Raw genomic sequence first — 56,437 nt, 5'->3', positions numbered from 1 at the left:
CCACCAGCGGGGGCGCAGTATGAGCACCCACCTGCCCGCCGACTACCCGGCACTGCTGGCCGATATCAAGCAGCGTGTCCGCCATGCCCAGACGCGGGCCATGCTGGCGGTCAATGCCGAATTGATCCGCCTGTATTGGGATATCGGGGCACTGATCGACCAGCGCCAGAAACGGGAAGGCTGGGGTGCCGCAGTCATCCCTCGGCTGGCCAGGGATCTGCACAACGAACTGCCGGAGGAAAAAGGTTTTTCCGAGCGCAACATCAAGCGCATGCTGGCTTTTTATCGCGAGTATCCCTCTCTGGCTGCCACAGCCGGGAGCACAGAGAAAGTGCCACAGGCCGTGGCACAACTTGCCCCCAGCGAAAAAGTGCCACAGGCTGTGGCACAAAGCCGCCTGGCGCCGGGGGTGGCGGCAGATGGCGCACAGGTGTTTGCTCCTGATGTTCTGCTGTCCCTGCCGTGGGGCCACCATGCCGAGCTGATCGCCAAGGTCAAGGAGCCGGGCGCACGCCATTGGTACATGTGCGCAGCCATCGAAAACGGATGGAGCCGCAGTGTCCTGCTGATGCAGATCGAGACAGCCGCGCACCTGCGACAAGGCAGAGCTGCCAGCAACTTCGCCTTGCGCCTGCCTCCGCCGGATTCCGACCTGGTACAGCAAACGCTCAAGGACCCTTACCTGTTCGACTTCCTGACGCTGGAATCAGGTTTCCATGAGCGTGAGTTGGAAACCGGTCTGATCACCCATCTGGAAAAATTTCTCCTGGAGCTGGGCCAGGGCTTCGCCTTTGTGGGGCGCCAATATCACCTGGACCTTGGCGGAGACGATTTCTACATAGACCTGCTGTTCTACCATCTCAAGCTGCGTTGCTACGTGGTCATCGACCTCAAGCGGGGCGATTTCAAGCCTGAATACGCGGGCAAGATGAACTTCTACTGCAACGTTGTGGACGACAGGTTGCGACACGCAACCGACCAACCCACCATCGGTTTGATCCTGTGCCAGAAACCCAATCACGTGCTGGCCGAGTATGCGCTGCGCGGCGTGGACAAGCCCATCGGCGTTTCCGGTTTCGAGCTCACCCGTGCCTTGCCGGAAACCCTGCAAAGCAGCCTGCCCAGCATCGAACAGATCGAGCGCGAGCTGGGAGGCGGGCATGAATGAGCACACCGCTGAACTGCTGGAAAAGTACCTGCGACAGCTCGAACGCCGCGGGTAGTCATGCGATAGAAAAACACGCCGGCGCTCAACAGGTTGAATTTGACCGTCCGATGGCCCGTGGCGGTCTGCTGTGCCGGGCTCGAAGCCGCCCCTTCAACCCACCATAATCACCCATCCCGCCAACCGACCTCCCTCACCTTCGTGCCCCACCCCACCAGTCCCGCAGCCTCTCCCATCCATGCCGAACTCGTCGCCGTGCTGGCGGCGGTGACCCAGGGCACACCGCGCGTGCTGACCACGGCGGACGGGCAGTTGCTGCCGGCGGGGCCGTTCGAGGTGGGGCACCGTTCGCTGCAGGCCGGCCTGCGCGCCTGGGTGGAGGAGCAGACCCATCACCCGCTGGGCTACATGGAGCAGCTCTACACCTTTGCCGATGGCGATCGCACCGATGCCAGCGGGGCGCGCGTGATCTCGGTCAGCTACCTGGGGCTGACGCGCGAATCCGCGGACCGCAGCGCGGGGCAGGCCGTCTGGCAGGACTGGTACCGCTACTTTCCCTGGGAAGACTGGCGCGGCGGCGAGCCGGCCCTGCTGCGCTCCCACATCGCTCCGCGCCTGCATGCCTGGATGGCCGAGGCGCGCGGCGCCCAGCGTGCGCTGCGGCGCCAGCGCGCGGACATCGCCTTCGGCCTGGACGGCGGGCCCTGGAACGAGGACATGGTGCTGCAGCGCTACGAGCTGCTGTACGAGGCCGGACTGGTGCAGGAGGCTGCCCACCGCGTCCATGGCGCGGCCGCCATGCTGCCTGGCGAGGCCATGCACCACGACCACCGCCGCATCCTGGCCACGGGCATGGCGCGGCTGCGCGCCAAGATCAAGTACCGGCCCGTGGTGTTCGAGCTGATGCCGCCCGAGTTCACGCTGCTGCAGCTGCAGCAGACGGTGGAGGCCCTGGCCGGGCGCGGGCTGCACAAGCAGAACTTCCGCCGCCTGATCGAGCAGCAGGATCTGGTCGAGGAGACCGGCCAGCTCACGGTGGGCTCGGCGGGCCGGCCGGCCAAGCTGTTCCGCTTTCGCAGCGATGTGCTGCTGGAGCGGGCCATCTCCGGCAGCAAGCTGCCGCTGGCCAAAGGCATCGACGGTTCCCCCTGAGCCGCACGGCACTTGCCCGATTGTGACAATGGCTTGACAGTACTTATGCTCGTATCTAGCATAAGTTCCTCGCTCAAGCCCGCAAGGCCGCGCGCCACATTTTTTTGACCTACATATACTCAAAATGAGCATTAATATTGCCAATGCCCTCAGTGCCCGCCTGCCTGTGCCGCCGCTGCCCGACCTGATGCTGGAGCCGCTGGTGCGCTCGGCCCTGCTGGAAGACCTGGGCCGCGCGGGCGACCTGACCACGGATGCCATCGTCCCTGCCGACGCACAGGCCGAACTGCGCCTGGTGGCGCGCCAGGAGGGCGTGCTGGCCGGGCTGGACATGGCGCGGCTGGCGTTCCGTGCGCTGGATGCGCAGTCGCGTTTCGAGCCGGTGCTGCGCGATGGCAGCGAACTGGCGCCCGGCCAGGAGATCGCGCGCATCCACGGCAGCGCGCGCGCCATCCTCACCGCCGAGCGCGTGGCGCTCAACTACCTGTGCCACCTGAGCGGCGTGGCCACGGCCACGGCATCGATCGCGCGGGCCATCGCCGACACGGGCGCACGCGTGACCTGCACGCGCAAGACCATGCCGGGCCTGCGTGCGCTGCAGAAGTACGCCGTGCGCGTGGGCGGCGGCAGCAACCACCGCTTCGGCCTGGACGATGCCGTGCTGATCAAGGACAACCACATCGCGCTGGCCGGCGGCGTGGCCGAGGCCCTGGCCCGGGCGCGCGCGGGCGTGGGCCACATGGTGCAGATCCAGCTGGAGGTGGACACGCTGGAGCAGCTGGAGGTGGCGCTGTCCCTGGGCGTGGAAGTGGTGCTGCTGGACAACATGGACCTGGACACGCTGCGCACGGCCGTCTCCATGGCACGCGGGCGCGCGGTGACCGAAGCCTCGGGCCGCATCACGCCCGAGACGGCGCGCGCCGTGGCCGAGACCGGCGTGGACCAGATCGCCGTGGGCTGGATCACGCACAGCGCCCGGGTTCTCGACATCGGCCTTGACACCTGAAATGAGGCACCCCCTGAGCCGCTGCGCGGCTTCCCCCGTGTGCACGGCGCCCTCTCTCGCTGCGCGGGAGGGGGCGTCCGGGCAACCGGCGACGCCCTGGCTGCGGGGCGGCGCGGCCGGCTCAGGCCCTTGCTCGGTGTCCCTGAGTTGGGCTGCGCCGGTTTTTTGCACCTAGCCCAGTGGAGCAGTTGCCATGTTTTTTGAAGGGCGTACCTTGAAGCGACGGAGACTCTGGACGCTGGCGGCCTGCGCGCTGCTGGCGGGCGCATCGGGGCTGTGGCTGGCGGCGCCGGGCAAGGCCGGCACGCGCCTGGAGCGGCCCATCACCATCGTCGTGACGTTTCCGCCGGGCGGCGGCACGGACCTGCTGGCGCGGCGCCTGGGCGAGCAGCTGCAGCAGCGCCTGGGCCAGCCCGTGGTGGTGGAGAACCGGCCCGGCGCCAGCGGCAACATCGGCGCCCATGCCGTGGCCCAGGCCGCGGCGGACGGCAGCACCTTGCTGATGGCCAACAGCTCGTTCGCCATCAACCCCGGTGTCTACGAACGCCTGGACTTCGACCCGCGCAAGGACTTCACGGCGGTGTTCAACGCGGGCTCCATCGCCTCGGTGCTGGTCGTGCCTGCGGACAGCGCGCTGCAGACGCTGGAGGATGCGCTGGCCCAGGCACGCCAGGAACGGCCGCTGCTGTTCGCCTCCTGCGGCAACGGCACGCCCCAGCACCTGGCCGGCGAGATGCTGGCCCGGGAGGCGAGGCGCTTTGTGCAGCATGTGCCCTACAAGGGCTGCGGCCCGGCCATCACGGCCGTGGCGGCAGGCCAGGTGGCGGCGGGCATGGTCACGGCCAGCAGTGCTGCGGCCATGATCGCTGCAGGCCGCGTGCGCGCCCTGGCCGTCACGGCGCCGCAGCGACTGCCGCAGCTGGCCGGCGTTCCCACGGTGGCCGAGCGCGGCCTGCCGGGCTTTGCGGTGGAGCAGTGGCACGGCCTGCTGGCACCTGCCGCCACGCCACGGGCCACGGTGCAGGCATTGCATGACACGCTGGAGCAGGCGCTGGCCGATCCCGCCGTCAGCGCTGGCTTGCGCGACCAGGGCTACACCCTGGCGCGGCAGACACCGGGCCAATTCCAGGCGCTGATCGCGGCCGACATCGACCGCTATGCCGCCGTGACGCGTGCGCTGGGCCTGAAGGCCGATTGAGGGCCGATTGAAGGCCGATTTGAGTGGCCGACTGGCGACTTACTGCATGAACCAGCCGTGGCTGACCACCAGCGACTGGCCGGTCAGCGCATTGCTGGGAAAGCCCGCGAACAGCAGGGCCACGCGGGCCACGTCCTCGGTGGTGGTGAACTCGCCGTCCACGGTTTCCTTGAGCATCACGTTCTTGATGACCTCGTCCTCGCTGATGCCCAGCGTGCGGGCCTGCTCGGGAATCTGCTTGTCCACCAGCGGCGTGCGCACGAAGCCCGGGCAGATCACATTGGCGCGCACGCCGTGCTTGGCGCCTTCCTTGGCCACGGTCTTGGCCAGCCCGATCAGGCCGTGCTTGGCCGTGACATAGGGCGCCTTGAGCAGCGAGGCCTCCTTGGAGTGCACCGATCCCATGTAGATCACGCTGCCGCCGCGGCCCTGCGCATACATGTGCTTGAGGCAGGCGCGCGTGGTGAGGAAGGCGCCGTCCAGGTGGATGGCCAGCATCTTCTTCCAGTCGGCGAAGCTGAATTCCTCCACCGGATGCACGATCTGTATCCCGGCATTGCTGACCAGGATGTCGATGCCGCCGAAGGCCCGGGCGGCCTCCTCGACCGAGGCGTTGACCTGGGCCTCGTCGGTCACGTCCACGGCCACGCCCATGGCCTGTGCTCCCGTGGCGCGCAGCTCGGCCGCCGTGGCATCGGCCGCCTCCTTGTTGAGGTCGGCAATGACGATGCGCGCGCCCTCGCTGGCGAACAGCGTGGCGATCTCCTTGCCGATGCCGCTGGCCGAGCCGGTGATGAAGGCGACCTTGTCCTTGAGTTGCATGGTGAGTCTTTCCTGGAGAGTGGATGAAACAGGCCGGTGCCCATCTTCGGCGGGGCCGGCCGCGTGCCCTTGTCGGCGCAGGGACCAGTCTGGCGCCGGTTTCTTAGACGAAACTGAGTCGGCAGGCCAGGCTAGTGTTGGCAGCCCGCAAGTCATGCCCGTGACGGCCGGCCCTTCAGGGCGTGACGGCCGGCCCTTCAGGGCGCGGCGGCCTCGCGGTGCCGGGGCTGCTGGAACAGCTCGCAGACCAGCTCGCGCAGCCAGCGCTTGGCCGGTTCCTGTTCGAAGCGCCAGCTCCAGTGCAGCGACACGTCGAAGCGGTGATCGGGCAGGTCGGCGTCGCGCACCGCATAGCCGCCGCGCTCGACAAAGCCGGCCGCGATCTCGGCCGGCATGATCACCGCCAGGTCGGTCTTGCCCACGATGGAGGGCACGGCCATGAAATGTGCGGCCGACAGGCGGATGCGCTCATCGAGCCGCAGCGCCTGCAGGATGCGCAGCGTCTCCGAATGCGAGCGCACCGCCGCGAAATCCAGCTGGCGCAGCGTGGCCAGAGCCAGTGGCGCGTCTTCGGGCAGGTGCGCCAGCGCGGGGTGGCCGCTGCGCAGCAGCACGCCGTAGTGGTCGGACAGCAGCACGGTCTGCCGGGTCCGCGTGCCACCCGGCAGAAAGCCGATGGCGATGTCCAGCGTGCCCCGGTCCAGCGCATCGGCAATGCCGTCCAGCGGCATGGGCAGGGTCTCCAGCTGCACATGCGGGGCGCGCTGGTGCAGCGCCTGCATCAGCGGCGGCAGAAAGCGCGCCTCGCCGATGTCGCTCAGGTGGATGCGAAAGCGCTGGCGCGCCTGCAGCGGCTCGAAGCTCTGGGCCTCGGACATGGCGACTTCCAGCACCTCCAGCGCCTGGCGCACGGCCAGCGCCAGGCGCTCGGCACGCGGCGTGGGGCGCACGCCTGCGTGCGCGCGCTCGAACAGCGGATTGCCCAGGAGCAGGCGCAGCCGCGTCACGGCCTGGCTGGCGGCGGGCTGGGACATGCCCAGCTCCTCAGCCGCGCGGCTGACGCTGCAGTGGCGGTACACGGCGTCAAAGACGCGCAGCAGGTTGAGGTCCAGGTTCTTGATATCCATTTGGTGAATATCTCTTAGATAGTTTATTCAATTGCTGGAAATCATAAGCGCCTGCACCATGGGCACCGACTTCCATGGCCACCGCGCGGCACGCACCGGGCGGCCGGCCCATTTCCCAGGAGACCCCATCTTGCAAGCACCCACCACACCGCGCAGCCAGCCTGCCGAGGCATTCCCCTCCACCGCGACCTACACCGTGCGCCATGCCGTGATCGCCATGCTGCGCGAGCTGGGCATGACGCGCATCTTCGGCAACCCGGGCTCGACCGAGCTGCCGCTGTTCCGCGACTACCCCGAAGACTTCTCCTATGTGCTGGGCCTGCAGGAAACCGTGGTCGTGGGCATGGCCGACGGCCATGCCCAGGCCACGCGCAATGCCAGCTTCGTGAACCTGCACTCGGCTGCGGGCGTGGGCCATGCCATGGCCAACATCTTCACGGCCTTCAAGAACCGCACGCCCCTGGTGATCACGGCGGGCCAGCAGGCGCGCTCGCTGCTGCAGTTCGACCCCTTCCTGCACTCCAGCCAGGCCGCCGAGCTGCCCAAGCCCTATGTGAAGTGGAGCTGCGAGCCCGCGCGCGCCGAAGACGTGCCCCAGGCGCTGGCGCGCGCCTACTACATCGCCATGCAGGAGCCGCGCGGCCCCGTGCTGGTCTCCATTCCCGCCGATGACTGGGACAAGCCGGCCGAGCCCGTCACGCTGCGCCATGTGGGCTTCGAGACGCGGCCCGATCCGCGCACGCTGGACCTTATCGGCGATGCGCTGGATGCGGCGCGTGCCCCGGCCCTGGTCGTGGGCGCGGCCGTGGACCGGGCCCAGGGCTGGGATGCCGTGGTCGCGCTGGCCGAGCGCCACCAGGCCCGCGTCTTCGTGGCCCCCATGAGCGGGCGCTGCAGCTTCCCCGAGGACCATCCCCTGTTCGCCGGCTTCCTGCCGGCCATGCGCGAGCGCATCGTGCAACTGCTGTCCGGCCATGACGTGGTCTTCGCCGTGGGCGCGGCCGCCTTCACCTACCACGTGGAAGGCGAGGGCCCGCATATCCCCGAAGGCACGGCGCTCTACCAGCTGATCGAAGACCCGGCCATTGCCGCCTGGGCCCCCGTGGGCACGGCCGCCGTGGGCAATGTGCGCATGGGCGTGGAGGAGCTGCTGCAGCGCCCCGCACCCGCACCGCGCCAGGCGCCCGCACCCCGGCCCGCAGCGCCCGTGCCGGCCGCGCCCGCCGCAGGCGAACGCATGTCGGTGGCCTTTGCCATGCACACGCTGGCCCAGGTGCGCGACCGGCGCAGCATCGTGGTGGAAGAGGCGCCCAGCTCGCGCTCCACCATCCAGACCTACCTGCCCATCTTCCACTCGGGCACCTTCTACACCATGTGCAGCGGCGGCCTGGGCCACAGCATGCCGGCCGCCGTGGGCGTGGCGCTGGCGCAGCCCGAGGCCAAGGTGGTCGCCGTCATCGGCGACGGCTCGGCCATGTATGCCATCCAGGCCCTCTGGAGCGCAGCCCAGCTGCGCCTGCCCATCAGCTTCGTGATCCTCAAGAACCGCCGCTACGCAGCGCTGCAGGACTTCGCCCATGTCTTCGGCTACCGCGAGGGCGAGAAGGTCGAGGGCACGGAACTGCCCGACATCGACTTCGTGGCGCTGGCGCGTGGCCAGGGCTGCGACGGCGTGCATGTGGAGAACGCGGCCGAGCTGGCCGATGTGCTGGCCCGCGCGCTGGCCCATCCCAAGCCCATCGTGGTCGAGGTCGAGGTCGCCTGAGCGCAGGCCCCGGGACAGGAGACAAAGCCATGGAAAACACAAGAAGCATAGGCATCCTCGGCGCAGGCGCCATGGGCACCCTGTTCGGTGCGCGGCTGGCCCGCATCGGCCTGGACGTGACCCTGGTCGATGTGAACGACGAACTGCTGCAGGCCCTGAACCGCGATGGCGCGCGCTGCCACACCGATGAGGGGCTGCTGCAGGCCCGCGTGCATGCCGCGCGGGCCGAGCAGCTCACGGCAGGGCCCGCGATGTGGCTGGTCTTCACCAAGTCGGCCCATACGCGGGCAGCGCTGCAGGGCATTGCCCATCTCATCGGGCCGGACACGCATTTCCTGAGCCTGCAAAACGGCATAGGCCATGCCGATGTGTTGCGTGAAATGGTGCCGCTCGAACGCATCGCCGTGGGCGTGACCACCTGGCCTGCGCGCGTGATGTCGCCGGGCGAGGTCAGCTCCATGGGGCAGGGCGGTATCCGCTTCATGCCTTGCGATGGCCAGCGCAGCGCGGTCTTCGACCTGCTGGCGGACGACCTCAACCGCGCAGGCATGCATTGCCGCATCGACCCGCAGGTGCAGGAAGCCATCTGGGAAAAGCTGGCCTTCAATGCCGCCTTCAACGGCGTGTGCGCCGTGACGCGCCAGACCGTGGACGGACTGGCCAATCCGCAGGGCGAGGCCCTGCTGCAGCGCGTGCTGGACGAGGTGCTGTCCGTCGCCCATGCCCATGGCGTCGCCGCCAGCGCCGAGCGCGTGGGCGCGGCCGTGCGCGATGCGCTGGACCACCACCGGGGCCACCAGCCCTCGATGCTGCAGGACCTGCTGGCCGGCCGTGCCACCGAGACGGGCGCCATCCACGGCGCCGTGCTGCAGGTGGCCGACCGCCTGGGCATTGCCGTGCCCGTGACGCGCACGCTGCATGCACTGGTCAGCCTGTCCGAGAACGCGGGCGCCGTCGCACCGCGCTGAACGCGCTCAAGGCAAAACGAGCCACTACAAGAAGGAGACAAGATGCTGCGCAGACAAGCACTCAAGGCCGCACTGGCCATAGGCGCCCCGCCCCTGCTAGGCATGGGCACGGCACACGCCCAGACCGGCAAGCCCGTCGAATGGGTGGTGGGCTTTGCCGCAGGCGGCGGCTCGGACGCCGTGGCGCGCACCGTGGGCGAGTCCTTTGGCAAGGCCCTGGGCCGCACCGTGGTCGTCATGAACAAGCCCGGGGCCGGCACCAACATCGCCGCCGAATACGCGGCGCGCACGCGCGAGCTGGGCAGCCTGGTCTTCACGGCCGACTTCGCCACGCTGGCGGCCAACCCCCACCTGTTTCGCAAGCTGGCCTACAACGCCGAGAAGGACTTCGTGCCCATCGGCCTGCTGGCGCGCTTTCCGCTGTTCCTCGTGGTCGGCAACCAGCTGCCGGTGCACAACCTGCAGGAGTTCACGCAGTGGGTGAAGGCCCAGCCAGGCCCCGTCAGCTACGGCAGCCCGGGCCTGGGCACGCCCCACCACCTGGCCACCGAACTGCTGGCCCAGCGCCTGGGCGTGAAGATGTCCCATGTGCCCTATCGCGGCGCGGGGCCGGCCCTGATCGATGTGATCGGCGGCCAGATCCCCTTCATGCTGGCCGACAGCGCGGCGGCGGCCCAGCACATTGCGGCCGGCAAGCTGCGTGTCATCGGCGTGGCCAGCGCCGAGCGTCTCAAGAGCCACCCGGGCGTGCCCACGCTGGCCGAGCAGGGCGTGAAGGATTTCGAGGCCCATGCATGGCAGGGCCTGGTGGCGCCGGCCGGCACGGACGACGCCACCGTGCAGGCCTGGTCCGTGGCGCTGCAGCAGGCGCTGCGCTCGCCTGCCGTGCTGGCGCGCTTCGAGGCGCTGTCGCTGGAGCCGCTGCCCGGCACGCCCGCCCAGATGCGTGACTACTGGCGCAGCGAAAGCCGGCGCTGGGGCCAGGTCATCGAGTCGGCGGGCATTCGGCTGGACTGATTGCAGCCCCGCCGCCGCCGGGCTCCCATCACGCTTTCAAGAATTCACAACCCAAGGAGACACAGTTCATGCACAAGACAACCCCCTTCAGCCGCTGGCGCCGCCTGGGCCTGCTGGCCCTGCTGGGCGCGACGGCCTCGGTCCCTGCGCTGGCGCAGAAGGCCGGCGACAAATGGCCCGAGCGCCCGGTGCGCCTGGTGGTGAACTTCGCGCCCGGCGGCGCGGCCGATGTGCTGGCGCGCGCCATCACGCCCACCATGTCCCAGGTGCTGGGCCAGTCGGTGGTGGTGGACAACAAGCCCGGCGCGGGCGGCAACATCGGCATCAGCGAGACCGTGCGCGCGCCCAAGGATGGCTACACGCTGCTGCTCAGCTCGGGCGGGGCCATCACCATCAACCCGATGATCTACAGCAAGCTGGCCTTCAATCCCGAAAAGGACTTGACGCCCGTGGCTGCCGTGGCGCGCGTGCATGTGTTCCTGGAGACCAATCCCGCCGTGCCCGCCACCAACGTGGCCGAGTTCATCAAGCACCTGAAGGCCAACCCCGGCAAGCTGTCCTACGGCTCGCCGGGCCAGGGCAGCTCGCCGCACCTGGCCGGCGAGATGTTCAAGCGCATGGCCGGTGTCGATGCCGTGCACGCCCCCTACAAGGGCGCGGGCCCGGCGCTCAGCGACGTGCTCAGCGGGCAGCTGCAGTTCTGGTTCGACCCGGGTCCGGGCCTCAAGCAGGTCGAGGCCGGCAAGCTGCGCCTGCTGGCCATCGGCAGCCCGCACCGCTCGCCGCAGTACCCCAACGTGCCCACGCTGGCCGAAAGCGGCCTGCCGGGCTTTGATGCGGACACGCTGTTCGGCCTCTACGCGCCCACGGGCACGCCCGAGTCTGTGATCGAGGCCGTTCGCACTGCCGTGGCCAAGGCGCTGGAGCAAAAGAACGTCAATGACGTCATCCTCACCCTGGGCGCCACGCCCGCGCCGCTGAGCCGCAAGGCCTTCATCGACCACCACGCGACCGAGCGCGAGCGCTTCGGCGAACTGGTGAAAGCCATCGGCCTGAAAGTGGACTGAGCTTTCCCGCAGGCCATCGCCCGCAAGCCGCCCGCTCCGCGCTGGCGGCTTTTTTCTTTCCGGGCGGGGCCTATGTGGCCGGGCCGATCGGGCCAGGTGCCGGCCATCTTCTATACCAAGGTATATCCCGCATCCACCAATGAACAGGCCAGCCTTCCCAACAAAGGCTGGCCGCAGGCACTTTCGCCTTTGATAATTCCGGGCACATATTGCACTGCAGCAAACAGGGCTCCCGGCCTGTACGGGGACTGCGCTACCCACACGCAAAGGAGTACCCCATGGACCCCGATCCTGATTCCGATCCTGCCAGGCGCTGCCGCGCCGCCCCTTTCCGCCTTTCCCTTCTTCCATTTCTTGATCTGCCCGGACCCGGGCGGAGGCCTGTGATCGCCTGAAGGGGCGAGAGGTCTGCGCGGGTCCGTGGCGCCCGGAGACCTCAGGATGACCCGCTTTCTCGCTTCTGAACGACCAGGCCGACCCCATGGCCACCCACATGACCGACCCCATGGCCTGCACCAGCGCCATCCTTTGCTGGCGGCTGCATGGCCTGTGGGCGGGCTGCTGATCAGCGTGGCCATGGCCGCCTGCAACGGCCCGGCCGAAACCCAGGCTGCAGCAGCAACCCCCGCCACCGCCGCCCCGCAGCCGGCTCCCGTGCGCCGCGAAGGCAACCTCATCGTGGTGCCCGAAGGCTCGCCGCTGCGCGAGCGCCTGCAGGTGGCCGAGATCGCGCTGCAGCCGCTGCAGACCCGCCTGTCGGCCCCCGCCACCATCGAGGCCGAGCCTGAAAAGCTGGTCCGCATCACGCCGCCCGTGGCGGGCCGCCTGGTGCGCCTGCACCACCAGCTGGGCGATGCGGTGAAGGCCGGCGATGCGCTGATCACCATGGACTCCTCCGAGATCTCCAGCGTGCGTGCCGAGCACACCAAGGCCCAGGCCGCGCTGCTCCACGCGCGCCAGGAGTTCGACCGCCAGAAGCTGCTGTTCGATGCCGAGATCGCCGCGCGCAAGGACTACGAGGCCGCGCAGCAGGCGCTGGCCGCAGCAGGTGCCGATGCGCGCGCCGCCTCCGACCACCTGTCCCAGCTGGGTGCGGCCGTGCAGGAAGGCTCGCGCGGCAGCTACGTGGTCAAGTCGCCCATCAGCGGGCGCGTGGTCGAGATGGCGGGCTCGCAGGGCGGCTACTGGAACGATGTGAATGCCTCCGTCATGACCGTGGCCGACCTGCGCAAGGTCTGGCTCAGCGCCAGCGTCAGCGAGCGCGACCTGGCCCATGTGGACGTGGGCCAGCAGGCCCACATCGCCCTGGCAGCCTATCCCGACCTGCAGCTGCAGGGCCGCGTGCAATACGTGGGCGAGCTGGTGGACACCGCCACGCGCAGCGTCAAGGTGCGCGTGGCCGTGGACAACCCCGAAGGGCGGCTGCGCCCCGGCATGTTTGCGCGCGTGGGCTTCGACGCCCCGGCGCGCCAGGCCGTGATGGTGCCGGCCGCAGCCCTGCTGCAGGGCCAGGTCAGCACGCGCGTCTTCGTGGACAAGGGCGGCTGGCGCTTCGAGCCGCGCGACGTGCAGGTCGGCGCGCAGCAGGACGGCCAGGCCGAGATCCTCTCGGGCCTGGCGGCCGGCGAGCGCGTGGTGGTCAACGGGGGAGTGCTGCTGCAATGATCGAGCGCATCGTCAACATCGGCTTTTCGCGCCGCGGCGTGGTCTGGCTGGTCTTTTGCTTCGCGGCCCTGTATGGCGTGTTCAGCTGGAAGCAGCTGCCGCTGGAGGCCTATCCCGACATTGCCGACGTGACCTCGCAGATCGTCACCCAGGTGCCAGGCCTGGCGGCCGAGGAGATAGAGCAGCAGATCACCATTCCGCTGGAGCGCGCCCTGCTGGCCACGCCCGGCATGCACGTGCTGCGCTCGCGCAGCCTGTTCGCGCTGTCGCTGATCACCGTGGTCTTCGAGGACGGCGTGGATGGCTACTGGGCGCGCCAGCGCCTGAAGGAGCGCATCGACGAGGTCACGCTGCCCTATGGCGCCCGCGCCGGGCTGGATCCCTACAGCTCGCCCACGGGCGAGGTCTACCGCTACACGCTGGAAAGCCCCGTGCGCAGCCTGCGCGAGCTGTCCGAGCTGCAGCAGTGGGTGGTGATCCCGCGCCTGAAGAAGGCCCAGTCCGTGGTGGACGTGACCAACTTCGGCGGCCTGACCACGCAGTTCATGCTGGAGCTGGACCCGGCGCGGCTGCTGCAGTACGGGCTGGCGCTGTCCCAGGTGGTCGAGGCCATCAATGCCAACAACGCCAGCGGCGGCGGCAGCGTCATCGACCGGGGCGATGTCTCCTATGTGGTGCGCGGCGTGGGCCTGCTGGGCTCGCTGGACGACATGGGCAACGTGGTCGTCAAGACCACGGACAGCGGCACGCCCGTGCTGGTCAAGGACCTGGGGCGGCTGACCTACGGCAACGTGGAGCGGCGCGGCATCCTGGGCAAGGACGGCAACTCCGACACCCTGCAGGGCATCGTGCTGCTGCTCAAGGGCTCCAACCCCTCGCAGGCGCTGGAGGGCATCCACGCCGCCGTGGAGGAGCTCAACGGCAAGCTGCTGCCGCCCGACGTGAAGGTCGTGCCCTACCTGGACCGCACCACGCTGATCGAGCGCACCACCCACACCGTGGGCAAGACCCTGGCCGAAGGCCTGATCGTCGTCACCCTGGTGCTGCTGGTCTTCCTGGGCAGCCCGCGCGCGGCGCTGATCGTGGCGCTGACCATTCCCATGGCGCTGCTGCTGGCCTTCATCTTCATGCACCACGCGAAGATTCCGGCCAACCTGCTGTCGCTGGGCGCCATCGACTTCGGCATCCTGGTGGATGGCGCCGTGGTCGTGGTCGAGAACATCCTGCGGCGCCGCGAGGCCGACCAGAACCGGCCGCTCACGCCCAGGGACGCCATCACGGCCACGCTGCAGGTGGCGCGGCCCATCTTCTTCGGCATGTGCGTGATCGCGGCCGCCTACCTGCCGCTGTTCGCCTTCGAGCGCATCGAGTACAAGCTGTTCTCGCCCATGGCCAGCGCCGTGGGCGCGGCCCTGGTCGGGGCGCTGGCCGTGGCCCTGCTGCTCACGCCGGCCCTGGCCTGGCTGGCCTTCCGCAGGCCGCGCAAGATCTTCCACAACCCCGTGCTGCACCGGCTGGGCGTGGGCTATGACCGCTTCCTGGGCGTGGCCGTGGGCCGCGTGCGCTGGCTGGCGGGGGCCGTGGCGGCATCGCTGCTGGCGCTGGGCGTGCTGGCGGGCACCATGGGCCGCGACTTCCTGCCGTACCTGGACGAAGGCTCCATCTGGCTGCAGGTGCAGATGCCGCCCGGCATCACGCTGGACAAGGCGCGCGACATGGCCGACGCGCTGCGCAGCGCCGCGCTGGAGTTCCCCGAGGTCTCCTACATCGTCACCCAGACCGGGCGCAACGATGACGGCACCGACTACTGGACGCCCTCGCACATCGAGGCCAGCGTGGGCCTGCATCCCTATGGCGAATGGAAGTCGGGCCTGACCAAGCAGCAGCTGATCGCGAAGATGGCCGCGCGCTTCGACCAGCTGCCCGGCTATTCCGTGGGCTTCATGCAGCCCATGATCGACGGCGTGCAGGACAAGCTGTCCGGCGCGCACAGCGACCTCACGGTGAAGGTCTTCGGCCAGGACCTGGCCGAAGACCGGCGCGTGGCCGATGCGCTGGTGGCCGTGCTGGAGAAAGTGCCCGGCGCGGCCGACGTGGCCGTGGACGTGGAGCCGCCGCTGCCCAACCTGGGCATTGCGCTGGACCGCGCCGCTGCCGCGCGCTACGGCATCAATGCCTCCGAGGTGGCGCAGCTCATCTCCACCGGCGTGGGCGGGGCCTCCATCGGCCAGCTCTACGTGGGCGAGCGCAGCTACGACATGGCCGTGCGCTTCACGCCCGACACGCGCAGCAGCCCCGAGGCCATCGGCGCGCTGCGCCTGTCGGCCGCCAACGGCGCCCAGGTGCCGCTGGCCGACGTGGCGCGCATCACCACCACCGTGGGCCAGAGCGTCATCGTGCGCGAGGGCGGCGAGCGCCACATCCTCGTCAAGCTCAATGTGCGCGGCCGCGACCTGGCGGGCTTCCTCAAGGATGCGCACACCGCCATCGACCAGCACCTGGACTACGACCGCCAGAAGCTGCACATCGAGTGGGGCGGCCAGTTCGAGAACCTGCAGCGTGCCGAGGCGCGGCTGCTCATGATCCTGCCGCTGACGCTGGGCATCATGCTGGTGCTGCTGTTCGGCGAGTTCGGCAACCTGCGCCAGCCGCTGCTGGTGCTGGGCGTGGTGCCGCTGGCCATGATCGGCGGCTTTGCGGGCCTGCACCTGCGCGGCATGACGCTCAACGTCTCCAGCGCCGTGGGCTTCATCGCGCTGTTCGGCGTGGCCGTGCTCTCGGGCGTGCTCATGGTCTCGCAGATCAACCGGCTGCGCCGCGAGGACGGCCTGAGCCTGCGCGAAGCCGTGCTCGAAGGCGCCTCCAGCCGCATGCGCCCCGTGCTGATGACGGCCACCGTCGCCGCCTTCGGCCTCACGCCGGCCATGCTGGCCACGGGCCTGGGCAGCGACGTGCAGCGGCCCCTGGCCACGGTCGTGGTCTGCGGCCTGTTCAGCGCCACCTTGCTGACCCTGCTGCTGCTGCCCAACCTCTACTACGTGATCGAGGCCCGTGCCGCCCGCGCGGCCGAGCGCCGCCAGCGCCGCGCCGCCGAACGCGGTGAGAGCGGCGATCTGGATGCCGCCGAGGACGAGGGCGGGCATCGCACCGCAACGAGCCAACCCCATTGATGCGAGTCGCCATGCAAACGACCCCTTTCTTCCCCAGGCAGGCTCTGGCCCTGCTGCTGTGCCTTGGCGCCGCAGCCCAGGCGCAGACGGCGCCGTCCGCCGTGGCCGCTGCAACGACGGCAACTGCAACCGCCACAGCAACTGCAACGGCGGCACCTGCCGGCCTGCGCTTTTCCGACTACCTCAACGCCGTGGAGCAGCACAGCCCGGTGCTGCGCTCGGAGGAGCAGGGCGTGGAATCCGCGCGTGCCGGCATCGGCATCGCCGGCATACGCCCCGACCCCAGCCTCACGCTGGGCGCCTCGCGCGAGCAGGTGCGCACCGGCCAGCCCCGGCCCACCACGCGCAACTACGAGATCAGCATGGAGCTGGAGACGGGCGGCAAGCGCGCCGCGCGCATTCAGTCCGCACGCAGCCAGGTGCGCCTGTCCGAGGCCGGCCTGGAAGGCGTGCGCAGCCAGCTGTTCTCCGATGCCGCCCAGGACTACACCCAGGCCTGCCGCGACTCGCTGGCGCTGGAGCGCAAGCAGCAGACGCTGAAGGCGCTGGGCGATGTGGTGCAGGCCAACGAGCTGCGGCGCAAGGCCGGCGACATCGGTGGCGTGGAATGGCTGCAGTCGCGCGTGGAGCGCGACCGCTTCCAGGCCGAGGTGGTGCAGGCGCGCGCCGAGGCGCAGACCGCACGGCTGGCGCTGTCCGTCCCGCTGGGGCGCCGCCTGTCCGAAGTCTTTGCCAGCGACACGCTGCAATGCGGCTTCATGGAATTGGCCGAAGACTCGGGACTGGAGGATGCCGACGCCCTGGTCGCCCAGGCGCTGCAGTCGCGCGCCGAGGTGCGCATCGCCCAGGCGGCGCTGGAGCATGCGCGCGACAACGCGGGCCTGGCTCGGGCCAACCGCTGGGTCAATCCCACGCTGGCCGTGGGCATGGCCGCCGTGCCCGCCACGGCCGGTGGCACGGACGCCCAGGGCAATCCCTTCGATGGCGGCGGGCGCTCGCGCACGCTGTCGGTCTCGGTCAGCGTGCCGCTGCCGCTGTCGCGCCTGGACCGGGGCGACCTGGTGCAGGCCGAGGCGGCCGTCACCCAGGCCATGCTGGCCCTGCAGCAGGCCCAGAACCGGGCCGAGGCCGATGTGCGCGCCGCCCGCTTTCGCCTGAGCGCCGCGCGCGAGAACGTGCAGCGCTACCGCGACGGCGTGCTGCGCGATGCGCAGCGCGTGCTCGATGGCATGCGCCTGTCCTACCGGCATGGCGAGGCTTCGCTGCTGGAGCTGCTGTCCGCCCAGCGCTCGGCCGACGAGGCCTACCTGGGATCGCTGGAGGCCGAGACCGAGCTGGCCAAGGCCACGGTGGAGCTGCAGCTGAGCGTGGGCCGCCGGCCAGTGTTGTGAACCCCCTGAGCCGCTGCGCGGCTTCCCCCTCTCTCGCTGCGCGGGAGGGGGACGACACCTTCGGTGCGGGGCGTCCCTTCCTCGGTGTCCCTTGTTTTGGGTCGCGCCAGTATCGTACGGTTCGGGTATAGCTTGCATTCAGGTGCAGCGGCTTCTTGAATGAGAATTGGCAGCTGACAGTCCATTCCTTTTCCCTGCACGCCATGACCACCGCTCTGCGCCGCTTTCCCCATTGGCCCCGGGCCCTGATCCTGGCGGCCATGGGCGTCGCCATGGCCGCGATCTTCGCGCTGGACACGCTGACCGACTACGCCGTGGCGGCCGCCGTGTTCCACACCGCCATCATCCTGGTGGCGGTGCGCTGGTTCAGCCCGCGCGTGGTCATCGGCCTCACGGCGCTGTGCATCGTGCTGACCCTGGCCAGCTTTGCGCTCACGCCTGCCGGCGCCTATCGCACCGGACTGATCAACATGGTGATCAGCATCCTGGCCATTGCCATCACGGCCTATCTGGGCCTGAAGATGGTGGCGGCCCAGAACGCAGCCCATGCGGCGCGCACCCAGCTGATGCGCATCACCCAGGCCACCAGCCTGGGGCAGTTGACGGCCTCCATCGCCCATGAGGTCAACCAGCCGCTGGCGGCCATCGTCACCAGCGGCAACGCCTGCCAGCGCTGGCTGGCCCAGGAGCCGCCCAACCTCGCCAAGGCCGGCCAGGCGCTGGAGCGCATCCTGGGCGATGCGCAGCGCGCCAGCGATGTCATCGCCCGCATCCGCAGCATGGCACGCGGAGACGCACCCAGCCGGCAGTCCTTCGACCTCAACGAGGCCGTGCGCGAAATGGCCCGCCTGTCCGTCGCAGAGCTGGACCGGCGCGGCGTGGCCCTGGACCTGCAGCTGGCGACCGCGCTGCAGCCGGCCTGGGCCGACCGCGTGCAGATCCAGCAGGTGCTGGCCAACCTGCTGCTCAATGCCATGGACGCCATGCAGGGCACGCCCGCCGCGCAGCGGCGCATCGCCATCGCCACGCAGGCCCTGGGCCAGCAGCTGGTGCTGACCGTGGCCGATGCGGGCGAAGGCCTGTCGCCGCTGGCCCGCACCCACCTGTTCGATGCCTTCTGGACCACCAAGCCCGACGGCATGGGCCTGGGCCTGAACATCTGCCGCCACATGGCCGAGGCCAACGGCGGCCGCATCTGGGCCACGGACCGCGAGGACGGGCGCGGGGGCACGGCTTTTCACGTCACCATCGCCTGCGCCCCGGCCACGGGCGCCAGGCCTTCCACGGGATTGCGCCATGGCTGAACCCTCCACCGCCGAAGCCGAGGCACTGGTCTACATCGTCGATGACGACCCCTCGGTGCGCGCCGCCATAGAGGACCTGCTGGCCTCGGTGGGCCTGTGCGTGCGCGCCTTCGGCGCCACGCGCGAGTTTCTGGACGACTGGACGCGCAATCCGCCGCAAGGTCCGGCCTGCCTGGTGCTGGACATCCGCATGCCCGGCCAGAGCGGCATGGACTTCCGGCGCCAGATGCTGGAGCTGGGCCTGAAGCTGCCCACCATCTTCATCACCGGCCATGGCGACATTCCCATGAGCGTGGAGGCCATGAAGACCGGCGCCATCGAGTTCCTGACCAAGCCCTTCCGCGACCAGGACCTGCTCGACGCCATCCAGCAGGGCATTGCCCTGGACCGGCAGCGCCGTGCGCTGGACGCCGGCCAACAGGCGCTGCACGCCTGCTGGCAGTCGCTGTCGCCGGGCGAGCAGGAAGTGGTCGTGGGCGTGGTGCGCGGCCTGCTGAACAAGCAGATCGCGGCAGACCTGGGCGTGAGCGAAATCACGGTCAAGGTGCGCCGCAGCCAGGCCATGCGCAAGATGCAGGTGCGCACGCTGGCCGACCTGGTGCGTGCGCTGGAGCGGCTGGATATCCGCTGAGGTGTCCTGGCAGGCCGGGCGCAGGCCAGGGCAGGCCTGCCGCAACGCTTCAGTGGGCGTGGCCGTGCGCCGGTGCCTGCGCAGGCCCGCTGGCGGCACTGGTTGCACTGGCGGCGTCCAGCGCCAGGAAGTGGTGGACCACGGGCCGCCCGGGGCCGATATGAAAGCGCAGCGCCTGGGCCTGCAGATCGGCATCGGCCCTGGACACGCGCTGGTGCTGGCGCAGATGCTCGGCCCAGGACTCCACCAGGAACCACTCGATCACCCGGCCCGGCTCGCCCGTGTGCTCGGCGATGCCCCAGGCATAGGCGCCGTCGCGCCGCCGCTCGCGCGCCACATGCTGCATGGCCTCGATGAAGGCTGGCAGGTCGTCGCGGCGCACCTGGTACTCCACCTGGATCATCACCGGGCCACGGTCATGGGCCACCGGTTCGGCCAGCAGCGGCTCGGGCCAGTGGTTGGAGGCCTGCAGGTCCGCCTCGCCCGTGGGCAGCTTGATGCGGTGGAACACCAGCGAGATGGCCACCAGGCCCGCCGCGCCGATCAGCAGCGCCGTGGGAATGCCCACGCCCTGCGCGAACAGCCCCCAGGCCAGGCTGCCGCCCGCCATGGCGCCGTTGAACACCATCAGGTAGATGGCCAGCCCGCGGCCGCGCACCCAGTTGGGCAGCACCGCCTGGGCCACGCCGTTGAGCGTGGTCAGCGCAATGATCCAGCCCAGGCCCAGCACCAGCATCAGCAGCACGGCGGCCCATTGCGGCGGCGCGGTGGACAGCGCGGCCATCACGGCGGCGCTGAGCACGGAGGACAGCAGCACCAGGCCATCGGCATCCAGCCTTTTGCGCAGGCGCGGCAGCACCAGCGCTCCCAGGATGGCGCCTGCGCCCACGGCGCCCAGCATCACGCCGTAAAAGCCTGCCGAGCCGCCCAGCATGCGCCGCGCCACCAGCGGCAGCAGGGCCCAGACCGAGCTGGCGAAGAGGAAGAACACGGCGGCGCGCAGCAGCACCACATGCAGCTCGCGGCTGGAGCGGGCATAGCGCAGGCCTGCGCGGAAGGCGCCGAAGAACTGCTCATTCAGGGCCGAGGCCTCGGCCTTGGGGCGCTTCCACCAGACCAGCGCGGCGATCACGAACACATAGCTGGCCACGTCCGCGCCATAGGCCGCCGCCGCGCCGAAGCTGGCCAGCAGCAGGCCGCCGGCCGCAGGGCCCAGGGCGCGTGCGATGTTGATGCCCAGCGAGTTCAGCGCCACCGCGTTCTTGAGGTCGCTGCGCGGCACCAGCTCGGGCACGATGGACTGCCAGGTCGGCCCCATCAGCGCCGCGCCTATGCCGCCCACGAAGGTCAGCGCCACCAGGTACTCCACGGTCAGCGTGTTGGTGCGGGCCAGCAGCAGCAGGCTGGCGCTGACGGCGGCCAGCAGGATCTGGATGCCGATCAGGAAGCGTCGGCGGTCCAGGATGTCCGACAGCACGCCGGCCGGAATCGCCAGCAGGAAGATGGGCAGCGTGGCCGCCGTCTGGATCAGGGCCACGGCGGCCGGGCTGGCCGACAGCTCGGTCACCATCCAGGAGCTGGCCACATCGCGCATGAAGCTGCCGATATTGCCCAGCACCGTGGCCGCCCACAGCACGGCGAACACGGGCTGTCGCAGCGGCGCGAAGCTGCCGGAGGAACTGCCGGCAACAGCTGGGGCAGACGGCTTGGAATCGATGGACATGGCCTTGCTCCTCAGGCCATCCAGCAGGAGCAGCCCAGCGCGCCGAAGAAGCTTCGGGGGTCCGAGGTCGGCACGTTCGAGGCCCATGCGTCGGCATGGCTGTGGCCGTGCATGCCGCAGCTGGTGCCGCAGCCGCAGGCCGCCGCCAGGCTGCGGTAGCGCGCGGGGTTGAGCGAGTTCCTGCCCGCGCCCTCGGGCTCGCCCCAGGCGCCGTAGCCGCCGAAGCGCCGCACGGGCGACCAGTCGGGCATGGCCGGCGGCAGCGGGTTGTCGTCATGCTGCTGGAAGGGGCCTGCGCCATAGACCACGCGGCCGCCCACCACGGTGAGGTCGGAGGTGAGGAAGGAGATCTCGTCCTCGGGCACGGCGAAGTAGTCCTTGCTGGGCACGATCATGTCGGCCAGCTGGCCCACCTGGATGCGGCCGCGCAGGCCTTCCTCGTTGGAGAACCAGGCCACGTTCTCGGTCCACATGCGCAACGCGGTCTCGCGGTCCAGCAGGTTGCGCTGGGGGTACATCTGCAGGCCGCCCACGGTCTTGCCCGTCACCATCCACGACAGCGACACCCAGGGGTTGTAGGACGCCACGCGCGTGGCGTCCGTGCCGGCCGAGGTCTTCACGCCGCGCTCCAGGATCTTCTTGACGGGCGGCGTGGCCTCGGTGGCGCGTGCGCCGTAGCGCTCGGTGAAATATTCGCCCTGGTAGGCCATGCGGTGCTGCACGGCCACGCCGCCGCCCAGGGCCGCAATGCGGTCGATGGACTTGTCCGAAATGGTCTCGGCATGGTCGAAGAACCAGTTCAGGCCGTCGATGGGCGTGTCGCGGTGCACCTTCTCGAACACATCGAGCGCGCGCGAGATGGTCTCGTCATAGGTGGCGTGCAGGCGCCACGGCCATTGGTTCTGCACCAGCACGCGCACCACTTCCTCCAGGTCGCCCTCCATGCTGGGCGGCATGTCGGGGCGCGGCTGGCGGAAGTCCTCGAAGTCGGCGGCCGAGTACACCAGCATCTCGCCCGCGCCGTTGTGGCGGAAATAGTCGTTGCCCTGCTTGTATTTCACGCTTTGCGTCCAGTTGAGGAAGTCGGCCTTCTCCTCCTTGGGCTTTTGCGTGAACAGGTTGTAGGCCAGGCGCACGGTGATCTGGTTGGCGTCGCTGAGCTTCTGGATCACGTCGTAGTCGTCGGGGTAGTTCTGAAAGCCCCCGCCCGCATCGATGACGCCGGTCACGCCCAGGCGGTTGAGTTCGCGCATGAAGTGGCGCGTGGAGTTGACCTGGTAGTCCAGCGGCAGCTTGGGACCCTTGGCCAGCGTGGCATAGAGGATGGTGGCGTTGGGCTTGGCCAGCAGCAGGCCCGTGGGGTTGCCGTTGGCATCGCGCGTGATCTCGCCGCCGGCGGGCTCGGGCGTGTCGCGGGTGTAGCCCACGGCGCGCAGGGCGGCCGCGTTGAGCAGGGCGCGGTCATACAGGTGCAGCAGGAACACCGGCGTGTCGGGCGCGATGGCGTTGATCTCCTCGATGGTGGGCAGGCGCTTTTCCACGAACTGGTGTTCGGTGAAACCGCCGACCACGCGCACCCACTGCGGCGCGGGCGTGTTGGCCACCTGGCGCTTGAGCATGTCCAGCGCATCGGCCAGCGAGCGCACGCCGTCCCAGCGCAGCTCCAGGTTGAAATTCAGGCCGCCGCGAATCACGTGCGTATGGTTGTCGAACAGGCCGGGCAGCACGCTGCGGCGCTGCAGATCGATGCGGCGCGTGCCGCTGCCGGCCAGGGCCAGCACCTCGGCGTCCGTGCCCACGGCGATGAACCGGCCGTCCTTCACGGCCACGGCGGTGGCCGTGGGCTGGGCCTTGTTCAGGGTGGTGAAGCGGCCGTTGTGGAAGACGACTTCGGGCGTGGAATCGGACATGGAGGCTCCTTGGCGAGCGTTGGTGGTGCAACCCAGCAGTCCACCCATGGCAAGGGTGGCGGCGGAGCCCAGGACTTTTCTGCGCGTGGTCATGGTGCAGTTTTCTTGAAGGTTTGGGGAGAGGTCAGCCGTGCTGCCGATCGGCATCGGTGCTCTTGCGACCGGGCAACTCGCCCAGCACATGCTCGGTGGCCTGCGTCTTGCTGCAGGCGCTGCGCAGGTCCATGCCCTGCAGCAGGTGCCGGCCCACGGGCACGATCTGCTCGCCGGCCAGGATGCCCAGCAGGCCGACCAGGGCTACCAGCGGCGGTGCGGGCGAGCGCACCTGCAGCAGGCTGTAGACCACGCCGACCAGCAGGCCGGCCCCAAGGGAAAGTGCATAGAGCTTCATGGCGAGACTCCTTTGGCGGGCCGGCGGCGGTGCTGGTGCTCAGGCCTTGGCGGGGTTCGGGCCCATGGTCTCGCCGTGCTGCACGCGCTCGGCGGCCTTGTGCACCATGGTGTAGGCATAGTCCACGCCCATGCCGTAGGCGCCGGAATGCTCGCGCACGATGTCCATCACCGCGTCATAGGTCTCGCGGCGGGCCCAGTCGCGCTGCCATTCCAGCAGCACCTGCTGCCAGGTCACGGGCACCACGCCGGCCTGCACCATGCGGTCCATGGCGTAGTTGTGGGCGTCCAGCGACGTGCCGCCCGAGGCGTCGGCCACCATGTAGATCTCGTAGTCCGTGTCATGCAGGGCCGACAGGGCGAAGGTGGTGTTGCACACCTCGGTCCACAGGCCGGAGACCACGATCTTCTTGCGGCCCTGGGCGGCGTTGGCGGCCAGCGCATCCCGCACGTTCTGGTCGTCCCAGGAATTCATGGAGCTGCGCTCCAGCAGCCTGTGCTCGGGGAACACGGCCAGCAGTTCGGGATAGGTGTGGCCGGAGAAGCTGCCCGTCTCCACCGTGGTGATGGTGGCGGGAATGTCGAAGGCCTTGGCCGCCTTGGCCAGGCCGACCACATTGTTCTTGAGCACCTGGCGGTCGATGGACTGCACGCCGAAGGCCATCTGGGGCTGCTGGTCGATGAAGATGATCTGGCTGTTGGCGGGTGTCAGGACTTCGAGGTACTTGCGGTCGGTCATGGTGATCTCCTGTGAGGCAGTGGGTTGGGTGAAGGAAGGGACAGCGGAAATTCGGAAAGACAGTTGGGGCAGGTGGGCCCCGGCCGGAGCCGGGGCGGCAAGGGCGCTTCAGCGCGCCGTGTCGACGAGCACCAGCTCGGCGTCGGTCAGGGCCGTGACGCGCAGGGTCTCGACGTCGCTGATGGCGGCGCCGTCGCGCTCCTGGAGCGTCACGCCGTCGACCTGCACCGAGCCGCTGGCCGGCACCAGGTAGCCCAGGCGGTCGCGGCCGATGCGGTACTCCGTGCTCTCGCCGGCCTTGAGCGTGGCGCCCAGCACCCGGGCGGCGGTGCGGATGGGCAGGGCGTCCTCGTCACCGGGCAGGCCGCTGGCCAGGGCCACGAAGCTGCCCGAGCGCTCGCCCTTGGGGAAGGGCTTGGCACCCCAGGACGGGGGCTGCTGGCCGCGCTCGTCGGGCATGATCCAGATCTGGAAGATCCGCGTCGTGCCCTTTTCCTGGTTGTATTCCGAGTGGCGGATGCCGGTGCCCGCGCTCATTACCTGCACATCGCCCGCTTCGGTGCGGCCCTTGTTGCCCAGGCTGTCCTGGTGGGTGATGGCGCCTTCACGGACATAGGTGATGATTTCCATGTTGGCGTGGGCATGAGGCGGGAAGCCCGTGCCGGCGGCGATGGTGTCGTCGTTCCACACCCGCAGCGCGCCCCAGCCCATGCGGGCCGGATCGTGGTAGCCGGCGAAGGAAAAGTGGTGCTTGGCATCGAGCCAGCCGTGGTTGGCACCGCCAAGGGCTTGGAAGGGACGGCGTTCGATCATGGTGTTCTCCTGCTGCGTTGTGTGTTGCGATGGATGAACTTTATGTTTTGCCGATCAAGAAGAGAATAGAAAATATGCAAAGACATCTATTCCAAAACTTTCATGCCAAGACTTCCTGACCTCGAAGCCTGGGCCGTCTTCGCCAAGGTGGCCGAGACAGGCTCCTTCGCCAAGGCCGCCGCCGAGCTGGGCGTCTCCCAGCCCACCATCTCCAAGGCCATCACGCGGCTGGAGACGCGGCTCAAGACCAGCCTGTTGCACCGCACCTCGCGGCGCATGTCGCTGACGGCCGGCGGCCAGGCCTCTCTGGAGCGGGCCGCGCGCATCCTGGCCGAGGGCGAGGCCGTGGAGGCCGAGATCAGCGAGCAGTCCAAGAGCCTGCGCGGCCCCATCCGCATTGCGGCGCCCATGTCGTTCGGCATCTCGCACCTGGCGCCGGCCGTGCCCGCCTTCATGGCCGAGCATCCCGAGGTCACGCTGGACCTGCACTTCAGCGACGAGCTGATCGACGTCGTGGCCCAGGGCTTCGACATCGCGCTGCGCATCTCCTCGCTGCCCGACTCCAGCCTGCTGGCGCGGCGCCTGTGCACGGTGCGCCTGCTGCTGGTGGGATCACCCGAATACTTCGAGCGCCACGGCCGCCCCACCCATCCGCGCGAGCTGGCGCAGCACCGGGCGCTGCGCTATGTGCACAGCCGCCTGGGCGAGGCCTGGCGCTTCGTGCATGCGCGCCGCGGCGAGTTCGCCCAGGTCGTGCCCACGGCCATGCGCGTGAACAATGCCGAGGGCCTGGCGCCGGCCCTGCGCGCCGGGCTGGGCCTGGCCCTGCAGCCCGAATTCCTGGCCTGGGAAGATTTGCAATCGGGTGCGCTGCAGACCTGCATGGACGACTGGCAGGTGCCCTCCATCGCCCTGCACATCGTCACGCCGCCGGGGCGCGCCCGGCCGGCGCGCGTGCAGGCGCTGATCGATTTCCTGGCCGCGCATTTCGCGCTGGCGCCCTGGGCGCGCGAGCCGCAGGCGTAGATCGCAAAAGGGGAGGGCTTCGGTGGGGGGCTTCGGCCTCAGCTGGCCCAGGAGGCCGGCAGCAGCTGCAGCAGCACCACCGTCATCACCACATAGCGCAGGAACTTGCCGATGGCCATGTAGAACACGCAGGGCCAGAACGGCAGGCGTAGCCAGCCGGCCACGGCGCACAGCGGATCGCCCACCACGGGCAGCCAGCTCAGCAGGCAGGCCTTGGCGCCCAGGCGGCGCAGCCAGACGCGGGCGCGGCGCTCGTGGCGTGACAGATTGCGCGGCGGCTTGGCCCGTTCAGGCGGCAGCCCGGCCAGCCGCCGCTCGCGTGCCGCGCGCCAAGCCTTGTGCGCGCCCAGGCCCATCCACCAGCTGATGGCCCCGCCCAGCGTATTGCCGGCCGTGGCCACGAAAACCGTCTGCCAGAACAGGTCGGGATTGAGCTGGAGCAGGCCGACCACCGCAGGCTCCGAGCCCAGCGGCAGCAGCGTGGCCGAGATCAGGGCCACGATGAACACGGTGCTGAGGCCGAACTGCGGCAGCGCCAGCCAGCCCAGCAATTGATGCATCCAGACTTCCATAGGTACTGCCAAGTGTAGGTCTGCGCTGGCTGACGCCTTGTCGGCCTGAAGCTATCGTGGGGCCTGGTCCGGAACCACAAAGAACAGGGGGCGTCATGCAGACAGGGCGGATTGCAGGATGGGCGGGATGGGCGGCATTGGGAATGGCAGCAGCCGGCCTGGCCGGCTGCGCCGCGTTGCAGCCATCGCCAGGCAAGGACACCACCGTGGTGGCACAGGCCACTGCCCAGGCGCCACCGACCCAGGAGGCCGCACCGACCTCGGCCTGGGGCAAGGCGCTGCAGGCCAAGGGCTGCACCCTGCCGGGCCCGGCCGTGGCCGACAGGCTGGAGCAGCTGCAGCGCGAGCTGGAGCCTCTGGGCCTGGAGCCGCGTCTGCAAGGCTGCGTGAGCCTGGCCGGTCCCGAGCCCCGCCCGGCCCTGGTGCTGGACGCCTGGGTGACCGACGGGCGCAAGGCCATGGCCGTGGTGCGCGGCCCGCTGGCCGACGGCGAGGCGCTGGACCTGGGGCTTGAGGCTGGGCTGCACGCAGCCGGGCCGCAGAAAGCCGGGCTGCAGAAGGTCGGCCTGCGCCCCATGCCCGACGACCAGGTCTCTCCCGACGTGCAATTCAACCGCCGCTGGTGGCAGGGCCGGCTCGGCGCCTACGGGCTGCAGGCCGTTCCGGGCCAGGTGCGCACCTTCGTTCCCACACCATGAAACCGCTGCGCTGTCTTGTTTTCGCCGCTTGGCCGCCTTGACGGCCCGGTTTTAGCCCTGCTGAAAATTTGGGCAGGTACAATCTTGGTCCTTTGTTGCCGCCCGTTTTGTGATCGGCGCGCGCGTTTTCTCCGGCTTTCCCGATGTCCTCCCTTCCCCTGTCCATAGGCCCCCATGCCCTGGCCAACCGCCTGTTCGTCGCCCCCATGGCGGGGGTGACGGATCGGCCGTTCCGCCAGCTGTGCAAGGCCCTGGGTGCGGGCTATGCGGTCAGCGAGATGGTGACTTCGCGCAAGGACCTGTGGAACAGCCTCAAGACCTCGCGCCGCGCCAACCATGAAGGCGAGCCCGGACCCATCGCGGTGCAGATCGCGGGCACGGACGCCGAGATGATGGCCGAGGCCGCGCGCTACAACCTGGACCGTGGCGCCCAGATCATCGACATCAACATGGGCTGCCCGGCCAAGAAGGTCTGCAACAAATGGGCCGGCTCGGCCCTGATGCAGAACGAGGCCCTGGCCGTGGAGATTGCCCAGGCTGTGGTAGAGGCCTGCGCCCCGCACGGCGTGCCCGTCACGCTGAAGATGCGCACCGGCTGGTGCGACGCGCACAGGAACGCCGTGGTGCTGGCCCGCCGCTTCGAGGAGGTGGGCATACAGATGCTCACCGTGCACGGTCGCACGCGCGAGCAGGGTTACAAGGGCTTTGCCGAGTACGACACCATCGCTGCCGTCAAGGCGTCGGTGCGCGTGCCCGTGGTGGCCAATGGCGACATCACCGGCCCCGAGAAGGCGCGCGACGTGCTCGCCTACACGGGCGCCGATGCCGTGATGATCGGCCGCGCCGCCCAGGGCCGGCCGTGGATCTTCCGCGAGATCGCGCACTTCCTGGCCACGGGCGAGCACATGGCCCCGCCCCTGGTGGCCGAGCTGCGCCGGCTGCTGCTGGAGCATCTGCAGGACCACTACAGCCTGTACGGCGAGGGCACCGGCGTGCGCAGTGCGCGCAAGCACATCGCCTGGTACCTGCGCAGCCTGCCGGGCGGCGAGGCATTCAGACAACACATCAACACCATCGAGGACTGCGCGGTGCAATGGCAGGCCGTGGCCGACTATCTGGACGCCCTGGGCGCGCAGATGGACCGGATACCAGCCGCCATCGATGCCGGCGCCACAAGCGCCGAATTCGCAGAGCCCGCAGGAATGACAGTATGAGCAACCAGAACATCGAACAATGCGTGCGTGAAAGCCTGGAGGGGTACTTCCGCGATCTCGACGGCGAAAAGCCCAATGGCATGTACGACATGCTGATCCACCTGGTCGAAAAGCCGCTGCTGGAAGTGGTGATGAGCCAGGCCGACAACAACCAGTCCCGCGCTGCCGACTGGCTGGGCCTGAACCGCAACACGCTGCGCAAGAAGCTGCTCGAGCACGACATGCTCTGAGCGGCACGAATTCCCCTTTTTTCAAACTCCCTGCACCGACGCCCATGAACGCCCTGCTCTCCGTCTCTGACAAGACCGGTATTGTCGAATTCGCCCAAGGCCTGCACGCCCTGGGCATCAAGCTGCTGTCCACCGGCGGCACCGCCAAGCTGCTGGCCGAGGCCGGCCTGCCCGTGACCGAGGTCGCCGAAGTCACCCAGTTCCCCGAGATGCTGGACGGCCGCGTCAAGACCCTGCACCCCAAGGTCCACGGCGGCCTGCTGGCGCGCCGCGAGCTGCCCGCCCACATGGCGGCCCTCAAGGAGCACGGCATCGACACCATCGACCTGCTGGTGGTGAACCTCTACCCCTTCGAGGCCACCGTGGCCAAGGCCGGCTGCACGCTGGCCGACGCCATCGAGAACATCGACATCGGCGGCCCGGCCATGGTGCGCTCTGCCGCCAAGAACTGGGCCGACGTGGGCGTGATCACCGATGCCGGCCAGTACGAGGCCGTGCTGGCCGAACTCAAGGCCAATGGAAAGCTGTCCGACAAGCTGCGCTTTGCGCTGTCCGTGGCCGCCTTCAACCGCATTGCCCAGTACGACGGCGCCATCAGCGACTACCTGTCCAGCGTGAAGTTCGAGGACGACAAGCTCTCCGAAGCCTACGTGCCCGAGCGCAGCCCCTTCCCCGGCCAGAGCAACGGCCACTTCACCAAGGTGCAGGACCTGCGCTACGGCGAAAACAGCCACCAGCAGGCCGCCCTGTACCGCGACCTGTATCCGGCCCCCGGCTCTCTGGTCACGGGCGAGCAGCTGCAGGGCAAGGAGCTGTCGTACAACAACATCGCCGACGCCGATGCCGCCTGGGAATGCGTCAAGAGCTTCGAGCAGCCCGCCTGCGTGATCGTCAAGCACGCCAACCCCTGCGGCGTGGCCGTGGGCAAGGACGCGCACGAAGCCTATGCCAAGGCCTTCCAGACCGACCCCACCAGCGCCTTCGGCGGCATCATCGCCTTCAACCGCACGGTGGACAAGGCGGCGGCCGAGGCCGTGGTCAAGCAATTCGTCGAGGTGCTGATGGCCCCCGACTTCACGGCCGAGGCGCTGGAAATCTTCAAGCCCAAGGTCAATGTGCGCCTCATGAAGATCGCCCTGCCGGCCGGCGGCGAGCGCGCCTGGGACCAGGGCCGCAACGCCGTGGACGCCAAGCGCGTCGGCTCGGGCCTGCTGCTGCAGACCGCCGACAACCATGAGCTGGCCCTGGCCGACCTCAAGGTCGTCACCGTCAAGCAGCCTACGCCCGAAGAACTGCAGGACCTGCTGTTCGCCTGGAAGGTCGCCAAGTACGTCAAGAGCAATGCCATCGTGTTCTGCAAGAACGGCATGACCATGGGCGTGGGCGCAGGCCAGATGAGCCGCCTGGACTCGGCGCGCATCGCCTCCATCAAGGCCGAGGCCGCCAAGCTGAGCCTGCAGGGCACGGTCGTGGCCAGCGATGCCTTCTTCCCCTTCCGCGACGGCCTGGACGTGGTCGTTGACGCAGGCGCCACCTGCGTGGCCCAGCCCGGCGGCTCCATGCGCGACCAGGAAGTCATTGACGCCGCCAACGAGCGCGGCGTCGCCATGGTCTTCACCGGCGTGCGCCACTTCCGCCACTGATGGCCGGCCAACTGCCTCCTGGCGCAGACGACGAGGGCGACGACGCCCCCCAGCGGCCCCGCTGGCTGGGCTGGGCGCTCGTGGTCTTCATGCTGCTGGTGGCGCTGGGTGTCTTCAACATCGGCTGGCGCATCATGCGCGGGCCGGCTGTCGGGGCCACCACGGCGGCGGCCGCAGCTGCCGTGACAGCCGACGCGCAGCTGGCCGCCGGCAAGGCCCTGGTGGAAGGCAATGACTGCCTGCGCTGCCACGGCCTGGTGCGCCACTACGTGGGCCCGTCCTTCCAGCAGATCGCCGGCCGCTACCGGGGCCGCGAAGATGCCGCCGACTACCTGGCGCGCAAGATCCGCGAGGGCGGGGCCGGCGAATGGGGCCGCGCCATCATGCCGCGCCACCCGCACATCGATACGGCGCAATCCCTGCAGATGGCGGCCTGGCTGCTGTCCCTCCCTTCTCCCGAACCCGGGAAATCCTGACCATGTCCTGCCTGTTCACCGCCCCCGACGGCCGGCCGCGCTGCCACTGGTGCGCGGCCACGGACAGCTACCTGGCCTACCACGACCGTGAATGGGGCTTTCCCGTCACCGACGACCGGCGCCTGTTCGAGAAGCTCAGCCTCGAAGGCTTCCAGTCCGGCCTGAGCTGGCTGACCATCCTCAACAAGCGCGAGAACTTCCGCGCGGCCTTTGCCGGCTTCGACTTCCACCAGGTCGCGCGCTTCACCGAGGACGACGTGCTGCGGCTGCTGGGCGATGCGGGCATCGTGCGGCATCGCGGCAAGATCGAGGCCGTGATCAACAACGCGCAGCGGGCGCTGGAGATGGTGGAGGCGCAAGGCTCGCTGTCGGCCTTCTTCTGGCGCCATGCGCCGGAGCCTGTGCAGGCTTCGGGGCCCGTGTCGGAGACGGCCGAGTCCCGGGCGCTGTCCAAGGAGCTGAAGAAGCTCGGTTGGAAGTTCGTGGGGCCTACGACCGTTTACTCGTTCATGCAGGCCATGGGCCTGGTCAACGACCATGCGCAGGGCTGTGCCGTGCGCGATGAGGTCGAACAGGCGCGCCAGGCTTTTCTTCGGCCCTGACGTGAAAAGAGCCCGCAAGGGCGGGCTCGATCGGTAGGTACGGGCCAGCGTCAGAGCGTCTTGAACACTTCGCGCGCGGCTTCGATGGTCTTGTCGATGTCCTCGTCCGTGTGCGCGGCGCTCACGAAGCCGGCCTCGTACAGGGCGGGTGCGAAGTAGTGGCCGCGCTCCAGCATGCCGTGGAAGAAGCGGTTGAAGCGTGCGCCATCGGTCTTCATGACCTCGGTCCAGGTGCTGGGCAGTTCGGGCAGCAGGTAGAAGCCGAACAGGCCGCCCTGGTGGTCCACGCTGAAGGGCACGCCGGCGGCGTCGGCCTCGGCCTTGAAGCCGGCCATCAGGCGGCCGGTCTTCGCGTGCAGGGCGTCGTGGAAGCCCGGCTCGCTGATCAGCTCCAGCGTCTTGAGGCCGCAGGCCGTGGCAATGGGGTTGCCCGACAGCGTGCCGGCCTGGTAGACCGGGCCCAGGGGCGAGAGCTTTTCCATGATCTCGCGGCGCGCGCCGAAGGCCGCCATGGGCATGCCGCCGCCGATGACCTTGCCCAGCACGGTGATGTCGGGCGCAAAGCCTTCGATCTGCTGGGCGTACAGGCTCTGGGCGCTGCCCAGGGCCACGCGAAAGCCGGTCATCACCTCGTCGTAGACCATCAGCGCGCCATGCTCGCGCGTGAGTTCGCGGATGCGGCGCGTGAAGGGCACGCTGGCGCGCACGAAGTTCATGTTGCCGGCAATGGGCTCCATGATCACGCAGGCGATCTGATCGCCGAACTGGGCGAAGGCCTCCTCGAGCTGGCCCACGTCGTTGTATTCCAGCACCACGGTGTCCTTGACCACGTCCTGCGGCACGCCGGCCGAGGAGGAGGCGCCGAACGTCGCCAGGCCCGAGCCGGCCTTGACCAGCAGGGCGTCGGCATGGCCGTGGTAGCAGCCGTTGAACTTGATGATCTTGTTGCGGCCCGTGAAGCCGCGCGCCAGGCGCAGCGCGCTCATGCCGGCCTCGGTGCCCGAGCTGACCATGCGCACCATGTCCATGGAGGGCATGAGCGAGAGGATCTTCTCGGCCAGCACGACCTCGCGCTCCGTGGGGGCGCCGAAGGAGAAGCCTTCCAGCGCGGCGGCCTGCACGGCGGCCATCACCTCGGGGTGGCCGTGGCCCAGGATCATCGGACCCCAGGAGCCGATGTAGTCGGTGAACTGCTGGGCGTTCTCGTCCCAGAAATGCGCGCCCTGGGCACGGCGCACGAAGCGCGGCGTGCCGCCCACGGCGTTGAAGGCGCGCACGGGTGAATTCACGCCACCGGGGATCACGGCCTTGGCGCGTTCGAACAGGGGAATATTCAGGTCAGTGGTCATAGTGCAGGAGTCTGCCATGTGCGGGGGACAAGCCAGAGGTGCCAAGCCAAGGGCCTGTGCCGGCCGCGCAGCCGCTCAGGCGGTGGCCTGCCTCAATGCTTGGTGTCATGAGGGGGCATCACGAAGCCTTCGATGGCCTGGGTGTCGGGGTCCAGTTCGGCGAGGGGCTCGGCGGCGGCCTCGGCATCTTCATCCTCGGGCTCGGGCTGGGCCCAGAACATGCGGTCCGGGATGTAGTGGCCCATGCCGGGGCGAAAGCCGCTGTCCAGGCTGCGGTCCAGGTACTCCAGCGCCTCCTGCGTGGCCAGCCCCAGGTCGTTGCCGCTGGCCACCAGGGCCGTCAGCGCGGCCGACAGGGTGTCGCCCGAGCCGGTGAAGGTGGCGTCGAACATCTCGTACTTGCTGTTGCCCAGCACCGACTGCGCCGTGGCCAGCACGTTGTCCACGAACTGGTCGGGCAGGGGAATGCCGGTGACCAGCACGTAGGGCACTTCCAGGGCCTCGGCCGCCATGGCGATGTCGCGCGCCGTGGGGCTGCGGCTGTTGGTCCAGTCGGGCAGCAGCCAGCGCGACAGCGTACTGTGGCTTCCAACCAACACAGACGTTTGCGGAAGAACAAGTTCCTTGAGGGCGTCCATGTACTGGTCGAGCGGGTCTTCCTCCCACCACGACAGGTCGGGCATGTAACAGACGATGGGGATGTCGGGGTAGTCGGAGGCGATCTCGGCAATCGCTGCCAGGTTGCCCGGGCTGCCCACGAAACCGACCTTGATGGCGGACACGGGAATGTCCTCCAGCACGGCGCGCGCCTGCTCGGCCACGGCCTCGTCGTCAAAGGGAAAATGCTCGAAGATCTTGGCCGAATCGCGTGCGTAGGCACCCGTGACCACGGGCAGCGGATGGCCGCCGACCGAGGCGATGGTGGCGATATCGGCCGACAGGCCGCCCGCCCCGCTGGGGTCGCTGGCGTTGAAGACCAGCACGCAGACGGGCGCGGTTTCGTCCATCGGCTCGGTGTCGGGACTGGGGGAGTTGGAGGGGTTCAATGCCATGGCTCAGCCCAGTGTGCGCCCCGCCAGCGAAGGCCGTGGCGGGTGGTTGTGACTAGATACAATCGTTGCATTCTATGTGAAGGCCCTTTAAGCTGTGACCGACCCCAAAACTTGGATGTGCTTGATCTGCGGGTGGATCTATGACGAGGCGCAAGGCTGCCCCGAGCATGGCATCGCACCCCAGACGCGTTGGGAAGACGTGCCCATGAACTGGACCTGTCCCGAGTGCGGAGCACGTAAAGAAGACTTTGAGATGGTCGAAATCTGAGCGCGGGACCACCCGCGCCGACTCATACATTTCCGGGAGGTTTCTCAGTGACGACATCGGGCGCACCCTTGCGCGTACTTGTGGTGGATGACAGCAATACCATCCGCCGCAGCGCAGAAATCTTCCTCAAGCAGGGCGGGCACGAAGTGCTCCTGGCCGACGACGGCTTCGACGCACTGTCCAAGGTCAACGACTACCAGCCCCAGCTGATCTTCTGCGACATCCTCATGCCCAAGCTGGACGGCTACCAGACCTGCGCCATCATCAAGCGCAACGCGCGCTTTGCTGACACGCCTGTGGTCATGCTCTCGTCCAAGGACGGCGTATTCGACAAGGCGCGCGGGCGCATGGTGGGCTGCCAGGACTACCTCACGAAACCCTTCACCAAAGACCAGCTGCTGCAGGCCGTGGAGCAGTTCGGCAAGCAAACCATAGGAGCACTTTGATGCCCATCCGCAAAGTCCTGGTCGTGGACGACTCCAAGACCGAACTGATGTTTCTGTCCGACATGCTGCAAAAGCAGGGCCTGCAGGTACGCACGGCCGAGAATGGCGAAGAGGCCATGCGCAGCCTGGCCGAAGACCGTCCCGACCTGATCCTGATGGACGTGGTCATGCCCGGCCAGAACGGCTTTCAACTGACGCGTGCCATCACGCGCGACCCGCTGTACGCCGACCTGCCCATCATCATGTGCACCAGCAAGAACCAGGAGACCGACCGGGTCTGGGGCATGCGCCAGGGTGCGCGGGACTACATCACCAAGCCTGTGGATGCAGACGAGCTGCAGGCCAAGATCGCGGCGCTGAACTGATCTGGTGCGCTGCCCATGGCGAACCGTGAAGCACTGCGCGATCTGCAGTCCCGTCTGGCTGGCCGCCTTCAGGCCGCACGCAGCGAAGGCGTCAAGGTGGCGGCCTGGCTGGCCGTCCAGGCCGGCGGGCGCAACTACCTGATGCCGCTGGGCCAGTCCGGCGAGATCTTTCCCTGGGCCGGCGTGCAGCCTGTGCCCTATACAAAGCCCTGGTTCCTGGGCATTGCCAACCTGCGCGGCACCCTGGCCGGCGTGATCGACCTGGCCAGCCTGCTGGGCCACGGCGTGACACGCAGCGAACCGGCGCTGGCCGAGTCCAGCCTGCTGGCGTTCAATGCCGCGCTGGAAGTGAATGCGGCCCTGCTCGTGGACCGCCTGCAGGGCCTGCGCAGCGCCGACGCATTCGTGCGCACCGAGCCTGCGCCCGAGCACTCTCCCGCCTTTTTCGGCCCCGTGCATATCGATGAAGCGGGCCACCGCTGGCAGGAGCTGCAACTGCAGCGCCTGTCCCAAACCTCCGAGTTTCTGAGCATTCGCGCCTGAGTTTCTGAAGGTCGTCCCATGTCATTCTTGCAACGTCTTGCAAATCGCTTCCAACGCAAGCCGGCCGACGCCGGCTCCGGTGCGGACAACAGCATGCTCGGAGACACCGTCTCCCAGGATATGTACGCACTCGATGCGTCACTGACCGTGCAGGGCGCCCCCGACGCCATACCGGGCCGCGACGGCGGCGCAGCCGTTGACCACGACATGGTGGCCCTGCCGCTGCTGGGCCGCGCGCCTGCCGCACGCCACCAGCGCACGCTGTCCACCTTGCTGGGTGTGTCGGTGCTGGCCCTGGTGCTGGCGGCGGCCTGGGCCCTGCGCCAGGCCGACGGCTCGGCGCAGCAGCTGGCCGCCACCGGCCAGGCGCTGATGCAGTCGCAGCGTCTGGCCAAGTCGGTCTCGCAGGCGCTGACGGGCGCGGCATCCTCCTTTGTGGACGTGCAGGACAGCTCCGGCGTGCTGGCGCGCAACGTGCGCGCCATTGCCTCGGGCGACGACTCCATGGGCGTGCGCCCGCTGGGCGGCGCCTATGCCGACGAACTGGCCCAGATCACGCCGCTGATGGAGCGCGCCGAGCAAAGCGCCAAGGTGGTGATGGACCAAAAGCAGATCCTGACCCAGGTCGGCGACGCGCTGCGCACCATCAACCGGCAGTCCTCGGACCTGCTGGAGATCGCCGAAACCATCTCCTCGCTGAAGCTGCAGCAGGGCGCCAGCCCGGCGGAAATCTCCGCTGCCGGCCAGCTCGTGATGCTGACCCAGCGTATCGGCAAGTCGGCCAACGAATTCCAGACCGCCGAAGGCGTGAGCCCCGAGGCCGTGTTCCTGCTGGGCAAGGACTTGAACTCGTTCAAGGAAATCTCCGAAAGCCTGCTGAGCGGCAGCAGCGAGCTGCGCCTGCCCCCCACGCGCGACGCCCAGACCCGCGAGCAGATCGAGGCGCTGATCAAGCTCTACGAAGAGACCCGCAGCGAGGCCAGTGCCATTTTGGGCAACCTGCAGGGCCTGGTGTCCGCCCGCGAAGCCCAGACCGCCATCAACGCCGACAGCGAACCGCTGCGCCGCCATCTGGAAGACCTGCAGAACAAGCTGCAAAGCGGCGCCGGCATCGGCTCGCTGCCCATGGGCCTGCTGGCGCTGGCCACCGTGCTGGTGCTGCTGTGCGGCGTGGGCCTGTCCCGCGTGCAGCTGCTCGACAGCCGTCTGCGCCAGGAAGCTGCCGAACGCCGCCAGGAAGAGTCCCGCGTGCAGGAGCATGAAGCCAAGCGCATCAACGATGCCAACCAGGCCGCGATTTTGCGCTTGATGAACGAACTGCAATCGGTGGCCGAAGGCGATCTGACGCAGGAAGCGACCGTGACCGAGGACATCACCGGCGCCATCGCCGACTCGGTGAACTACACGGTGGAAGAGCTGCGCGCCCTGGTGGGCAGCGTGCAGAACACGGCAACGCGCGTGGCACAGACCACGGCCGAGGTGGATGCCAACTCCACCGAACTGCTGGCCGCGTCGACCGAACAGCTTCGCGAGATCCGCGAAACCGGCCGCTCCGTGCTGGACATGGCAGGCCGCATCAACGAGGTCTCGACCCAGGCGCAGGAATCTGCCCAGGTGGCGCGCCAGTCGCTGGAAGCTGCGGACCTGGGCCTGAAGGCCGTGCAGAACGCCATCGGCGGCATGAACTCCATCCGCGACCAGATCCAGGAAACCTCCAAGCGCATCAAGCGGCTGGGCGAATCCTCGCAGGAGATCGGTGAAATCACCGAGCTGATTTCCGACATTACCGAGCAGACCAACGTGCTGGCGCTGAACGCCGCCATCCAGGCCGCATCGGCCGGTGAAGCCGGTCGCGGCTTCTCGGTGGTGGCCGAAGAAGTGCAGCGCCTGGCCGAACGCTCGGCCGACGCGACGCGCCAGATCGCGGCGCTGGTGAAGGCGATTCAGACCGACACCCAGGATGCCGTGGCCGCCATGGAGCGCTCCACCCAGGGTGTGGTCGAGGGGGCCCGCCTGTCCGACTCCGCCGGCACCGCGCTGACCGAGATCGACTCCGTGTCGCGCCACCTGGCCGAGCTGATCGAGCTGATCTCCTCGTCCACCTCGCGCGAGGCCGTCCTGGCCAACGACGTGGCCGAGAACATCCAGCACATTTTCGCGGTGACGGAGCAGACGGGCGAAGGCACACGCACCACGGCGCAGCAGGTGCGCGAACTCTCGCACATGGCCGAGGAACTGCGCCAGTCGGTGGCGCGTTTCAAGATTGCCTGACCCGGTCCAACATAGCTATGCACAGGCCCTAGGGGCTTGGGGAACTGTCCATGTCAGTGGTTGACGAATCGCAAACGGGCGCGGCGCAGGCCGCGCACACCGAACAGGACCTGGGCCCGCTGGCCTGGGTGCTCGATGAGCTGCGCAAGTCGCTGGAAGGCGCGAGCAAGGCCGTGGCGCGTTTCGTGCGCGATGCCGATGCGGCGCGCGCCTCGGACCTTGAGGAGCTTGACACCTCGGCCCTGCGCATCGCCCGCCAGCAGCTGCACCAGGCCTGCGGCGCCCTCGAAATGGTGGGCCTGGGCTCTCCGGCCCTGGTGCTGCGCGGCATGGAAAGCGCCGTGCAGCGCTTCGTGCAGCGCCCCGAGCTGTGCACCGACCAGGCCGCCGCCACGCTGGAGCGCGCCAGCTTTGCCCTGATCGAATACCTGGAAACCGTGCTGGCCGGCAAGACCGTCTCGGCCGTGGCCCTGTTTCCCCAATACCGCGACACCCAGGCGCTGGCCGGCAACGACAAGGTGCATCCGGCCGATCTGTGGCCTGCCGAGCGCCGCGCGCGCGAGCCCGAATGGGCGCGCCAGGCCGAGCCGCTGGCCTACGGGCCCGATGCCCGGGCCCTGCTCGACGGCGTGGTGCTGCGCATGGTCAAGAGCGATGACCGCGAGGCCGCCGCCCAGATGCGTGACCTGTGCCTGCGCTTTGCCGTGGCCCAGACCGAGGATGTCACCGCACGCAGCTTCTGGAAGGTGGCCGCTGGCTTCTTCGACGCGCAGTCGCGCGGCCTGATCGTTGTCGACCTCTATGTGAAACGCATGGCCTCGCGCGTGCTGCTGCAGTACGCGGCCATGGCCAAGGGCGACCGCACGCCGCCTGCGCGCCTGCTGCAGGACCTGCTGTTCTTCTGCGCCCAGGCGCGCCCGGCCGAGCAGGCCGGCGCCGCCCTGCAGGCCGTGCGCCAGGCCTACGGCATGCAGGCCCAGCCGCAGGTGGACTACCAGCAGACCCGCTTTGGCCGCTACGACCCGGCCATGCTGGTGCAGGCGCGCAAGCGCATCACCACGGCGGCGGAGACCTGGTCCGCCCTGGCAGGCGGCGACCGTGCGCGCACCAAGATCGTGGTGGACCAGTTCGCCCAGGTGGCCGAATCCCTGGTCAAGCTGCACCCGGCCAGCCATGGCCTGGCGCGCATGCTGATCAAGGTGGCCGAAACCGTGGCCCGCATCGGCGAGCCGCCGCCGGCGGAACTGGCCATGGAAGTGGCCACCTCCGTGCTCTATCTGCAGGCGGCCTTTGCCACCATGGACATGGGCGACGAGGAACTGGCCGAGCAATCCGCCAACCTGGTACAGCGCCTGGAGGAATCCCTGCAGGGCGCGCCCGCCCGGCCGCTGGAGCCGTGGATGGAGGAGCTGTACCGTCAGGCCAGCGACCACCAGACCATGGGCTCGGTCGTGGGCGAATTGCGTGCCACGCTGGCCGAGGCCGAGCGGCACCTGGACCAGTATTTCCGCAACCCCGCCGATGCCACCGTGCTGGCGCCGGTGTCTGGCCAGATGGCGCAGATGCGCGGCGTGCTGTCCGTGCTGGGCCTGGACCAGGCCACCCAGGCCATGCAGCGCATGCGCGAAACCGTGGAGCGGCTGGTATTGGGCGAGATCGCCGAGTCAGAACGTGCCCAGGTCTTCGACAAGCTGGGCAACAGCCTGGGCGCCATGGGTTTCCTGATCGACATGCTGAGCTACCAGCGCAGCATGGCGCGCAAGCTCTTTGTCTATGACGAGGCCGAAGGCGGCCTGCGCATCCTGATGGGCCGCCGTGGCCACCGCGCCGACGACGCGGGCAAGGCGCCCGAGCAGCTGCCGGCCCTGGACACCGCCGCCGTGCCGCCGCAGCGCGAAGCCGTTGCCGTGGCCCAGCCGCTGCCCGTGCCCCAGATCCAGCCCGCCGAGACTGCACACGACCTGCCTGCCGAACCCACTGCGGCAGCACCGTCGGTGCCGGCGCCGCCGCCACCCTCCGTGGACCTTGTGCCCGAGCCCCTGCCTCAGGCGACTGCCGCCGGGCAGCAAGCGCTGGCCGACGATGCCGAACTGGCGCAATTCGCCAAGGCGCTCGAGATACCCGCCGAAGCGGCTCAAGCAGCTGACGTGGCTGAAGCGGCCGAACCGGTGCCCGGCCCTGCTGCCGCTGCCGCCACGGCTCAGCCCGAACCCCTGCCTGAACCCGTTCCCCCGCTGGCCGGTCTGACCGTCTCGGAAGATGATTCCGACGACGAAATCCTGAGCATCTTCCTGGAAGAGGCCCGCGAGGTCGTGGACAACGGCCTGCAGGCGCTGCGCACCCTGGCCGATGAGCCCGGCAACCTCAGCGAACAGACCACGCTGCGTCGCGCCTTCCATACGCTCAAGGGCAGCTCGCGCATGGTCGGCCTGGATGAATTCGGCGAAGCCGGCTGGGCCATGGAGCAAATGCTCAATGCCTGGCTGGCCGAGCAAAAGCCCATGCCCCAGCCCATGCAGGAGCTGGCCAGCGACGCGCTGCGCGCCTTTGGCGCCTGGGCTTCGGCCATCGAGCGCCAGCAGGCCGATGCCTGGCTGGCCACGCCCTTCCGCGCCGCAGCCGATGCCATGCGCCTGGAAGGCGTGCGCGCCGACGTGGCCCTGGTGCCGCGCGCCGACCGCCGCACGCAGGCCGAGCCTGCCGCGGTCGAGGCGCCGGTGGAGCCCTTCGCCGCAGTGGAGCAGCAGCTGCAGGCCGAGCAGCGGGAAGCCCCCGAGCCGGCCGTGCCTGACGAGACCGCCGGGACCGCCGGTGACCTGGACATCGCGCTGGACTTCGGTCTGCTGGACCTGGACCCCCAGCCTGTGGCGGCCGTGCCCGAACAGTCGCAGGGTTCAACGCAGCCGGAGACCGCCGAGGCACCCGCCGCGCTGGCCACCGACGCGGTGGAGGAGCTGGACTTCGCCGCCTTCGAGGCGGCCATGCGCGACAGCGAGCAGGAAGCCCTGGCCGTTGTCTCGGGCGACCAGCCCGCGCTGCCCGGCACAGAGACCGTGCCCGAGGCACATGCCGACGCGCTGCCCGAGCTGCAAGCAGAAGCAGGCGCAGAAGCTGTAGGCGAAGTCGAAGTCGAAGCCGAAGCCGAAGTTGAAGCCGAAGAGCAGGCTCCGCACGCCGCCGTGCCGCTGGCGCCTTTCGAGGGGCTGGATCTGGACCTGACTCCGGCAGCCGCACCTGCCGAGGCCATCGAAGCCGTAGAAGCTTCCGAGGCGGAAACCCCGCAGGAGCTGCATACCGAATCCGTGGCCGATGAGGCGCCTGCGGTGGCTGAGGAGTCCGGCGCACAGGAGCCGTCCGGCGTCGATGCCGATGGCTTCAAGGTCGTGGACGGCCTGCGCATCAGCGCGCCGCTGTACAACGTCTATCTCAACGAGGCCGACGAATGGTCGCGCCGCCTGGACCTGTCGCTGCAGCAATGGGCGACCGAGCCCGGCGAGCCCGTGCCCGATGACGCCATCGCCTTCGCGCATTCGCTGGCCGGCAGCTCGGCCACCGTGGGCTTCAAGGCCTTGTCGGACCTGGCGCGCCTGCTGGAGCATGCGCTGGCCCATCTGCAGCCGCAGCGCTGCGGCACGCCTGAGCAGGTCGCCGCCTGCATTGCGGCCTCCGACGAGGTGCAGCGCCTGCTGCACCAGTTCGCGGCCGGCTTCCTCAAGACACCCCAGCCGGGCGTGGAAGAAGCCCTGCAGGCACTGCTGGCGCTGGATATCGAAGTCGCGGACGCTCCGGACAGCCGGCTCGATGCGCTGCTGCCGCAGCCTGGCACGGATGCCGTGCTCGACGCCGGCGCCCATGCGCAGGCCCAGGCACAGGACGTGGCGCCGCTGGCCTATTCCATGCGCCCCCTGGTCAACGACGCACGCCAGGAAGCCGAGCTGCAGCGCCGCATCGATGAGGCCATCGCCCATGCGGTGGCCGTGGGCAACGACCTGGACGACGACATCGACGCCCTGGACGAGGTGGACCCCGACCTGTTCCCCATCTTCGAGGAAGAGGCCATCGAGCTGCTGCCCCGCCTGGGCGCTGCGCTGCGTCGCTGGCATGGCCGGCCTTCCCTGGACGAGGCGCGCCACGAAACGCTGCGCGCCCTGCACACCCTCAAGGGCAGTGCCCGGCTGGCTGGCGCCATGCGCCTGGGCGAAATGGCCCACCGGCTGGAATCCGCCGTCGAGCGGGTCGACAGCGAATCTCCCACGGCCGAGCAGATCGAGCCCTTGCTGGGCAACTTCGACGCATTGCAGGCCGGCTTCGACGTGCTGCGCGTTGCGGGCGAACAGGTGCAGGATGGGCCGCTGGGCCTGGCCGATGGGCCGGACCAGGCCGAGCCTGCCGCCTCTGCGGTGTCTTCTGACGCCACGGCCTCCGACGCCTCGGGCGCTGGCGCATCCCCGGCGCCAGCCGACGCACAGCCGGCTCCTGTCACCGCGCCGCTGCGTGCGGGCGCCCACCAGACGGTGCGCGTGCGCGCCCAGTTGCTGGACCGCCTGATCAGCCAGGCCGGCGAGGTGCTGATTGCGCGCTCGCGTGTCGATGCGCGCCTGGCCCAGGCCCGTGGCTCGCTGGACGAGCTGGCCGGCAACCTGGAGCGCCTGCGCATGCAGCTGCGCGACATCGAGGTCCAGGCCGAGAGCCAGATGCAGTCGCGCCTGGCCCTGTCCAAGGACTCGGCGGCCGGCTTCGACCCGCTGGAGTTCGACCGCTTCACGCGGGTGCAGGAACTCACGCGCATGATGGCCGAGTCGGTCAACGACGTGGCCACCGTGCAGCGCAACCTGCAGCGCGACATGGCGGGCGCCGAGGACGACCTGGTCGCCCAGGGCCGCCAGGCGCGCGAGCTGCAGCGCGACCTGCTGCGCACGCGCATGGTGGAGTTCGACTCCCTGGCCGAGCGCCTGTATGCCGTGGTCCGCCAGACCTCCAAGGAAATGGGCAAGCAGGTGCGGCTGAACATCCTCGGCGGCACCATTGAAATGGACCGGGGCATGCTGGACCGCATGATGCCGGCCTTCGAGCACCTGCTGCGCAACTGCGTGGCCCACGGCATCGAGCCGCCCGAGCAGCGCACCGCTGCCGGCAAGCCGGCCATGGGCACCATCGAAATCATCCTGAGCCAGGAGCGCAACGACGTGGCGCTGTCGGTGGAGGACGATGGCGCCGGCCTGAACCTGCAGCGCATCCGCGACAAGGCCGTGGCCCAGGGCCTGTGGCCCGAGGACCAGACGCTGACCGAGCAGGACGCCGGCCGCCTGATCTTCGAGCCCGGCTTCACCACCGCCACCGAGGTGACCGGCGTGGCCGGCCGGGGCATCGGCATGGACGTGGTGCGCTCCGAGGTCAACGCGCTGGGCGGCCGCATCGAGACCCACAGCGAAGCGGGCCGGGGCAGTGCCTTCCGCCTCGTGCTGCCGCTGACCACGGCCGTCACCCAGGTGGTCATGCTGCGCGCGGGCCGGCTGCTGGTCGGCGTGCCGGCCAGCCTGGTGGAAATCGTGCGCCGTGCGCCCTTGGATCTGCTGCAGCAGGCCTATGCCAGCCACGGCTTTGAAGATGGCGGCGAGACCTTGCCCTTCTACTGGGCGGGCGCGCTGTGGCAGTCCTCCCTGCGCAGCGAGGAAACCGTGGGCCGCACCCGGCCCGTGGTCATCCTGCGCAGCGCGTCGCAGCGCATTGCGCTGCACGTGGACGAAGTGCTGGGCAACCAGGAAGTGGTGATCAAGAACCTCGGCCCCCAACTGGCCCGCCTGCCCGGCCTGACCGGCATGTCGGTGCTGGCCTCGGGCGCCGTTGTCCAGATCTACAACCCTGTGGCGCTGGCCAACGTCTATGGCGACGAGGTGCGCGCCCGGACCGAAGAGGCCGAGCGTGCCGCCGGCCAGGGCGAGGGCGAAGCCGTGCCGGCCAGCGCGGGACCGGTCTCGGTGCCGCTGGTGCTGGTGGTGGACGACTCCATCACCGTGCGCCGCGTCACCCAGCGCCTGCTGCAGCGCGAAGGCTACCGCGTGGCCCTGGCGGCCGATGGCCTGCAGGCCATGGAACGCCTGGCCGAGGAGCGCCCGACCCTGGTGCTGTCCGACATCGAGATGCCGCGCATGGACGGCTTCGACCTGCTGCGCAACATCCGCGCCGACGAGGCCCTGCGCGACCTGCCCGTGGTCATGATCACCTCGCGCATCGCCCAGAAGCACCGCGAGATGGCGCGCCAGCTGGGCGCCAACCACTACCTGGGCAAGCCCTACTCGGACGAGGAACTGCTGGGCCTGATCCAGCACTATTCCCTGCAAGGGAACAGCACCCAGCCTGCGCCGCTGTCACTGCAGACGGAGACGCAGGTGCTGGGCGAAGAGGCCTGAGCCTCGGCGGCCAGCCCTCGCCCCGCAAAAAAGGAGCAGCCAGCGCTGCTCCTTTTTTCTTGGCTCCGGTGTCTTTGCACCGGCTTCCTTCAGCCCGCCTGCTTGACCACGCCGTAGCGGGCCAGCGTGCGCTCGCGCGCGGCTGCGTGGTCCACCACGGGGTGGGGGTAGTCCGTGCCCAGCACCACGCCGGCCTCGGCCAGCTCCAGCGGCCGGGCCTGCCAGGGCGCGTGGCGCAGCGCGGCGGGCAGGCGGGCCAGCTCGGGCACGTAGCGCTCGATGAAGCGCGCGTCGGCATCGAACTTCTGGCTTTGCGTGATCGGGTTGAAGATGCGGAACCAGGGCTGGGCGTCGCAGCCCGTGGAGGCCGCCCACTGCCAGCCGCCGTTGTTGGCCGCCAGGTCGAAGTCGTTGAGCTGGCGCGCAAACCAGGCCTCGCCCCGGCGCCAGTCTATGCCCAGATCCTTGACCAGGAAGCTGGCCGCCACCATGCGCAGCCGGTTGTGCATGTAGCCCGTGGTGTTGAGCTGGCGCATGGCGGCATCGACCAGCGGATAGCCGGTGCGGCCCTCGCACCAGGCGGCGTACAGCGCATCGGCCTCGGGGCCGGTATCCCACACGATGGCGTCGTAGGCGGGCTTGAAGCTGGCGTGCACCACGTGCGGATGGTGGGCCAGGATCTGGAAATAGAAGTCGCGCCAGACCAGCTCGGACAGCCAGGTGGCGGCTCCCTCGCTGTCGTGCGGCTGCTGCTGCGTCTGCTCCCAGGCCAGCCTTGCCAGGCGGCGGATGGAGACCGTGCCGAAGCGCAGGTGCACGCTCAGGTAGCTGGGGCCCTTGACGGCGGGAAAGTCGCGCGCCTGCTTGTAGCGCGGCAGGCGCGGCAGGAAGTCGGCCAGCAGTTCCTCGGCGCCAGCGCAGCCCGTGGGCAGGCGCAGGCCGTCCAGCGTGCCGGCCTCGAAGCCCAGGTCGGCTGCGGTGGGCACGGCGCGGCGCTCGCTTTCGGGGCGTGGCGCCAGGCGCTCGGGCAGGTCGCGCTCGCTGGGATAGGCGGACAGGAAGAAGGGCGTGACCTGGCGCAGCCAGGCGTTCTTGTACGGGGTGAACACCGAGAACGGCGCGCCGGCCTGGGTCAGCACCTCGTCGCGCGCAAAGACCATGTGGTCCTTGAAGCTGTGCAGGGCCACGCCCTCGGCGGCGAGGGCCTGGCGCACGCGGGCATCGCGGGACAGGGCGTCGGGCTCGTCGTCCCAGTTGCAGAACACGGCCTGGGCGCCGAGCTGCCGGGCCAGGGCCGGGATCTGCTCAGCGGGCCGGCCGCGGCGCACGATGAGGCCGGTGTCGGCGCGGCCCGAGGCCTCGCGCAGCGCATCGTCCAGGCCCGCCAGGCTCTGGCAGATGAACTCCACGCGCCGGTCGGCACGGGGCAGGGGGGCGAGGATGTCGTCGTCGAAGATGAACACGCAATGCACCTGCCGGCACTGGCGCAGCGCATGGTAGAGGGCGGCATGGTCGGCCAGGCGCAGGTCGCGCCGCAGCCAGACCAAGCCCACAGGGTAAGAAGGTGGCATGGATCGCCGGTAAAATCCGTCGTTATGTCTGCTGAAACTGCGCCTATCAATCTGACGCACCACTTCCTGATTGCCATGCCTGGCCTGGAAGACGAAGCGTTCTCGCGCAGTGTGATCTACCTGTGCGAACACAGCGAGCGCGGTGCGCTTGGTCTGATTATCAACAAGCCCTCGCAGCTTACGCTGGAAGGCCTGCTGGAAAAGGTGGATCTGGCCCTGGGCCGCGAGGACCTTCGCGGCAACCGCGTCTTCAACGGCGGACCCGTGCAGACCGATCGCGGCTTTGTGCTGCACGATCCCATGGTGATCGAAGGCGCGCCCGACGACGAGTCCGCCTACGCCTCGACCATGACCATTCCCGGCGGCCTGGAGATGACCACCTCCAAGGACGTGCTCGAAGCCCTGTCCGACGGCGCAGGCCCCAAGCGCCTGCTGGTCACCCTGGGCTATGCCTCCTGGGGCGAGGGCCAGCTGGAGTCGGAGCTGGCCGAAAACGCCTGGCTCACGGTGGGCGCCGACGCCAACGTCATCTTCGATACCCCGGTCGACGACCGCTATGACCGCGCCCTGGGCCTGCTGGGCCTGCAGCGCTGGATGATCTCGCCCGAAGCGGGGCGCGCATGAGCCTGCCCGCTCCCGAGCCCCAGGCAGCAGCGGCAGCCGGCACGGCCGTGCCGCCCGTCGTTCCCTCCCATTTCCAGAGTTTCGTGGCCTTCGATTTCGGGGCCAAGCGCACGGGCTGCGCCGTGGGCACGCGCCTGCTGCGCTCGGCCAACCCGCTGCCCACCATCCGCGCCGAGGCCGGCGAGGCCCGCCTGGCCCAGGCCGGCGAGCGCATCAAGGAGTGGCAGCCGGATGCGCTGGTCATCGGCGTGCCCTACCACCCCGACGGCAATGCGCACGAGAACACGGCGCGGGCGAAGAAATTCGGCCGCCAGCTCAAGAGCCGCTTCGGCCTGCCTGTCTACGAGGTGGACGAGCGCTACAGCACCACCGAGGCCCTGGCCGGTGGCGCAAGGGATGCCGATGCGGCCTCGGCCTGCATCATTCTTGAACAGTTTTTGAGGAGTCTTCCATGAGTGAAACCATTGCGGGAGCCGGCAGCCTGGTGCTGGACGCCGAGGCCCTGTACCGCGAACTGCTGCGCGGCGTGCGCAGCCTCATGGGGCCTGAAACCCGCCTGGCCGGCATCACCTCGGGCGGCGCCTGGCTGGTGGAGCGGCTGCACAAGGACCTGAACCTGCCCGGCAACCCCAGCGTGCTGTCCTCGGCCCTGCACCGCGACGACTTCGCGCAGCGCGGCATGGCCACCAGCGCCCAGACGCAGATCGACTTTGACGTCAACGGCGCCGACATTCTGGTGCTGGACGACGTGCTCTACACCGGCCGCACCGTGCGCGCCGTGCTCAACGAACTCTATGACTACGGCCGCCCGGCCTGCGTGCGCCTGGCGGTGCTGGTGGACCGGGGCGGGCGCGAGTTGCCCTTCCAGGCCGACTTCGCCGCAGCGCGCATCGCGCTGCCGGCCGACCGCCTGCTGTCGCTGGCGCGCGATGACGCCGGCGTCTTCCAATTCCGCATCCAAGAGGCCTGACCGTGCTGTACAAGCGCAATCCCCAGCTCAACAAGAACGGCGAACTGATCCACCTGCTGTCCACCGAAGGACTGTCCAAGGACATCCTGACCCACATCCTGGACACGGCGGCCAACTTCGTCAGCGTCAATGACCGCGAGGTCAAGAAGGTGCCGCTGCTGCGTGGCAAGAGCGTGTTCAACCTGTTCTTCGAGAACAGCACGCGCACGCGCACCACGTTCGAGATCGCGGCCAAGCGCCTGTCGGCCGACGTGTTCAACCTGGACATCGCGCGCAGCTCGGCCAGCAAGGGCGAGTCGCTGCTGGACACCATCGCCAACCTCTCGGCCATGGCCGCCGACATCTTCGTCGTGCGCCACAGCGAGTCGGGCGCGCCCTACCTCATCGCCCAGCATGTGGCGCCCCATGTCCACGTGGTCAATGCCGGCGACGGCCGCCACGCCCACCCCACGCAGGGGCTGCTGGACATGTACACCATCCGCCACTACAAGAAGGACTTCGCCAACCTGCGCGTGGCCATCGTGGGCGATGTGCTGCACTCGCGCGTGGCCCGTTCCGACATCCATGCGCTGACCACGCTGGGCGCGGCCGAAGTGCGCGTCGTCGGCCCGCGCACCCTGGTGCCGCCGGACCTGGCGCAGATGGGCGTGCGCGTCTTCCACACGCTGGAAGAGGGCATCCGGGACTGCGACGTGATCATCATGCTGCGCCTGCAGAACGAGCGCATGAGCGGCGCCCTGCTGCCGTCCAGCCAGGAATACTTCAAGAGCTTCGGCCTCACGGCCGAGAAGCTGCGCCTGGCCAAGCCGGACGCCATCGTCATGCACCCGGGCCCCATCAACCGCGGCGTGGAGATCGACTCCGAAGTGGTCGATGGCCCGCAGGCCGTGATCCTGTCGCAGGTGTCCTTCGGCATCGCGGTCCGCATGGCCGTCATGTCCATCGTCGCCGGCAACGAGGCTTGAAATGAAGCACCCCCTGAGCGACTGCGTCGCTTCCCCCTCTCTCGCTACGCGGGAGGGGGGCGTACGGGCAGCCGGCGACGCCCTCGCTGCAGGGCGGCCTTTGCTCGGCGTCCCTGAGATGGGCCATGCTTTTTCCATGCCCGGTGTCCTGGACTGAGTCCAGGCGCTTTTTGTGAATGCATATGTTTTTGATCGCCGCAGGCCGCAGCCCATGCGCCGCCTGCGGTCTACGGGGTAGCAAACCATGAAGATACTCATCCGCAACGGCCGAGTGATGGACCCGGCACGGGGCCTGGACCAGCAGGCCGACGTGGCCATCGACGGCGGCAAGGTGCTGGCCATCGGCAAGGCGCCCGAGGGATTTGCCGCAGAACGCGAGATCGATGCCGCCGGCTGCTGGGTGCTGCCGGGCCTGGTCGATCTGGCCGTGCGCCTGCGCGAGCCCGGCCACGAGCACGAAGGCATGCTGCAGTCCGAGATGGCCGCCTCGGTGGCCGGTGGCGTGACCAGCCTGGTCTGCCCGCCTGATACCGATCCCGTGCTCGACGAGCAGGGCCTGGTGGAGATGCTCAAGTTCCGCGCCGAGAAGCTGCACCAGTCGCGCCTGTTCCCGCTGGGCGCGCTGACGCTGGGCCTCAAGGGCGAGGTGCTGACCGAAATGGCCGAGCTGACCGAGTCCGGCTGCATCGGCTTCGGCCAGGCCGAGGTGCCCATGACCAGCACCCAGACCCTGCAGCGCGCCCTGGCGTATGCGGCCACCTACAGCTACACCGTGTGGCTGCGCCCGCAGGAGCTGTACCTGGGCAAGGGCGTGGCCGCCAGCGGCCCGCTGGCCACGCGCATGGGCCTGTCCGGCGTGCCCGTGGCGGCCGAGACGATTGCCCTGCACACCATCTTCGAGCTGATGCGCGGCACCCAGGCGCGCGTGCACCTGTGCCGCCTGTCCAGCGCCGCAGGCGTGGAACTGGTGCGCCGTGCCAAGGCCGAAGGCCTGCAGGTCACGGCCGACGTGTCCATCAACTCGCTGCACCTGACCGATACCGACATCGGCTACTTCGACAGCAGCGCCCGCGTCACGCCGCCGCTGCGCCAGCAGCGCGACCGCGATGCGCTGTCTGCCGCGCTGGCCGATGGCACCATCGACGCCCTGGTCTCCGACCACACGCCCGTCGATGAGGATGCCAAGGTCCTGCCCTTTGCCGAGGCCGAGCCCGGCGCCACGGGCGTGGAGCTGCTGCTGTCGCTGGCCGTCAAGTGGTCGCAGGACGGTGGCGTGCCTTTGAACCGTGCCCTGGCCGCCATCACGGCATCGCCCGTGCAGGTGCTGGGCTCGTCTCTGGGCGAGCTGCAGGGACAGCTGGGCCGGCTGGCCGAGGGCGGCGTGGCCGACCTGTGCATCGTCGATCCGCAGGCGGCCTGGACCGTGAAGCCCCAGGAGCTGGCCAGCCAGGGCAAGAGCACGCCCTTCGGCGGCTACGAACTGCCGGCCCGCGTGCGCTGCACGCTGGTCGACGGCCATATCGCTTACGAACGCCGCTGAAATGAAGCGCCCCCTGAGCCGCTTCGCGACTTCCCCCTCTCTACTCGCTACGCGAGGGAGGGGGACGACACCCTCGGTGCGGGGCGGCGCGGCCGGCTTAGGCCCTTCCTCGGTGTCCCTGAGATGGAGCGTGCCTGTTTCACGGGCATGGGCGTTGCCAAACGCTCTGAATGGCTGAAATGAAACGCTTGCGTAATGGAGGGCGCGCCACGCTGCGCGCAGCGCGCCTGTTCGGCCATGTGTGCAAGGGGCTGTGGATCGTGGCCCTGCGCTTTCCGCAGCTGCCCGAGGAGCGCCAGCACGCCCATGTGCAGGCCTGGGCCCTGCAGTTGCTGGCCCATGCGGGCGTGCGCCTGGAGATCCAGGGCGAGCCGCCGAGCCAGGGCCCCATGCTCATGGTCAGCAACCATATTTCCTGGCTCGACATTCCCGTGCTGCATGCGGCGCGGCATTGCCGCTTCATCTCCAAGTCCGACGTCAAGGGCTGGCCGCTGATCGGCACGCTGGCCACGGCGGCGGGCACGCTGTACATCGAGCGCACCTCGCGCCGCGATGCGCGGCGCATGGTGCAGAGCATGGAGGAATCCTTGCAGCGCCGCGAGATCCTGGCCATCTTCCCCGAAGGTACGACGGGCGACGGCCGCAAGCTGCTGCCCTTCCATGCCAATTTGCTGCAGGCGGCCGTGCAGATCGGTGCGCCCGTGCTGCCCGTGGGCCTGCGCTTCATCGACGGCGCCACCGGCCAGATCAGCCACGCGCCCAGCTACGAGGGCGATGAAACCCTGCTGGGCTCCATCTGGCGCACGCTGTGCGCCGACGACCTGGTCGCCGCCGTCCACTATGGCCAGCCGCAGACGGCCGATGGCCGCGACCGCCGCGTCTGGGCCCAGGACCTGCATGCCGAGGTGGACCGGCTGCGCCAGGCCTGAACCTTGCCAGCGACATGACAGACACCTTCTCGCTTCGGCCCTCGCGGCCCGATGACCTTCCGGCCCTGAACGCCGTGCTCTGGGCCACCTACGACAGCACCTGGAAGCCGCAACTGACGGCGGACAAGGATGCGCGGTTCCGCGCCTCGGGCCGCACCGCGCAGTACGTGCAGTCGCGCGGCCACCTGTTCTGGGTGGCCGAGTGCGATGGCGTGGTGGCAGGCTTCGTGGACCGCGTGGATGACTTCATCGGCGCCCTGCATGTGCTGCCGGCCTGGCAGGGGCGCGGCGTGGGCCGTGCGCTGCTGGCCCACGCGGAGCAGGCCATGCGCGCCGACGGCCACGCCCAGGTGCGCCTGGAGACCGACAGCTTCAACACCCAGGCCCTGGGCTTTTACACGGCGCAGGGATATGCCACGCTGGACACCTATCCCGACGAGGAATGGGACTGCGGCCTGACCACGGTGCTCATGGGCAAGCCGCTGGCCTGAAGGCCAGGGCGGAGCAGGCCTGCCCTCAGTTGCTGTAGGGCTGTCGCTCCAGCACCAGGTTGGCGAAGTCCTCCACCAGGTCGGCGCCCAGTTCCTCGATGGCGTCGTCCTCCTCGTCAAAGGCCCAGACCACGCGGATGTCCGTGCCCTTTTGCCCGGCCTGGTCCAGCAGCGCGAACAGCGAGCGCAGGCCCATGGTGGAGGCGCTGTTGATGTACTGCAGCTTCATCTCGGCCACGAAGCGAGGGGGCTGGCTGGCCTCGAAATACCGGCCCAGCATGGACAGGATGGGGTTGAAGAAGGGCAGGGGGTTTTCGGGATAGCACTCGCCTTCGATGCGCAGAAGCTGCTCGGCCGGCGAGAAGACCACTTCGGGCGTGACGGAGGTGCGTTCGGATTTCAATGCTTGCATGGCGGCAGGTCGGTTCGTTGAAGGACGCCCGGCGTTCAGATCAGCGCCTTGACGTGGAATACGGCATGGGGCGCGGTCTCGGCGGCGTCCTCTCCCGTGGCGATGTGGTACTGCAGCGGTGCCGAGGCATCGCGCGCAATGGTCAGCCAGCCCAGGCCCGCGCCCCGGCTGATGTCGTCGCTGGTGCCGTGGTCCGTGTTGTGCAGCTGGGCCTTGTAGGCGGCCTTGATCTCGGGGTGGCTCATGGCGCGCACGGCATCCAGCTTGGCGGCCAGGCGCGGCACATGCTCGCTGCGCACGGCATTGCTGCAGGCGATCCAGAAGCGGGCCGGCGCCGGCTCGGCGCCCGCCTCCTGGGCGCAGGCCAGCGCATCGATGCGGCCCACGCCGATGGCGCCCTGTGGCACGGGCGCGCTGAGCGCCTGGCGGGGGCCGGTGTCGGCCGCAGGCAGGGGCGCTGCGTAGTGCAGCACGTTCTGCGCCATCTCGATGAAGGTGGAAAACAGCTTGCGCTTGGCGCTGCTCGATCCGTCCTCGCTGGCCAGGCGGCTCTTGAGCGTGTCGGCCGCCGCCTGGATCACATTGGGGTTGAAGGTGCCCGCGTAGTACAGCAGCAGGCCGTTGTGCTCGGCCTGGGCGCGCAGCTGAGCGAATTCGGCCGGGCTCATGGCTGGCCTTGCACGCAGGTGGCGGGCTGCAGGGCCTGGTTGCGCCAGACCAGCAGAGACACATCGTCGCGCCGGCGCTGCGTGCCCTGCCACTGGGCGAAGGCCTGCCGGAACTCGGCGCAGGCCTGGGCGGCGGGGCGGTCCTGCTGCTCGTGCAGGAAGCGCGCCAGGCGCTTTCTGCCGTGGGCGATCTGGCGCGGGCCGCCCAATTGGTCGATGACGCCATCGGTGGCCACCATCAGCAGCGAGCCGGGCGCGACCTCCAGCACCTGCGTGCTCCAGGCTGCGTCGTCGGGCGTGGTCGCATAGCCTATGCCCAGCTTGTCGCCGGCATGGATCTGCACCTGGGCCGCCTCCTGCACGCCGGGCGGCGCCACCAGCAGGTCCAGCCGGGCCGATGCAAAGTGCAGTTGCGTGCCGCAGGGCGACTGCAGGAACAGCGCGGCGTCCAGGCCATCGCTGGAGGTCTTCTCCGCCGGCAGGCCGTCGGCGGGGGCCGCTGGTGCGCCCCAGGCCGGCTGGGCGTCGCGGGTGCGCTGCTGCAGCACGCGCTTGATGTAGCGGTTCATCTGGCCCAGCAGGGCGCCGGGGTCGATGGCGGCGCCGGTGCCGGCGCTGGTGCCGATACCTGCAGGCGCCACGGCCTGTTCGAGAAAGGACAGCGCAATCAGCGTCATGAAGGCGCCCGGCACGCCGTGGCCCGTGCAGTCGAACATGCAGCCCAGCAGGCCCTGCGGTGTGGCACGGAAGAAATACGCATCGCCGCCCACCACGTCGCGCGGCTCCCACAGCAGGCCGTGGTCGGCCAGCTGGCTGGCCAGCACGCGGTCGGACTCGACCAGGTGCGAGCGCTGGATCAGGCTGGCGTAGTCGATGCTGGCCATGAGCTGGCGCGTCTTGTCGGCCTCGATGTCGGACATGGCGGCCATCAGCGCGTGGCCAGTGCCTATGCCTGCATAGCGGCCTTCCTCGACGGTGATGAAGCCGTCCTTGAGCACGCGGCTGCCGCTGGCCAGCGCCTGCTGCACCAGCTGGTCGATGGGCAGGCCGGCCGCCACCACCATGGGCGCGGTGTCGGTGAATACCAGGCAGCTGCGGCGGCCGAACACGTCGCGCGCAAAGGGCCGCGCGTACTGCTCCATGAAGCGCTGGCGGTTGATCAGGCCCAGCGGCCGGTCGTCGGCCACCACGGCCAGGGTTTCGAGCAGGGGCTGCTCGCTGAACAGCCGGTGCACGTCCTCGTTGCTGGTGTCGGGGGGAATCGGCGCCGTGGGCTGGCTGAGCTGGCCTGCGCGGGCCAGCAGGCGTGGCGCGGCGGGCGCAGGGGCAAGCGCCGGAACCGGTGTCGGAGCAGATGCAGCGTGCTGCGTGGAGGAGGGGTCCAGAGCAAACATGGGTGGCCTTGAATTGTCACAAGATGTGACAGATTCTGGGTTTCACCCATGACCGTCGGATGACAAAGGCCTGGACGGCGCGGCGGCGGCCGCCTGCTCAGGCCGCTGCGGTCTGCGCAGTGCCCTGTCTCTCGCGCGGGAAGGCGACCACGTGATTCATGTCCAGCCGTATGCCCACCCACTCGCCCACCGCATGGTCGTGGTGGCTGGGCACATGGGCCAGCACGCTGTGGCCGCTGGCCAGCTCCAGCGTGTAGAGGAACTCCGAGCCGCGAAACGCCTTGCGCAGGATGCGCGCCTGCACGGGCGAGGCATCGTCGTGCACCACATCGTCGGCGCGCAGCAGCACATCGCACTCGCCGTCCGCAAACTGCGCAGGCAGCGGGCAGGTGGCCGGATCGACCAGATCGCCCAGCGCCGTGCGCGCCACCACGCCGCCGGCACCGCTGTGGGCCAGCGTGGCCGGCACGAAGACGCCGTGGCCGATGAAGTCCGCCACGAAGCGCGTGGCCGGCCGGTGGTACAGCGAATAGGCGTCGTCCCACTGCTGCAGCTGCCCCTGGTGGACCACACCGATCATGTCGCCGATGGCAAACGCCTCCAGCTGGTCGTGCGTGACGAACAGGGCCGTGGCGCCTGCTGCCTTGAGGATGCCGCGCACCTCATGCGCCAGGCGCTCGCGCAGGTCCACGTCGAGGTTGGAAAACGGCTCGTCCAGCAGCATCAGCTGCGGGCTGGGCGCCAGCGCGCGGGCCAGCGCCACGCGCTGCTGCTGGCCGCCTGACAGCTCGTGCGGAAACCTTCCTGCACTGCCGGCCAGGCCCACCAGCTCCAGCACCTCGGCCACGCGCTCGGCCTGGCGCGCCTTGGGCAGATGGTGGATGCCGAAGGCCACGTTGCGGCCCACGTTCAGATGGGGGAACAGCGCATAGTCCTGGAACACCATGCCGATGCGCCGCTGCTCGGGAGGGAGCGAGAAATCCGCGCTGCCCACGAGCTGGCCGTCGATGCGGATCTCGCCGCCGCTCACGGGCTCCAGGCCCGCCACGGCACGCAGCAGCGTGGTCTTGCCGCAGCCCGAGGGGCCGATGAGCACGCCGATGTCGCCAGCGGCCAGATTCAGCGTGACGCCCTGCACGGCAGGCCTGTCGCGGCCCGGGTAGCGCACCTCGAGTTGGGAGACGGTCAAAAACATGCGGCGATTGTAGAACCGCGCAAATGAATAGAATTCGCATTTGCATTGGCGGACCAGGGGCATGCCCGGAACCCGCCGACTCCAGCAGCCCGCAGGCACGTCCGGTCTCGGCGGCACCTCGGCCCACAGGCCGGTGGCTGCCGCGGATCCCGGCCCGTTCCATAGCCCGGCAGCCAGATCCTCCCCCTCATCCTCTAGCCGAGACCTCCGCTTTGCGCCGTCTGTCGTCCGTACTCCGCTCCCTTCCCCTGCTCCTGCTGGCCCTGGTGCTGATGCTGCCCGTGCTGGCCGTGCTCGGCTCCTGGCTGCCTCTGGGGCAGGGCGATGCCCTGGCCGGCTCCATCCTGCGCGAGATGGCGGCCACCGTGCTGCCCGGCTATCTGTGGACCACGGTCTGGCTGGGCCTGCTGGTGGCGCTGGGCGCGGCCATCGTGGGCACGGGCACGGCGGCGGCCGTGACGCTGTTCGACTTCCGCGGCCGGCGCCAACTGGAATGGCTGCTGCTGCTGCCGCTGGCCATGCCGGCCTATGTCACGGCCTATGCCTATACCGACTTCCTGCAGTTCAGCGGCCCGCTGCAGACCTGGCTGCGCGACACCTATGGCCTGGAAGGCCGGCTCCTGCCCGAGGTGCGCAGCCTCGGCGGCGCGGTCTGGGTCTTCATCTTCTCGCTCTACCCGTATGTCTACCTGCTGGCGCGCACCGCGCTGGGCGAGCGCGCCGCGCACCTGATGGAGGCCGCGCGCCTGATGGGCGCGCCGCTGTCGCGGCGCATCTGGTCGGTGGCGCTGCCGCTGGCGCGCCCCGCCGTGGCCGCTGGCGTGGCCCTGGTGGTGATGGAGACGCTGGCCGACTTCGGCGTGGTCAGCTATTTCGGCATACAGACCTTCACCACGGGCATCTACAAGGCCTGGCTGTCCATGGACAACCGCATTGCCGCCGCGCAGCTGGCCACCTTCCTGCTGGTGCTGGTGGTGCTGCTGCTGCAGCTGGAGCTGCGCGCGCAGCGGCGCATGCGCTTCGTCACCGGCGGCGCGGGCCGCGCCGGCTCGGCCGAGGCGCAGCCGCTGCGCCTGCGCGGCTGGCGCTGCGCGCTGGCCTGGCTGGTGTGCCTGCTGCCCGTGCTCATGGGCTTTGTGGCGCCCGTGTTCTTCATGCTGCGCCCGCTGGCGGCCGACTGGTCGGTGCTGCCCTGGGACCGCTTCCTCGACTGGGCGCTCAACAGCGTGCGCCTGGGCACCATCACCTCGGTGCTGGCCGTCATCATCGCCGTGGCCCTGGCGTTTGCCGTGCGCCGCCACAAGGAGTCGGCCGTCACGCGCGGCGTGGTACAACTGGCCAGCCTGGGCTATGCGGTGCCGGGCGCCGTGGTCGTCGTCGGCCTGCTGCTGCCCGTGGGCTGGGTGCAGCAGGTGCGGCCCGAATGGGGTTTTGCCGGCCTGGTCACGGCCACCGCCGTGGGCATTGTCTGGGCCTACCTGGTGCGCTTT

The 56,437-nt window shown here is 69.2% G+C and carries 49 protein-coding genes (1 of these 49 cut by a window edge); 34 read left to right on the top strand and 15 right to left on the bottom strand.

Translation table 11 applies throughout. The features are described from left to right. Positions 1–19: 19 nt before the first annotated feature. From ACF8ML_RS01240 to ACF8ML_RS01225, 4 genes are all read left to right on the top strand, one after another. A complete protein-coding gene (locus ACF8ML_RS01240) occupies positions 20–1,168 on the top strand; it encodes a YhcG family protein (RefSeq protein ID WP_392405966.1) in 1,149 nt (382 codons plus the stop codon). Between the two features lie 198 nt (positions 1,169–1,366). After that, positions 1,367–2,317: a membrane protein gene (locus ACF8ML_RS01235; protein ID WP_013804059.1), complete on the top strand. Its 951-nt coding sequence runs from the start codon at positions 1,367–1,369 to the stop codon at positions 2,315–2,317. A gap of 124 nt (positions 2,318–2,441) precedes the next feature. Next, entirely contained in the window at positions 2,442–3,323 is an 882-nt protein-coding gene (nadC, locus tag ACF8ML_RS01230; RefSeq protein ID WP_016447964.1) for a carboxylating nicotinate-nucleotide diphosphorylase, read from the top strand. A gap of 193 nt (positions 3,324–3,516) precedes the next feature. Continuing rightward, positions 3,517–4,521: a tripartite tricarboxylate transporter substrate-binding protein gene (locus tag ACF8ML_RS01225; protein WP_392405964.1), complete on the top strand. Its 1,005-nt coding sequence runs from the start codon at positions 3,517–3,519 to the stop codon at positions 4,519–4,521. 39 nt (positions 4,522–4,560) lie between these two features. Here ACF8ML_RS01225 and ACF8ML_RS01220 read toward each other — a convergent pair whose 3' ends face one another. Together ACF8ML_RS01220 and ACF8ML_RS01215 are read right to left on the bottom strand one after the other, a co-directional pair. After that, a complete protein-coding gene (locus tag ACF8ML_RS01220) occupies positions 4,561–5,343 on the bottom strand; it encodes a 3-hydroxybutyrate dehydrogenase (protein WP_012203473.1) in 783 nt (260 codons plus the stop codon). 197 nt (positions 5,344–5,540) lie between these two features. Further along, on the bottom strand, positions 5,541–6,470 hold the full coding sequence (locus tag ACF8ML_RS01215; RefSeq protein WP_016453174.1) for a LysR family transcriptional regulator: 930 nt from the start codon (positions 6,468–6,470) through the stop codon (positions 5,541–5,543). A gap of 130 nt (positions 6,471–6,600) precedes the next feature. Here ACF8ML_RS01215 and mdlC point away from each other — a divergent pair, with 130 nt between their 5' ends. The 9 genes from mdlC (at position 6,601) to ACF8ML_RS01170 (ending at position 19,448) form a co-directional block, all read left to right on the top strand. Next, positions 6,601–8,235 carry a benzoylformate decarboxylase gene (gene mdlC, locus ACF8ML_RS01210; RefSeq protein WP_392405961.1) on the top strand — a complete coding sequence of 545 codons (1,635 nt, stop codon included), beginning with the start codon at positions 6,601–6,603 and terminating at the stop codon, positions 8,233–8,235. Between the two features lie 29 nt (positions 8,236–8,264). Further along, positions 8,265–9,203, top strand: coding sequence for a ketopantoate reductase family protein (locus ACF8ML_RS01205; protein ID WP_392405959.1), 939 nt, complete (start codon positions 8,265–8,267; stop codon positions 9,201–9,203). A 42-nt stretch (positions 9,204–9,245) separates the two neighbouring features. Further along, positions 9,246–10,220: a tripartite tricarboxylate transporter substrate binding protein gene (locus tag ACF8ML_RS01200; RefSeq protein ID WP_047326100.1), complete on the top strand. Its 975-nt coding sequence runs from the start codon at positions 9,246–9,248 to the stop codon at positions 10,218–10,220. Positions 10,221–10,288: 68 nt separating this feature from the next. After that, positions 10,289–11,287 carry a tripartite tricarboxylate transporter substrate binding protein gene (locus tag ACF8ML_RS01195; RefSeq protein ID WP_016447958.1) on the top strand — a complete coding sequence of 333 codons (999 nt, stop codon included), beginning with the start codon at positions 10,289–10,291 and terminating at the stop codon, positions 11,285–11,287. Positions 11,288–11,728: 441 nt separating this feature from the next. After that, entirely contained in the window at positions 11,729–12,952 is a 1,224-nt protein-coding gene (locus ACF8ML_RS01190; RefSeq protein WP_392405956.1) for an efflux RND transporter periplasmic adaptor subunit, read from the top strand. Continuing rightward, positions 12,949–16,122, top strand: a complete 3,174-nt coding sequence (locus ACF8ML_RS01185; protein WP_392405954.1) for an efflux RND transporter permease subunit — start codon at positions 12,949–12,951, stop codon at positions 16,120–16,122. Before ACF8ML_RS01190 ends, ACF8ML_RS01185 begins: the two co-directional genes overlap by 4 nt. Before the next feature lie 11 nt (positions 16,123–16,133). Further along, the gene (locus ACF8ML_RS01180) at positions 16,134–17,513 is read left to right on the top strand and encodes a TolC family protein (RefSeq protein WP_392405952.1); all 1,380 of its coding nucleotides are present in this window, start codon (positions 16,134–16,136) and stop codon (positions 17,511–17,513) included. A gap of 203 nt (positions 17,514–17,716) precedes the next feature. Continuing rightward, positions 17,717–18,817 carry a sensor histidine kinase gene (locus ACF8ML_RS01175; protein WP_392405950.1) on the top strand — a complete coding sequence of 367 codons (1,101 nt, stop codon included), beginning with the start codon at positions 17,717–17,719 and terminating at the stop codon, positions 18,815–18,817. Continuing rightward, positions 18,810–19,448, top strand: coding sequence for a response regulator transcription factor (locus tag ACF8ML_RS01170; protein WP_392405948.1), 639 nt, complete (start codon positions 18,810–18,812; stop codon positions 19,446–19,448). The genes ACF8ML_RS01175 and ACF8ML_RS01170 overlap by 8 nt, the downstream gene beginning before the upstream one ends. A 49-nt stretch (positions 19,449–19,497) precedes the next feature. On the opposite strand, the gene ACF8ML_RS01165 is transcribed toward ACF8ML_RS01170, so the two are convergent. From ACF8ML_RS01165 to ACF8ML_RS01145, 5 genes are all read right to left on the bottom strand, one after another. Then, on the bottom strand, positions 19,498–21,171 hold the full coding sequence (locus ACF8ML_RS01165; RefSeq protein WP_392405946.1) for an MFS transporter: 1,674 nt from the start codon (positions 21,169–21,171) through the stop codon (positions 19,498–19,500). An 11-nt stretch (positions 21,172–21,182) separates the two neighbouring features. Further along, entirely contained in the window at positions 21,183–23,081 is a 1,899-nt protein-coding gene (locus ACF8ML_RS01160; RefSeq protein ID WP_392405944.1) for an amidohydrolase, read from the bottom strand. Between the two features lie 124 nt (positions 23,082–23,205). Further along, positions 23,206–23,472: a XapX domain-containing protein gene (locus ACF8ML_RS01155; RefSeq protein ID WP_016447950.1), complete on the bottom strand. Its 267-nt coding sequence runs from the start codon at positions 23,470–23,472 to the stop codon at positions 23,206–23,208. A 39-nt stretch (positions 23,473–23,511) separates the two neighbouring features. Next, positions 23,512–24,210, bottom strand: a complete 699-nt coding sequence (locus ACF8ML_RS01150; RefSeq protein ID WP_209671615.1) for a hydrolase — start codon at positions 24,208–24,210, stop codon at positions 23,512–23,514. 108 nt (positions 24,211–24,318) lie between these two features. Next, positions 24,319–25,023 (bottom strand): pirin family protein, encoded by a 705-nt coding sequence (locus ACF8ML_RS01145; RefSeq protein ID WP_392405942.1) that lies wholly within the window; start codon positions 25,021–25,023, stop codon positions 24,319–24,321. A 102-nt stretch (positions 25,024–25,125) separates the two neighbouring features. Here ACF8ML_RS01145 and ACF8ML_RS01140 point away from each other — a divergent pair, with 102 nt between their 5' ends. Continuing rightward, complete coding sequence (locus ACF8ML_RS01140) at positions 25,126–26,049, top strand: LysR family transcriptional regulator (protein WP_016447947.1); 924 nt, start codon at positions 25,126–25,128, stop codon at positions 26,047–26,049. 38 nt (positions 26,050–26,087) lie between these two features. Here the strand turns inward: ACF8ML_RS01140 and ACF8ML_RS01135 are convergent, their stop codons facing one another. Next, a complete protein-coding gene (locus tag ACF8ML_RS01135) occupies positions 26,088–26,609 on the bottom strand; it encodes a YqaA family protein (protein ID WP_016447946.1) in 522 nt (173 codons plus the stop codon). Between the two features lie 107 nt (positions 26,610–26,716). Between ACF8ML_RS01135 and ACF8ML_RS01130 the strand changes: the two genes are divergently transcribed. The 6 genes from ACF8ML_RS01130 (at position 26,717) to ACF8ML_RS01105 (ending at position 31,484) form a co-directional block, all read left to right on the top strand. Next, on the top strand, positions 26,717–27,319 hold the full coding sequence (locus tag ACF8ML_RS01130) for a hypothetical protein (RefSeq protein ID WP_209671610.1): 603 nt from the start codon (positions 26,717–26,719) through the stop codon (positions 27,317–27,319). Between the two features lie 143 nt (positions 27,320–27,462). Next, entirely contained in the window at positions 27,463–28,533 is a 1,071-nt protein-coding gene (gene dusB, locus ACF8ML_RS01125) for a tRNA dihydrouridine synthase DusB (protein WP_209671608.1), read from the top strand. After that, positions 28,530–28,763, top strand: a complete 234-nt coding sequence (locus ACF8ML_RS01120) for a Fis family transcriptional regulator (protein ID WP_016447943.1) — start codon at positions 28,530–28,532, stop codon at positions 28,761–28,763. Before dusB ends, ACF8ML_RS01120 begins: the two co-directional genes overlap by 4 nt. 44 nt (positions 28,764–28,807) lie before the next feature. Then, positions 28,808–30,406, top strand: coding sequence for a bifunctional phosphoribosylaminoimidazolecarboxamide formyltransferase/IMP cyclohydrolase (gene purH, locus ACF8ML_RS01115; protein WP_209798838.1), 1,599 nt, complete (start codon positions 28,808–28,810; stop codon positions 30,404–30,406). Further along, entirely contained in the window at positions 30,406–30,882 is a 477-nt protein-coding gene (locus ACF8ML_RS01110; RefSeq protein ID WP_017406137.1) for a c-type cytochrome, read from the top strand. Before purH ends, ACF8ML_RS01110 begins: the two co-directional genes overlap by 1 nt. Before the next feature lie 2 nt (positions 30,883–30,884). Further along, a complete protein-coding gene (locus tag ACF8ML_RS01105) occupies positions 30,885–31,484 on the top strand; it encodes a DNA-3-methyladenine glycosylase I (RefSeq protein WP_392405937.1) in 600 nt (199 codons plus the stop codon). A 50-nt stretch (positions 31,485–31,534) separates the two neighbouring features. Here the strand turns inward: ACF8ML_RS01105 and hemL are convergent, their stop codons facing one another. Beyond that, complete coding sequence (hemL, locus tag ACF8ML_RS01100; protein ID WP_370690594.1) at positions 31,535–32,851, bottom strand: glutamate-1-semialdehyde 2,1-aminomutase; 1,317 nt, start codon at positions 32,849–32,851, stop codon at positions 31,535–31,537. Positions 32,852–32,925: 74 nt separating this feature from the next. Then, positions 32,926–33,885, bottom strand: a complete 960-nt coding sequence (locus ACF8ML_RS01095) for a bifunctional hydroxymethylpyrimidine kinase/phosphomethylpyrimidine kinase (RefSeq protein ID WP_016453190.1) — start codon at positions 33,883–33,885, stop codon at positions 32,926–32,928. Between the two features lie 115 nt (positions 33,886–34,000). On the opposite strand from ACF8ML_RS01095, the gene ACF8ML_RS01090 reads away from it, so the two are divergent. Genes ACF8ML_RS01090 through ACF8ML_RS01065 form a run of 6 tightly spaced genes read left to right on the top strand, consistent with a single transcriptional unit; the run spans position 34,001 to position 44,188 of the window. Further along, complete coding sequence (locus ACF8ML_RS01090; RefSeq protein ID WP_017406135.1) at positions 34,001–34,153, top strand: rubredoxin; 153 nt, start codon at positions 34,001–34,003, stop codon at positions 34,151–34,153. Between the two features lie 47 nt (positions 34,154–34,200). Further along, complete coding sequence (locus tag ACF8ML_RS01085; RefSeq protein WP_016447937.1) at positions 34,201–34,599, top strand: PleD family two-component system response regulator; 399 nt, start codon at positions 34,201–34,203, stop codon at positions 34,597–34,599. Next, positions 34,599–34,964, top strand: a complete 366-nt coding sequence (locus ACF8ML_RS01080) for a PleD family two-component system response regulator (protein ID WP_016447936.1) — start codon at positions 34,599–34,601, stop codon at positions 34,962–34,964. Before ACF8ML_RS01085 ends, ACF8ML_RS01080 begins: the two co-directional genes overlap by 1 nt. 15 nt (positions 34,965–34,979) lie before the next feature. Beyond that, positions 34,980–35,507 carry a chemotaxis protein CheW gene (locus ACF8ML_RS01075; protein ID WP_016447935.1) on the top strand — a complete coding sequence of 176 codons (528 nt, stop codon included), beginning with the start codon at positions 34,980–34,982 and terminating at the stop codon, positions 35,505–35,507. A gap of 18 nt (positions 35,508–35,525) precedes the next feature. After that, on the top strand, positions 35,526–37,778 hold the full coding sequence (locus ACF8ML_RS01070; RefSeq protein WP_392405934.1) for a methyl-accepting chemotaxis protein: 2,253 nt from the start codon (positions 35,526–35,528) through the stop codon (positions 37,776–37,778). A 50-nt stretch (positions 37,779–37,828) separates the two neighbouring features. Then, a complete protein-coding gene (locus tag ACF8ML_RS01065) occupies positions 37,829–44,188 on the top strand; it encodes an Hpt domain-containing protein (RefSeq protein ID WP_392405933.1) in 6,360 nt (2,119 codons plus the stop codon). Positions 44,189–44,277: 89 nt separating this feature from the next. On the opposite strand, the gene ACF8ML_RS01060 is transcribed toward ACF8ML_RS01065, so the two are convergent. Then, a complete protein-coding gene (locus ACF8ML_RS01060; protein ID WP_392405931.1) occupies positions 44,278–45,759 on the bottom strand; it encodes a cryptochrome/photolyase family protein in 1,482 nt (493 codons plus the stop codon). Positions 45,760–45,783: 24 nt separating this feature from the next. Here ACF8ML_RS01060 and ACF8ML_RS01055 point away from each other — a divergent pair, with 24 nt between their 5' ends. From ACF8ML_RS01055 to ACF8ML_RS01025, 7 genes are all read left to right on the top strand, one after another. Further along, positions 45,784–46,383 (top strand): YqgE/AlgH family protein, encoded by a 600-nt coding sequence (locus tag ACF8ML_RS01055; RefSeq protein WP_012203507.1) that lies wholly within the window; start codon positions 45,784–45,786, stop codon positions 46,381–46,383. After that, on the top strand, positions 46,380–46,838 hold the full coding sequence (ruvX, locus tag ACF8ML_RS01050; RefSeq protein ID WP_392405929.1) for a Holliday junction resolvase RuvX: 459 nt from the start codon (positions 46,380–46,382) through the stop codon (positions 46,836–46,838). Before ACF8ML_RS01055 ends, ruvX begins: the two co-directional genes overlap by 4 nt. Next, positions 46,835–47,353, top strand: coding sequence for a bifunctional pyr operon transcriptional regulator/uracil phosphoribosyltransferase PyrR (gene pyrR, locus ACF8ML_RS01045; protein ID WP_012203509.1), 519 nt, complete (start codon positions 46,835–46,837; stop codon positions 47,351–47,353). The genes ruvX and pyrR overlap by 4 nt, the downstream gene beginning before the upstream one ends. Positions 47,354–47,355: 2 nt before the next feature. After that, complete coding sequence (locus tag ACF8ML_RS01040; RefSeq protein WP_012203510.1) at positions 47,356–48,318, top strand: aspartate carbamoyltransferase catalytic subunit; 963 nt, start codon at positions 47,356–47,358, stop codon at positions 48,316–48,318. 244 nt (positions 48,319–48,562) lie between these two features. Then, complete coding sequence (locus ACF8ML_RS01035) at positions 48,563–49,858, top strand: dihydroorotase (RefSeq protein WP_392405928.1); 1,296 nt, start codon at positions 48,563–48,565, stop codon at positions 49,856–49,858. A gap of 179 nt (positions 49,859–50,037) precedes the next feature. Next, the gene (locus ACF8ML_RS01030; RefSeq protein ID WP_047474755.1) at positions 50,038–50,787 is read left to right on the top strand and encodes a 1-acyl-sn-glycerol-3-phosphate acyltransferase; all 750 of its coding nucleotides are present in this window, start codon (positions 50,038–50,040) and stop codon (positions 50,785–50,787) included. Between the two features lie 14 nt (positions 50,788–50,801). After that, entirely contained in the window at positions 50,802–51,278 is a 477-nt protein-coding gene (locus ACF8ML_RS01025; protein ID WP_016447927.1) for a GNAT family N-acetyltransferase, read from the top strand. 25 nt (positions 51,279–51,303) lie between these two features. On the opposite strand, the gene ACF8ML_RS01020 is transcribed toward ACF8ML_RS01025, so the two are convergent. From ACF8ML_RS01020 to ACF8ML_RS01005, 4 genes are all read right to left on the bottom strand, one after another. Beyond that, positions 51,304–51,690: a DUF1987 domain-containing protein gene (locus ACF8ML_RS01020; protein ID WP_016447926.1), complete on the bottom strand. Its 387-nt coding sequence runs from the start codon at positions 51,688–51,690 to the stop codon at positions 51,304–51,306. A 35-nt stretch (positions 51,691–51,725) separates the two neighbouring features. Further along, entirely contained in the window at positions 51,726–52,358 is a 633-nt protein-coding gene (locus ACF8ML_RS01015) for a DUF6272 family protein (RefSeq protein ID WP_047474749.1), read from the bottom strand. Continuing rightward, on the bottom strand, positions 52,355–53,752 hold the full coding sequence (locus ACF8ML_RS01010) for a SpoIIE family protein phosphatase (RefSeq protein WP_392405925.1): 1,398 nt from the start codon (positions 53,750–53,752) through the stop codon (positions 52,355–52,357). The genes ACF8ML_RS01015 and ACF8ML_RS01010 overlap by 4 nt, the downstream gene beginning before the upstream one ends. Before the next feature lie 97 nt (positions 53,753–53,849). Continuing rightward, positions 53,850–54,947 (bottom strand): ABC transporter ATP-binding protein, encoded by a 1,098-nt coding sequence (locus tag ACF8ML_RS01005; protein ID WP_034347786.1) that lies wholly within the window; start codon positions 54,945–54,947, stop codon positions 53,850–53,852. Between the two features lie 212 nt (positions 54,948–55,159). Here ACF8ML_RS01005 and ACF8ML_RS01000 point away from each other — a divergent pair, with 212 nt between their 5' ends. Beyond that, positions 55,160–56,437, top strand: the 5' portion of a protein-coding gene (locus ACF8ML_RS01000; RefSeq protein WP_392405922.1) for an ABC transporter permease. It continues 369 nt past the right edge of the window; the window shows 1,278 of its 1,647 coding nt (coding positions 1–1,278); it begins with the start codon at positions 55,160–55,162; its stop codon lies beyond the right edge, outside the window.

It is taken from the genome of Delftia sp. WSY_10 (assembly GCF_043104705.1).
In the GTDB taxonomy this organism is placed as follows: Bacteria; Pseudomonadota; Gammaproteobacteria; order Burkholderiales; family Burkholderiaceae_C; genus Comamonas; species Comamonas tsuruhatensis.
This window is presented reverse-complemented; position numbering and strand designations above follow the sequence as displayed.

Bases quoted from the DNA above. Each gene is read 5' to 3' on its own strand.
- ACF8ML_RS01010 (WP_392405925.1), bottom strand. From the start codon at position 53,752: ATGTTTGCTCTGGACCCCTCCTCCACGCAGCACGCTGCATCTGCTCCG.
- ACF8ML_RS01145 (WP_392405942.1), bottom strand. From the start codon at position 25,023: ATGATCGAACGCCGTCCCTTCCAAGCCCTTGGCGGTGCCAACCACGGC.
- ACF8ML_RS01170 (WP_392405948.1), top strand. From the start codon at position 18,810: ATGGCTGAACCCTCCACCGCCGAAGCCGAGGCACTGGTCTACATCGTC.
- purH (WP_209798838.1), top strand. From the start codon at position 28,808: ATGAACGCCCTGCTCTCCGTCTCTGACAAGACCGGTATTGTCGAATTC.
- ACF8ML_RS01095 (WP_016453190.1), bottom strand. From the start codon at position 33,885: ATGGCATTGAACCCCTCCAACTCCCCCAGTCCCGACACCGAGCCGATG.
- ACF8ML_RS01205 (WP_392405959.1), top strand. From the start codon at position 8,265: ATGGAAAACACAAGAAGCATAGGCATCCTCGGCGCAGGCGCCATGGGC.
- ACF8ML_RS01025 (WP_016447927.1), top strand. From the start codon at position 50,802: ATGACAGACACCTTCTCGCTTCGGCCCTCGCGGCCCGATGACCTTCCG.
- ACF8ML_RS01190 (WP_392405956.1), top strand. From the start codon at position 11,729: ATGACCCGCTTTCTCGCTTCTGAACGACCAGGCCGACCCCATGGCCAC.
- ACF8ML_RS01215 (WP_016453174.1), bottom strand. From the start codon at position 6,470: ATGGATATCAAGAACCTGGACCTCAACCTGCTGCGCGTCTTTGACGCC.
- pyrR (WP_012203509.1), top strand. From the start codon at position 46,835: ATGAGTGAAACCATTGCGGGAGCCGGCAGCCTGGTGCTGGACGCCGAG.
- ACF8ML_RS01150 (WP_209671615.1), bottom strand. From the start codon at position 24,210: ATGACCGACCGCAAGTACCTCGAAGTCCTGACACCCGCCAACAGCCAG.
- ACF8ML_RS01030 (WP_047474755.1), top strand. From the start codon at position 50,038: ATGAAACGCTTGCGTAATGGAGGGCGCGCCACGCTGCGCGCAGCGCGC.
- ACF8ML_RS01075 (WP_016447935.1), top strand. From the start codon at position 34,980: ATGGCGAACCGTGAAGCACTGCGCGATCTGCAGTCCCGTCTGGCTGGC.
- ACF8ML_RS01225 (WP_392405964.1), top strand. From the start codon at position 3,517: ATGTTTTTTGAAGGGCGTACCTTGAAGCGACGGAGACTCTGGACGCTG.
- ACF8ML_RS01165 (WP_392405946.1), bottom strand. From the start codon at position 21,171: ATGTCCATCGATTCCAAGCCGTCTGCCCCAGCTGTTGCCGGCAGTTCC.
- ACF8ML_RS01110 (WP_017406137.1), top strand. From the start codon at position 30,406: ATGGCCGGCCAACTGCCTCCTGGCGCAGACGACGAGGGCGACGACGCC.
- ACF8ML_RS01130 (WP_209671610.1), top strand. From the start codon at position 26,717: ATGCAGACAGGGCGGATTGCAGGATGGGCGGGATGGGCGGCATTGGGA.
- ACF8ML_RS01200 (WP_047326100.1), top strand. From the start codon at position 9,246: ATGCTGCGCAGACAAGCACTCAAGGCCGCACTGGCCATAGGCGCCCCG.
- dusB (WP_209671608.1), top strand. From the start codon at position 27,463: ATGTCCTCCCTTCCCCTGTCCATAGGCCCCCATGCCCTGGCCAACCGC.
- ACF8ML_RS01240 (WP_392405966.1), top strand. From the start codon at position 20: ATGAGCACCCACCTGCCCGCCGACTACCCGGCACTGCTGGCCGATATC.
- ACF8ML_RS01180 (WP_392405952.1), top strand. From the start codon at position 16,134: ATGCAAACGACCCCTTTCTTCCCCAGGCAGGCTCTGGCCCTGCTGCTG.
- ACF8ML_RS01120 (WP_016447943.1), top strand. From the start codon at position 28,530: ATGAGCAACCAGAACATCGAACAATGCGTGCGTGAAAGCCTGGAGGGG.
- ACF8ML_RS01060 (WP_392405931.1), bottom strand. From the start codon at position 45,759: ATGCCACCTTCTTACCCTGTGGGCTTGGTCTGGCTGCGGCGCGACCTG.
- ACF8ML_RS01035 (WP_392405928.1), top strand. From the start codon at position 48,563: ATGAAGATACTCATCCGCAACGGCCGAGTGATGGACCCGGCACGGGGC.
- ACF8ML_RS01090 (WP_017406135.1), top strand. From the start codon at position 34,001: ATGTGCTTGATCTGCGGGTGGATCTATGACGAGGCGCAAGGCTGCCCC.
- ACF8ML_RS01055 (WP_012203507.1), top strand. From the start codon at position 45,784: ATGTCTGCTGAAACTGCGCCTATCAATCTGACGCACCACTTCCTGATT.
- ACF8ML_RS01080 (WP_016447936.1), top strand. From the start codon at position 34,599: ATGCCCATCCGCAAAGTCCTGGTCGTGGACGACTCCAAGACCGAACTG.
- ACF8ML_RS01065 (WP_392405933.1), top strand. From the start codon at position 37,829: ATGTCAGTGGTTGACGAATCGCAAACGGGCGCGGCGCAGGCCGCGCAC.
- ACF8ML_RS01135 (WP_016447946.1), bottom strand. From the start codon at position 26,609: ATGCATCAATTGCTGGGCTGGCTGGCGCTGCCGCAGTTCGGCCTCAGC.
- ACF8ML_RS01070 (WP_392405934.1), top strand. From the start codon at position 35,526: ATGTCATTCTTGCAACGTCTTGCAAATCGCTTCCAACGCAAGCCGGCC.
- ACF8ML_RS01185 (WP_392405954.1), top strand. From the start codon at position 12,949: ATGATCGAGCGCATCGTCAACATCGGCTTTTCGCGCCGCGGCGTGGTC.
- ACF8ML_RS01195 (WP_016447958.1), top strand. From the start codon at position 10,289: ATGCACAAGACAACCCCCTTCAGCCGCTGGCGCCGCCTGGGCCTGCTG.
- ACF8ML_RS01005 (WP_034347786.1), bottom strand. From the start codon at position 54,947: ATGTTTTTGACCGTCTCCCAACTCGAGGTGCGCTACCCGGGCCGCGAC.
- ACF8ML_RS01160 (WP_392405944.1), bottom strand. From the start codon at position 23,081: ATGTCCGATTCCACGCCCGAAGTCGTCTTCCACAACGGCCGCTTCACC.
- hemL (WP_370690594.1), bottom strand. From the start codon at position 32,851: ATGGCAGACTCCTGCACTATGACCACTGACCTGAATATTCCCCTGTTC.
- ACF8ML_RS01020 (WP_016447926.1), bottom strand. From the start codon at position 51,690: ATGCAAGCATTGAAATCCGAACGCACCTCCGTCACGCCCGAAGTGGTC.
- ACF8ML_RS01015 (WP_047474749.1), bottom strand. From the start codon at position 52,358: ATGAGCCCGGCCGAATTCGCTCAGCTGCGCGCCCAGGCCGAGCACAAC.
- ACF8ML_RS01175 (WP_392405950.1), top strand. From the start codon at position 17,717: ATGACCACCGCTCTGCGCCGCTTTCCCCATTGGCCCCGGGCCCTGATC.
- ruvX (WP_392405929.1), top strand. From the start codon at position 46,380: ATGAGCCTGCCCGCTCCCGAGCCCCAGGCAGCAGCGGCAGCCGGCACG.
- ACF8ML_RS01220 (WP_012203473.1), bottom strand. From the start codon at position 5,343: ATGCAACTCAAGGACAAGGTCGCCTTCATCACCGGCTCGGCCAGCGGC.
- ACF8ML_RS01155 (WP_016447950.1), bottom strand. From the start codon at position 23,472: ATGAAGCTCTATGCACTTTCCCTTGGGGCCGGCCTGCTGGTCGGCGTG.
- nadC (WP_016447964.1), top strand. From the start codon at position 2,442: ATGAGCATTAATATTGCCAATGCCCTCAGTGCCCGCCTGCCTGTGCCG.
- ACF8ML_RS01140 (WP_016447947.1), top strand. From the start codon at position 25,126: ATGCCAAGACTTCCTGACCTCGAAGCCTGGGCCGTCTTCGCCAAGGTG.
- ACF8ML_RS01105 (WP_392405937.1), top strand. From the start codon at position 30,885: ATGTCCTGCCTGTTCACCGCCCCCGACGGCCGGCCGCGCTGCCACTGG.